We start from the raw sequence: 53,704 nt of genomic DNA on the forward strand, positions 1-53,704 counted from the left end.
TAATGGTAAAGGCTGCGCTATAAGTTGTGTCGTTAATTTTATTTAAACTGCTCAGTGCATAACCGTTTATCGTGCCGCTGATACCGCCGCTGCCCGTGGTGTAGTCGTCGCTGTCTGTACTGACCGTAATCGCGGCGGTAACCGTATCCCCCACTTTATGTACGCTGTTCGGAATACTCACCGCACTGATAGTCGGCGCAGTGCCGTCTTCATCATCGCTGATAGTGACCGTCTGCTGTTGAGTACCATTTTCTACTGCACTGCCGCCGGACACTGAGGTGATATCAATAATAATCGTTTCATCGCCTTCCAGTAGGGCATCATCAACGGCTGTAATACCGGTCACTGCACTGGCAGATGTGGAGCCCGCTGGAATAATAATAGAACTGCTGGCCGTATTGTAATCCGTACCGCCGCTTACCGCTGTGCCTGTATAACCTAAATTAACCGTGACATCGGCATAAGTCGCACTGCTTAACGTCGCAGTAATCGTCGAAGTCCCGGCATTTTCAGCTACTGTACTGTTTCCAGTGGTCAAGGTAACCGTCGGCGACGACTGCGCATCATTAATGGTAATCGTCTGCTGGTTAGTTGCTCCTTCACTTCCCACTGACAGACTGCTGATATCTACAATTACAGTTTCATCTACTGCCGCATCAAACAGGGTATCCGCCGTACCGGTTAAGGTCGCGGTTCCGGTGCTGCTGCCGGCTGTAATGGTAATACTGTCGAATTTACTGTAATCCGTTCCCGCCGTTCCTGTGCCTGTATAAGCCAGGTTAGCGGTAATATTATCCGGCCACTGATTATTTAAACTGCCGCTGATAGTCGCGGTTAATGTCGATACACCGCCGTTTTCTGCAATACTGTTAGCGTCTGCTGTTAAAGATATTTCCGGCAGGTTGGCATAAATTGCATCACTGCTCTGACTGACTGCCGTGGTGAAAGCACTGCTGCTATTGCCTGCACTGTCAGTCAGTGTAAGGTTGACCGGTACACCGCTGCCGGCAGCAGCATCACTGCCACCGTCGCTAATGGTAAAGACTGCGCTATAAGTTGTGTTGTTAATTTTACTTAAACTGCTCAGCGCATAACCGTTTATCGTGCCGCTGATACCGCCGCTGCCTGTGGTGTAGTCGTCGCTGTCTGTACTGACCGTAATCGTGGCGGTAACTGTATCCCCAACTTTATGCTCGCTGTTCGGAATACTTACTGCACTGATAGTCGGCCCGACATTATCAGTAACAGTAATAACAGCGGCTTTTTCAAAAGTGGTCTCGCCGTCATCACTTTGAAGACAAATATTATAACTGCCTGAAGCAAGAGAACCTGCTGTTTCTAATGTCAATGTATTGATTTGAAAGCTGGTATTATCAGCATCGTTACCTACACCACAAGTCCCGTTAGCAGCACTGCCGTTACTAACTAATGTATAAGTGAAACTGCTGTCATCCAGATCCGTTGTGCTTAAAGTAGCAATATCGGCGCCTAATGCGGTTAGACCTTGATTAATACTATCCGCTGACAGCGTTATATTGCTAGGCGCATCATTAACAGCGCTAACAGTGATCGTTGAGGACACAGCAAGTGCATTGTTAATATTATCATTCGATCCCGTATTACTGCCGCTGTCTGTCAGTGAAGTAATAGTAATAACACGGTTTAAGGTATTGGGGTTTTGACTGTTGTTTTGATAAGAGGCGCCATCAACAAGGGTTTGCAGGGCGGCTGTCGATATTGTCATGCCACTCAATGTTACTGTAGCAGTGCTGCCTGAAACACTCACCGAATAAGAAGCACTATTGGTGGCTGTCGTACCTGAAGTACCATGAGTTAGTGTAACAGCCGTGCCGTCAATGAGTAATATTTCATTTGAACCATTGTTGACATTCGTCACTGTCAGGGTCATTGCACTCAGTGTCTGCCCGCTTTCCACAGTGGAAGCAGCTGCGCTGCTAAATATACTGGCGGCACTGCCCCCTTCACTAAAGGTCGGATCACTGCCTGCAGCCGAAAGCGTCGGTTGATCATTCAGAGCAGTAAGCACGATTGTTCGGGTATCACTGGCTGATGCAGAATTTGCATCAGTGCCAGTAAAGGTCACTGTACGGTTGGATGTACCGGGATCATCTGATGTACTGCGGTAACTAATCGCCTGTAAAACCTGCTGTACCAATGCATTTGTTGCATTACTGTTAAAAGTGATGGTCAGTGCTGTGCCGTTAGTTACTGTCCCCTCACTGGCACTCAAAGTACCTATAACCGTTGTATTATCGCGCAGTTCTGTTCCGCTGCTGTTGATATTACCAACAACATTATCTTGAATAGACAGTTCATCACCCGCTTCATTATTGGCGGTGATCTGTACCACCAGCGTGCCGCTATTCCAATCGGCATCGCCATCGGCATCAGAGAGTGTTGCGCTTGAATCAATCTGGGTAACAGCATCATTTTCGCTGTAGGACAAACTGGAATTATCTATGCTGATGGCTGGCGTGGTATTTGAAGGAGCAACATTGGCAACCACCAAATTATCCACTCGCATATAATCTAGATCAGAGCCATCATTCTTTTCAATAGTTAACCTGGTAATGCCGGTAAAACTCGATATATCTAGCCCATTATGTGTCTCGAACTCTGCTAATGCATTCGAGGTCACCGACCCTCCAAGGTCTGACGTTATTTTAAAGGTGGTTGTCGTACTTGATCCATTATACAAATCAATCGAAGTAGTATTAAATGTTTCATTAGCTGAAAAATAAAAATACAACTTTTTCAATCCAGCTGTACCGTAACTATTTACCGTCAAGTAATCGCCAGATGCATTAAACTCCTTGCCGTCATTTCTATCTGCAGAAATTTTTACCGTATAACCATTAAAATTATAACTATCAGTTCCTGTATAACCATCTGTAAAACCACTCATATCTATGGTACCAGAGGCCGCCAGTACAGCCGAAAAATCATTCAATGCGGCTTCACTAAAAGGCCGGGATGCTTCGATCTCCCCCGTTTGAATTTCTAAATCCCAGTCTGCATTATTATTAATTGAACCGGTTAAATCACTGGATGCGGCCACATCAATATCCGCACCTGCAGAAATCAATTCCAGCAGCTCTTCACCTTTTTCTGTTTCTGCCAGATTACAGCCGTAAAGCAGCAGATCAGCACCGTCTTTAAGTGCATTATCCAGCGACGCTAAGGTATTTATTTCATGATTTAAAATATCAGAGGTTACTTGAGAAGTGCCTAGATAAATAACACCGTCTGCGGCATGTGAAACAAGATGTAAAGCATCTAGGTTTTGATAGTTTGACAGTATCGTTTTAAGCTGCAGCAGGCCATCCTGCTGACTGTTAATCTCTTTTATTTCAATATTATTCTTTAAATTTTTATAAAATAAGTGTTTATCCGGCACTGTAGCGTCAATGATAATAAGCTCGTTAACCGCAGTGCTGCTGACTAACTCTAAATCATTTTGTCTGACTAAACTGCGGCTGACCTTATTTTCAGCAGATAAATCTGATATTTCAGCTGAGCCGTAAGCAGAGAGCACAAGCTCACCGGCGACCGGAGTCTGCTGTAAATTTATCGAAGTATATTCAGAGCGTTTATTCTCATTAAGGCCGGCAATAACGGGCGCACTTTTATTTCTGCCGCCGATATATGTATAAGCACCGGCAGCCTGTGCCGCCGCATTATTTAATCCCATAGGCAGCATAGCTGCAGCGATAGTGCTGAGTAAATACTTATTCATAAGGACATCCTGTTCCGTTGATCATTCAGCAGCTTTATTACTAAGTACTGATATTCATGCAAAAATACCAAGCTGCAGTATGTTGTTTTTACTTTATTCTGATTTAGGGGCAATTATATTAGCGGCCGTCCCCTGCGTATCTTGCCAAAAAGCCATTTCACTGTATTTTTGGAATAGATCCGGCGGCAATATGCTCCGCCTTGCTTTAAATTCCACTTTTTTCTTTACGGTATGTAAACCAGCGACACCAAGCTGCTGATCAAATTCATTTGCATCATAATCAATATTGTCAAAATCATGTGCATAAAGATCTTTTCCTAAAAACTGATAGATCAGCTGCATTGAACGCTGCGGATGCTGGGTCAGCAGATCGTAATCAATTAACAGCAGGCGATCTGAGTATTCACCGTAATAGGCTTCTTTTAAAGCAGTCCAGGCACTGCCCACTGTACCCCCGGCATTAATCAGAGAATCACAACGTGAATAAACCGTTTGCCGGCTCTGTGGATTAAACATACGGCTGTAGTCAAAAGGGTTTTTACGATAGATGCACTCAAAGCTGTCCATAATCCATGCCGGATTACGCACACAGCAGATTACTTTGAAATCATCGAACAATTCGCTTAACTGGTGAAGGCGTGCCGTCCAGATACGGTTGGTATCAAAAATAACCGGCAGGCTCTGCTGCTCATGGTAATAAGCATTAAACAATGCATGACAGATTCGTTTGCGCTTATTCTGATCAAAAAAACTGACAAATTCTCCCCCTGCCCCCATCTGTTCAAGTGCACTGTTCATCATAGGTGCAACAGGGCTGGACATAGATGCATGAAAATCCGGGTTTTGCTTTAACAGCGCGGCAAGCAGTGTTGAACCGGAACGCGGTAGGCCTGATATAAAATGAACTTGCTGCATTATTTGTTAACCTCAATGCTAAGCTTGTATCAGCTGCCGTTAACAACCGACAGAAGCAGATAACAACTTGACTAAATACCAAAAACATAAAATTATCAGCATTAAAAGAACAATATCTTAGACTAGAATGGCAGGGTTTGATACTAAGAGGAGAGTTTTTTCTAAAAACTTGAAGTAAGTTCAAATGTTTACAAGCAGGTTACCGGTTAAAATAACCTGCGAGAATAAGTGCCTAGCTGCGCGGCGGGTATAATCCGAGCAGAGCAATGCTGTAATTCATTGCCAGTACGGGCTGTATAAGAGAAAAAGCCTTACTGCCGCCGTTTGCATCAACAGTAACGTTTCCTCCACCACCACTGCTGCTGACAGTGACGCCGCCCAAATTAACCGTAGATCCTGCACTTGGAGCACTTTGATATATTTGCTCCGGCTTGTCTGCCCCGCCGCCGGGAGGCTGCGCTTTAGCTAAATAAGCCCCGGCAGAAGGAGCAGCACTGTCCCCTGCATCCGTAGTTGCGGCAAGTTCAACTGTTGAAGTTGCACCTCCGGAAGCTGTAAAAGTGGCAGTATGGCTATGATTTGCCAGCTCAGGAATCGTTAATGTATGCGTTTCTGTTCCCGCATGCTGCCCCATCCGCCAGTCATAGAAACTGCCGGGGTGGCGCCCCTTGCTCATCGGAGTTCGTCCCCGCAAATCCGGCAGGGCAAACGTGGTACGTCCGTCACCGCCGTAAGTAGTCCCAAGCAGCGAGAATAGTGTAGAATTAGCAGAAATAGGCAATAATGCACCGGCACAAAAAGCCCAATTTCTCGGGTTAAAATTAAAAGCAAATAATCTGATTTCACCAATAAACGGATCTGACATAATATACTCCTTAATATAAATAATTATTTTAAATAGATTGAGTAAACACTTTTTAATTACGCGAAGGGAAAAGCCCTTTCAAAGCTATACAGTAATTTGTTATCAAGGTCGGCTGAATAAGGCTGAACTGAGTATTACTACCCGTTGTTCCAACAGAAACAGATCCTTCTACAGTACTCCCCCCGCTGACATTAATTCCGCCTAAATTAAAGGTTGAACCGGCCGATGGAGCTGTTTTATATATTTGCTCAGGCTTATCTGAACCGCCGCCGGGCGGCTTTGCAGCAGCTAAATAAGCACCTTGCGACGGCGCCGCATTATCACCATTATCCGTAGTCGCTTCAATATTCACCGCTGTTTTTACCCCGGCGGCGGTAAAGTCAGCTGTATGAGCATGCTGTGCTAACTCATTCAGTTTGAGCGTATGTGTTTCCGCTCCGCCTGACTGACCCGTTTTCCAGTCAAACTGACTTCCGGGAAAATTTCCCTCACTTATCGCCATCTTGCCGCGCAGATCCGGCAGGGCAAAATTAGACCGCCCATCCCCACCGTACGCGGTGCCAAGCAGGGAAAACAATGCCTGATTACTACTTATTGAAATAATCCCCCCTGAACACTGCCCCCAGTCTTGCGGCACAAAATTGAAACCATACAGGTCGACTTCTCCTATAAAAGGTTCTGCCATAGTATTCTCCTTTTTTAGTGTGTAATTTCGCTATTCAGATTGCCGGCCCGGAGACAAACCCCATACCGGCATTAATAGCAAAGCGTTCTGTAAAACTTATTCCATTGAAGATCCCGTCAGCATTTGCCAAAATATCCAGCCTGACAGCTCCGTCGCAGGTTGCAGCAATCACCCCTTGCGGCTCCCCGATAAAGCAGATGGTTCCCGGAGCCACGCCGTAGGTCGGGTGCTCAATTACAGTTGCCTGCAGCAGACTTAACTGTGTCTGCCCCAGAGTGATAACACTGCCGCCAAACTGCTGATTACCAGCCCGCGTTAATGCGGCTATCTGCTCACTGCCCATGGTTAACCAGTCAACATGCAGGTCTGATTCCCGGGGATGAGGCGCGGCTTTAACTGCAGCCGCCTGAAACGGCAGCAACTGGAGCTTAATCTGACCATTACTTTCGCTTAATTGCGTAAGCAGCTGTGCAAACATCAATGCCGCCTGCTGCGCGACTTTACCTTCAAGACACTGCAGAGTATCCAGAGGGTGAATAATTTGATTATGGCTGACAGCAATATCAGGCATTCCCTCTTCTACACCGGCTTTCTGCAGAATAAGCTGAGTCTGCAGCTGCGAATCTCTAATCTGCCAATATAGGGGCCTTGGTCCTTTATATTGATTTTGAGGGGTGGCATGAAAATAATATAATCCGAATGCCGGGCTGTGTTCACATACTGCAGACAGTTCATAAGGAAAGTTAAAGGCAGCGGCTGCATCGGCCTGCCACACCTCAAGCTGCTTTTCCAACTGCTCAGGAGCGGCAGGATTAAAACAGATACACGGACAACCGCTCTGCTGCAGCCAGGCTGATAATTGAGAAGAAAACGCATCCTGCAGCTGCGCAAAAACCACCCCCGCTAAAACCTGCTGCTGCAGTAAAAGATTAATTGTCGGAACAGCAAGCGGATCACCGGCAAAGACCACTACCTGTAAAGGTTTATTTGTTTCTAGTATGGATTCAGTCATGACTCACCTCCCCTTCATAACAAGTGGCGAGAAATCCAGGAAGCCCGTTTAAACGGTAAAAAAAATGTATTGTATCGCCGCTGTTCAGCAGTAAATCACCGGGCCTGTTTTCACGTGGAATAAAATTAATACACACCTGTGGATCCGGCAGTGGATGAGTGATGCCAGAGTCATATTCACCAATTCGAATATCTCCATAAACATCTATTTGTGAACATAAAAGCAGACTTTGCTCTGCGCACTTTTCCGGGAGCATAGGGATCGTCGCCTTACCGCACTCAATCAAGCGTGTATGTTCATCTAAAACATGCTCCGGCAGCGTCAGCAGGCTTTCCGCAGTAAGTGAAACAATTTCCCCTAAATCAATACGTGCGGACTTAATAGCGGGATCCATATCCAGCTCAGACAAGTACTCGCTATTTTTCCATTGCTCGACAAACTCCTTCTGTGCACTATTGAGCATTGCACGGACAGAAATTTTCTGGGGAATAAAGCAGCCTTGAGGGGAAAGCAGCCGCGCAAAATGGCGGGCAATACAGAATTGTCCTTCACTGCTTAAGCCATGCTGCATCGCTTCTAATATAACCATATCTACAGCCAAAGCATCCGGCCAATAAGCTAGCGCGTCAATACAGAGAACACCTCGAACATAATCTTTGATACCCATTGTTTCCACCAGCGCCTCGAGACTTTTAACGGCACCTTCCTGAAGATCAATCAATGTTATCTGCAGCTGCTGCGGCGTGTATTTCTGCTGCGTTTTATAGTAAGCGATTAAAGGGAGCAGCAGCGGCGCAAAAGGGCCGCATGCCGGGTAAACAATATGCAGAGGACCTTGATGCGAGGTGAATTTATGGCTTAATGCCTGATCAATACCGCGGACAAATGCATTAACCCGCAGATCATCCAGCTGGGTCGTGATACAGTTATCCGGCGACATAATTAACCCGCTCTGTGCAATAAACTGCCTTTTTCTTAACGCAGGACTTATATCTGCCTGCTCATAGATAAATTTCTGCTGATAATAGAGTTTACTTAACTGCTCGTGCAGCACCACCCGGTTTAGTTTGCTTTCACCAAGCATACTGCCGACGGATTCGTCTACAATAGATAATAAATTTTTCTGCTGCACCTCAGCAGGCAGCGGTGCATTTACATTTTTAGGGGCCTGCTTCGATTTGACTGGCCGAAGCTGCTGTCTTAGCAGATCATTTAAATGCCCGGTATTTAACGGCTCATTAACCTGTACAGCTTCAGCTGTTTGCGTTGTACTAACCCCTGATAATTGTTTATTCACTGATATCACTACCTTTATTATTGCCTGATGGTTGAACACTGCCATACTCACAAAAATAACCAGCTGAGAGCGATAGCCTGTGACACGAACCATTTCAACAAAACCAATAACCACAACCACTTGAAATGACAAATAATTGTATAAATTATGATGTAAATAGAAATGTCAGTTTAGACATTACTCAAGGCAAAACAAGGGGTAACCTATGATGTTGAGATGACTTTAAATAAAACATAAAAAAAAATGTGACAAAAGAGCAAAAATAAGACTGAAACTGAGGCTTAAAAAGAGGAAAAGGTATTTACGAACAAGGTAAAAGTAGTCATTAATTTCCATACTGCATATAGAGGTATTCGTTTTTCATTTCTATTTTGTTAAACCCCAGCGTCAGGTAAAGTTTCAATGCAGGACTACAGCTATGAACATGCAGAGAGAGTGTACTTTGGTTGTGCATTGCCCGCTCCTGCAGCTGTTTAATTAAAAATGTTCCTATACCCAGATTTCGGTATTCTCTAAATAAGCTAATATCAATCAAACGGATATCCTTACCTTTACTCTCTGAATATAAACGCCCAATCACTCTACCTTGATATTCCAACACCTTAAATCCAGCCGGATCATAAACTTGATAATAATGCTTCTGCTGCAGAGCAAACTGCTGTTCTAAAAAAGTCTTTACCATCTCCGCTGGCATACCGCTATTTGCAGCCTCATCATCGCGACAAGCACAATATAATTCACGCAAAATATCATTATCTTGCGCTGTAACAGGTCGTTGAATAAGTGCTATACAACCCATCGCTTTGTTAAGTTTCGATTCATCAGTCATTACGTATCCTTAAAGCTAAACCAGAGGCTCATATTTTGATCTTTATTCCAAGTAAACTAGCTTCACCACATCATCAAACACATGTTGTAAAAAACATAAACATCAAATGGCAACAATAAAGCCACTTTATTAAAACACGTTTTTTTGACAAAACAAAAACAAACGCTTTAAGTATCATCTAAGAGTTAAAAAACTTTGAGTGTTTTACAAACCATTAAATAACGTTTGTAGAGTCCGATGCGATTGTTTTTTAAATTTAGTCTTAGCCATTAATCGATTTCGTACGTACTGCATCTTTCAGCAGTACACATTAATGATCAGCTATTATCTGGCATTTGATAAGAAGGATATCTTGATAAGTTATACGCAGTAAAAAGCAGGCTTTAACTGCCTGCTCTTATGAAAGTTCGGATATCCATAGATTTTAATCCAACTACCCATCTAGCTGAAAACACAATACCAATAGCCCGCATGGTCCAGTCCCCGCGTATAGGATTATTTGCCCTATTGTGCTTGGTTAATTGGTCTATAACTGCCGCCTCTCCCCCTGAATAAAGACCTGGGTGCGGATGGTTTTCTGCAGACACTTAGCTGCCTGAACAGGTGAAATAGCGACTCCGCTTGGTAAATCAACATCCTGCCATTCGTTCATATCAAAGTCAGCCGATACTCCGGTAACTAAGGCTAAGAATTGAGCTAAGGCGTCGGTATGGGTTTTGCCATGTCCCGCATGGGGAGCTTGCGTAATAACGGCTCTATATGGGAGAGGATTTGGTGTTTTAGATCTTTTGATCTCTAATGAGATCATCGTGTTATCTCCAGCTTGATTATTAAACTTTACCTTTTACCCATCAGGCACTGTTAGGTATTTATTTGATGCTTTTAAAACCATTAAAGCGTCCGTCTCAGTATCCATATATGGCATCTTTAAAAAATCATAAATACACAATAAAAGCATAATTTATGTGAATGTATGACAGATCCCGATTCGGATAATCGTACTTAACTCATTCTGGTGATTTTTAATGCCTGGTGCGAAATTACTTAGCGTTATAGCCTAAAAGCGTATATTTTATATCAAAGGCTAAATGAGGTGTTATCAACAGATAAATAGTGAAAAATTTCTAAGGCGTTTTACCCCCAAGCACCTTACAAAACTACAAATTTGTGGCCAGTATTACTCAGCCACACACCTATTTTTTAGCTAACTGGTTAAGATCCAGCGCATGCCAGTGCGGGAAGTGCTGACGTACCAGCTGATTGAAGGCTAACTCAAATTCACTGTATTCATGTTTAACTTGTGTCTCGCTCAAAGCTTCAGTGATCATACCCGCACCGATTGTCACGTTAGTAATACGGTCAATAATGATAAAGCTGCCTGTTGACGTTACCTCACGGTAAAGATCAAAAACGACTTTTTCAGTCAGCAGCACTTCACAGGATGCAATCTCATTAAGTTCTAAAGCATCTGCCGAAGATTTCTCTAAGGTATTAACATCAACTTTATAATCAATTGATTCAATTGAACCGGTAGTTTTTTTAGTAGCGACTTTAATATCATACTGCTGACCTGGTTTAAGTTCATCTTCACTCATCCAGACAATATCGGCTTTAAAACGATTACTCAGCTGCGCCGGGCTTGAAGATGCGGCTAATACATCTCCACGACTTACATCAATTTCATCATTCAGGGCTACAGTGATCGCCTGCTCTGAAAAAGCATGCTCCAGCTCGCCGTCAAAAGTCACCAGTGATTTCACCGTTGAAGTTTTACCGGAAGGCATTGAGATCACAGTATCACCCACTTTTACCGTGCCGGCGGCAATGGTGCCGCTGAAACCACGAAAATCTAAGTTTGGACGATTAACATACTGCACAGGCAGGCGGAACGGCTGCTCTCGATTGGTCGCTTTAATCGGAGCACTTTCTAAAATCGATAATAACGGCCCGTCAGTATACCAGGGCGTAAATTCACTTTCGTTTACCACATTGTCGCCGTTTAAAGCAGAAAGCGGTACAAAATCAATTAAGCGGTCATCTGCACCATTCTCCAGACCCTGTGCAAATTCTAAATAGCTTTCTTTGATTTCCTCATAACGGACCTGCGAGAAATCGACCAGATCCATTTTATTTACGGCAACCACAAAGTGTTTAATACCCAGTAGTGACGCAATAAAACTATGCCGCTTAGTTTGGGTTAACACACCGTAACGCGCATCGATTAAGATAACCGACAGATCGCAGGTTGAAGCCCCCGTTGCCATATTGCGTGTATATTGCTCATGCCCGGGTGTATCTGCAATAATAAACTTACGTTTTTCCGTTGAGAAATAACGGTACGCGACATCAATAGTGATGCTCTGTTCACGCTCGGCCGCCAAACCGTCCACTAAAAGAGCTAAATCAATAGCATTACCTGTGGTCCCCGATTTTTGACTGTCAGAGTGCAGAGCCGCTAACTGATCTTCATAAATCTGGTGAGAATCATGTAACAAACGCCCGATTAAGGTACTTTTACCGTCATCGACGCTGCCGCAGGTTAACAGGCGCAATAGACTTTTATGCTGCAGCTCTGAAAGGTAATTTTCGATACCTTTATCTTTTAATTCTGAAACAATAGTTGAATTCATTTTATCTGCCTTGAAAAATTAACCTGTCCGCTTAAGTAGAATCAGTTATTAAAAATAACCTTCTCGTTTCTTAAGTTCCATCGAAGCCGCCTGGTCTGAATCGATTAACCTCCCTTCCCGCTCACTGGTTGTGGCAATCAGCACTTCTTCAATAATTTCCGGTAATGTTTCTGCTTCAGAATTGATTGCTCCGGTTAACGGATAGCAGCCGAGTGTTCTAAAACGTACTTTTTCCTGCTTGATCTCTTCGCCTTCCTGCAATTCAAAACGATCATCATCAACCATGATTTTGACCCCGTCACGCTCAACAACCGGGCGCTCCTTAGCAAAATAAAGCGGTACAATATCGATATTTTCCTGATAAATGTACTGCCAGATATCAAGTTCAGTCCAGTTGGAAAGCGGAAAAACACGGATACTTTCTCCCTGATTGACCTGGCCGTTATAGGTATTCCAAAGTTCCGGGCGCTGACTTTTCGGTTCCCAGCGATGGTTTTTGTCTCGAAAAGAGTAAACTCGCTCTTTAGCGCGGGATTTTTCTTCATCACGACGCGCCCCGCCGAAAGCAGCATCAAATTTCCATTTGTTTAATGCCTGTTTCAGCCCCTGGGTTTTCATAATTTCAGTATGCATTGAACTGCCGTGAACAAAAGGGTTAATGTTCATTGCCAGCCCGTCCAGGTTCTTGTGAACTAATAATTCAAACCCGTATTTTTCGGCCATATGATCACGAAAGGTAATCATCTCTTTGAATTTCCAGTCAGTATCAACATGCATTAATGGGAAGGGTATTTCACCCGGATAAAAAGCTTTACGCGCAAGGTGCAGCATTACAGCGGAATCCTTGCCCACTGAATACATCATAACCGGGTTATCAAATTCAGCAGCCACTTCACGGATAATATGAATACTTTCAGCCTCTAACTGTTGTAAGTGAGTTAACCTTTCTGAGCTCATGTGTTTCTCCATTAAGCAGAGCTGATTTGTTTAATAATGTTGGCACGATTACACTTTGACCAAGCATGTAAATATATTAAGGCTCTTGAGGAAATGACACTACCAAATTCTTTTAAACAAGTCTCTATCAATGTCAGCGGCAAACCAGTTTTGCCTGCTGATCAAGTACCTGATTTAGTTGATGAACAAGGTTACTTTTTATCAAAAGAGATATTAAGAAAAAAGAAATCACTCTGTACAGAGCAGATATATCAGGAGCTGCAGGCGCAGTATAATAAAGCAGTAAACAGCGGCATTAAAATTAATCATCTTGATACCCACCACCTTGCGGCAACGTTTCCTGCATTTAAAGAAACCTATATTCGCTTTGCAAATGCTCTCGGTTTACCGTCACGCCGTATTGATACTGTTACAGCAGGTCAAACAGGTTTAAAGGTACAAACGCCGCAGGCATTCGATATGCGTTTTTATGATGACGGAGTCGATTTAAAAAAACTGCAGGAGCTGCTGTTTGAATATAAGAAAAAGATCGGCGGCGGCAGTTTCAAGTTATTGTGATAAAAGAGCGCAGGAATTTGCATTATTAACCTCACCCGGCCTTATACAATGGCTGGCTGATAACGAAATTGAATGCATCGGTTTTGAACATTATGCACAGCAATAACGGCTTAGGTTATGGGAGCAATTACGCACAAGGCAGGCATTGATAACCGCTTACCTTTTAAAGCACTCTTTAAACTGAGAAGGGGTAAGCAGAGTATGACGTTTGAAGTATTTAACAAAGTTAGTGACTTCATCGAATCCCAGCTGATAAGCAAGCTGCTGTACCTGATAACTGTCTACAATCAGTTTACGTTTTGCCTGCAGAATAAGATGTGCATCAATCAGCTGTTTAGCGGTTTGATTAGATGCTAGTTTGCAGATCTGATTTAATGACTTGTAGGTAATATGCATCATATCGGCATAAACCGATGCTTCTCTCGTCACTGTGTAATGCTGCTCAATTAACAGAAGAAACTGTGCAAATTTCTGCGCGCGAGACTCACTTAAGTGTTTAAAATGATCTGTACCTCTTTCTCGGGTCAGCTTTAACAGCAGAGTGGAAAAAAGCAGCTGCACAAGTAAGTTATTGCAGTTGAGGTTGTTCTGCTCCTTGTTTATTTCATGCATCAGTGCTTCGCAGCTTTCTTGTAGTGAGGGGGTAAGGATAAGAACAGGTAAATAGGAAGAAACTAAGTGCATAGGAGTAAAAAACGGCAGACGAATATTCGCATGAATGCTGTCGATAAATTCTTCAGTCACCAGCATCACTTTACCCTGCGGACGATTTACGAAATCATAGGCATGGATTTGATTTTTATTAACGAATATAAAACTACCGGCCTGATACTGGTGTTCATTAAAATCAATAAAGTGTGCCCCCTCACCTTGAGTAATATAGATAAGGCAATGAAACTTCACCCTGTGCGGCTTGGAAGGATCATGTTTATACTGCAGCTGTCTTCGGTAAAGGTCAGCAAGCTCTAATACTTCCAGCCCGGGATTTCCGACACTCGGAAAACGAAATTCGACTTTGGGTACTTCTGGGGAATTTTCCATTATTTTCAAATGACCCTGCTGCAGGTTAATCTCAAGCTAAACAAGCATTTTATATTGCGGCTAAAACAGTCTTCCCAGCCGCAAAAAATCTATTTTTCAATCAGCTTCACTGCGTCAATAATACCGCCGGCAAAGGTACTGAACTGTTTTTCGGATCCTATATTTAACAGCCCTGAAGCGTGCATAACATTATTGTTAAAGTTGAAGACCAGCGTAATATAATCAAGCTTAGACTGTTCATACCAGTTAATCATATACATTTTATCAGCAATTTTCCGCGAACGATAAGGCAGATCTTTATTTGTATTACCTTTCATGGGCCCTGCTGTCCATTCATATTTTAATAAACCGTCATACAGCTCCAGACGAACAGCACCACCGTGCTGAAACTGGTATTCGATGATGCTGCCGTCTAACAAATGCTGTACTTTTTCTACTTTTTCTGATGTGTTCTTAGACATAGAACCGCCAAAATCATCTGCTGAAACAGATAACGCAGTGCTGAAAACAACCGGAAAAATAATAAGTGATGTAATAAACCGTTTCATAATTGAGACCTTATAGGTGAAGCACAGCCTTTCAGGCCGTACTGCAGATTAATTAAAACAAAAAATTATAAGTTACCGAATTTGCCGTTGTTATTCTTCCACTGCTCTTTAGGTGCAATGGTTTCTATTACATCCCAGTGTTCAGCTATTTTGCCGTTTTCTACGCGGAACAGATCATAAAATGAGGTTGCTTCACCGGCAAATGTTCCTTCACTGATACTCAGCACAAAGTTTCCTTCACCTAAAACAATATGATTTTTGCTGTAGACCATAGTAATGCCCTGCTCCGCCATAGCGGCTAATGCACTGCCCAGTCCGGACACACCGTCGGCAATAGCCGTGTTGTGCTGCAGATAATTATCACCGTCAAAGTAGTTAGATAATTTATCAAATTCACCTTTAACTAAAATGGTATCTACAAAGTCAGCGACCAGTGCTTTGTTTTCCTCTGTTTTATCTAAATCAGTAATCTCAGCCGGACCGTCTAACTGCGTACGTCCACTTGGGTTAGGCAGCTCTGATTTAACCGCAAGGTTATCCCAATGTTCAACAATCAGACCGTTTTCAAAACGAAACAGATCAAATCCAACTTTCGGACCAAAAAAGTTATAATCTGTATGAGTGAAAACATAATCACCGTCTGCAAATGCCCGTACAACATTCACTTTTGCACTGTTCTTCGGCAATGCCTGTAATACTGCACCGAAACCAGCAAGCCCGTCAGCCACAGCTAAATTATGCTGGGTATACTGCAGCGGGTTGATATAAGTGACCGCCTGCTGGTCGCCTGTTTCTATGCTGTTAAGTACAGCGACTGCTTTATCTTTATTTGAAATGCCCATATTGCCCTCCGGTGCGGTAACAGCTGATGTACAAGCCGTTACTGAAAACAGTGCGGCGGCTAATGTTAATGAAATCTTCTTTTCCATGATACTTTCTCCGTTATTGTTGATGGGCTTAGAATAACGACAGAGAGCAGCTCACGGCAGGTAATTGCCCGCCGATAAATGGTAAATATCGAACCTTAGTAATAAGGATTAAAAAAATCAGTAGACGTTGAATAACTTTTACTATCGCTGTTCGGTAAACCGTGATGCTTTGCGCTCACCAAGGCCGCAGTTTATTAATAACTCGATTGCAGCGGCTGATTTCGCTGCGTTATAGTACTTATATCTTTTAAGGACGGAGTTGTTATGGATCTGAACCTGATCAAGCCTTTTCTAGCTGTTTATAAGTCTCAGTCAATTACTAAAGCTGCCGATGAGCTGGATCTTACTCAACCAGCAGTCAGCGCGGCGCTTCGCCGCCTGGAAAACCAGCTTAATAAAAAACTGTTCGTCAAAGAGGGCCGGGGTATTACAGCAACGGGTTCAGCAATAATGCTGGCGAATAAACTCGAAGGTGCGATGGAACTGATTGAGACTGCGGTTACCGAAAAACAAGAGATCCATGCCTACGCCATGGAGACCGCACTGCAGCTGCTCAACTCGCTCAGCCGAGTTACATTCCATGAGCCGCCTATTGAAGAAGTACTGCTGCTGGAGCATCTACGCACGCAGAAAATTGATCTGATCATTGACAGCGTATTCCCCGAAGAGCACGCATTTATTGTTGAACATTTATATGATGAGGAAGTCGTAGCCGTCTGCCGCATGGACCATCCGCGAATTAACGGCTCACTGTCTCAGGAGCAGTTATATAGCGAGAGCCATGTGCTTTACCAGATGACACGCAAAAATATCAGCGGCCTGAAATTTAAAGCTGACCGGGTAAAAAAACGCAATATCAAAATGGAAGTATCGTCACTTGCTAATGTGCTGCTGACAGCTGCAAAAACAGATTATATCGGAGCCTGCTCTCGCACCTTTGCTGAAAACTGGGCGGATATTTTAAAAATTCAAATTTTTAAATATCCGATCGAGCTGCCGCGAATTCCTATCAATATGGTTTATCATCGGCGTTTTTTAAACGACCCGGTTCATAAACAGGTACGCGAAAAAATTAAATCAATACTTTGTTAAACAATTCAGCAAGGCGCCAGTCCCCCGCTCTGTGCCGGCCCCTGCAGATAACTTGTACACAAAAACAAAGGAAATATACTCCGCCTCTTAAGTAACCTGCCTCTGTGCTGCATAACTCACATAGTCCTGAACCATAAATAAGATTTAGGTAAGAACAGAAGTCTGCTATGTGTATCTGCAGCTGCGCAGCATTTATCATTTCCCACATGCTTAAACAGGCTTCTCCAGGAAGCTCAGCAGCTCTTATTCATTTGCTAAAACTTACAAACTAAAAGGTAGATCATATGAAAAAATTACTTCTTGCCTCTGTTATTGCTTTTTGCGGATCAGCAGCCGCCGCTGAATTCCCGGTAGATTTTGCTTCCTATGGCTTTACAACAAATGAATACCGTCTGGCAGAAACATCAATACACTTTAATCATTACGCAAATACTCTGGGTGACGGTGTTAATAAATTTACTCATTTAACAGAACTGGTCTCAGTTGAATCACAGTCTGTACCGCGAACTAACAATGATACCCTGTATTCTCTAGCAGTTGTCGATACCCGCAAAGGCGCGTCATTCACGCTGCCGGATACCGGCGAGCGTTATATTTCTGCGACTATCTTCGATGAACATCACTACCCTTACGGCGTCATTCATCAGGCAGGCACACATAAGCTGGACGTTGCCACAAACTACGCTTTTATTATCATTCGTACTGCAGTAAACAGCACCAGCCAGGATGATATTAACTACGTAACCGGCACTATCCAGCCGCAGCTTAGTGTTAATGCGATTAGTAATATTGAATATGCACCAGCAGACTATGATGCCGATAAACTAAGTGCACTGCGTGATGCGGTTACTAAAGAGGGAATAAAGCTAACTAATTTCTCTGATCTCTATCATGAGCGCCCTGAATCACAAAGCGATACTCATAAAGAATGGATGGGACTGATTGCTACTACCGTTGCATGGGGAATCATTCCAGCTGCTGAATCAACCTTTATTATGCAGAATCCTATGCTGCCGGCAGATAAATGTTACAACGCAACTTATGAAGTGCCGCCGCATAATGCATTCTGGTCTATCACAGCTTACGATAACAAGAGCATGTTATTCTCCAATACTCACAGTATCATCAACGAAGATAACGTCACCTTCAATGAAGACAATTCATTTACTGTCAACTTCGGCAGTGAAGAACAGTGCGGTACGAATATAAACCGCCTGGATACCGTAGATAACTTTAACTTTCTGTTCCGAGTTTATAAAGCCACAATGGCAGAACTGCCGGCTTATGAAGCAAACCTTCCGGCATTAGTCCCGGTCAGCTGATATCTGCCGTTACCTTTATAAAAAGAAACATCTTCTAAAACGGAGATGTTTCTATAATCTTCGACAAACCACAGTTTACCAATAAGGTAATGGCGACAGCTCTCACTGTGTTACATTTTTGATAAGATTTATTATGGATCTTAATCTGATTAAACCTTTTCCGGCAGTCTATAAATATCAGTTAATTACCACAGCAGCCGAATCTCTGGATCTGACTCAATCAGTGCTAAGTGCAGTCCTTCGCCGTCTGGAAAAGCGGCTTAATAAAAAGCTGTTTGTTAAAGAAGGCCGAGGCATTACTCCCACGAGTGCGGCTGCAATACTTACCGATAAACTTGAAAACGTGATGGGCCTGATAGAAAATGAGCTGCTTGACAATAAAGACACAAAAGCCAGTAAAAACAACCATAACTGGGATAGTCAGCACTCGCTCACACCTTCTGAAACGGCAGTATTAACAGTTTATATAAACTTAAAGGCTTCTCTGTACCGAACTCTTTAAGCCCCTGGCGCATTAAAGGATAATCTACTGCAGGTTTATCTCTATAGGTGGAAAACAGTTTATCCCAGAAAATCAGGTTAAAGCCATAATTACTGTTAGTTTCTTTGGCTGCTTCTGAATGATGAATCCAGTGCACTTCCGGGGTAATAATAAATTTACGCAGGAATTTATCAGCAGTCCTGGGCAGCTTAAGATTACTGTGATTAAAAAGCGCCAGCCCGTTTAACAGCACTTCAAAAATAATCACCGCAGCAGCCGGAATACCAAAAATCACAACAAACAGCATCTTAATCAGCATGGAAATAATGATTTCAACAGGATGAAAGCGAACAGCAGAGCTGACATCAAGTCCGATTTCCGTATGGTGCATACGATGCACAGACCAAAGAAGCGGTATTTTATGCATTAACAGATGCTGACCGTAGATAAGCAGATCCAGCATCAGCAGCGCTAAAATAACTGCAGTCGCATAAGAAATATCAATCATATTAAAGAGTCCAATTGAATGCTCCGAGGCAGACCGGGCGGCACCGACAGCCAGTAACGGCAACAGAATATTCAATAAAAGACTAGCAATAAAAGCCAGGGACAGATTAACCGACCACTGCCGGAGTCGGCTGCATTTACGTTTGGCGAGCGGAAATAAAAATTCTACGCCGGCGAGTATAATAAAAAGGCTTAAAAATATGCCCAGCCGGATGACATGTTCATAGTCAGTAAATATATTCATTTATAAGAAAACTAAAAATATTGATAAGCAGCCTCTCTACAGGGGCACGTGGGGCTCTTAACCTCATCCGCCACAGCAAAAAGCGGAATTATTCAAGCTGTTCAGCGTTTATTCAATCTCACCATTAGCCGATTTAAAGCGCTGTGGAATCGCTCGGAATTCATCATCTAACTGGGTAAATATCCTGTATATATCAGGGTCAAAATGCGACCCTATGCCCTCTTTAATAATTTCACAGGCTTTTTCATGGGAAAATGGAGGCTTATAAGGCCGTTTCGATATAAGGGCATCATAAACATCGGCGTATGCCATAATACGTGCAGAAAGAGGGATATCCTTTCCTTTCAAGCCGCGCGGATACCCAGAACCGTCCCACTTTTCATGATGTCCGCCGGCAATATCTTTTGCAGTTTCCAGGAATTTAGGTTCGTCAAGAAAACGCTGCGCTTGTGCAATCGTTTGTTCTCCGGCAATCGCATGACGCTTCATTTCGCTGAACTCTTCTTCGCTTAATTTACCCGGCTTAAGTAATATATTATCTGATATTGCGACTTTACCAATATCGTGCAGAGGTGCAGCATTGGCATAGATCTCAACAAGCTCCGGTCTTAACTCGTTTTTAAACAAACTGTCTTCGCTCATTGCCCTGGCCATCGCACGAACATACTCTTTAGTACGCTGAATATGCTCCCCCGTTTCCGGATCTCTATGCTCAGCAACAATGCCCATCACCACCAGAATGGCATCTTTAGTTTTCTGGAGCTGCTCAGTACGCTGTGCAATTCTTGCTTCAAGATCATCATTATGCTGTTTTAACAATAAATGAGTCTTAACACGGGATTTTACCAGTTCAGGTACAACGGGCTTGGAGATATAATCCACTGCACCTAAAGCCAGCCCCTTTGCTTCATCATTGGTGCCGCCCATTGCCGTCACAAAGATAATAGGAATAGCGGCGGTTAACTTATTTTTCTTTAATATATTAAGTACATCATAACCGCTTATTTCAGGCATCATAATATCCAGCAGAATAAGGTCCGGATAAGGAGCGGTGCCCGCAATTTTTATCGCCTTTTCTCCGCTGGTCGCCACAACAATGCTGTAGTCATTCTTAAGTACATTCATTAATATATGAATATTATCAGGCACATCATCAACGATCAGGATCCTGGGTTGAGCTGGTTTATTCGCCATTTTCATCACCAATTAAGCTGTCTATCAATTTATTAAGCAAAACCACCGTTCTTTCTGTTTCAAAGCGGTATAAATGTCTGCTGATCTCATCAATCTGTTTTGCCCAATGAGAGCCTTTATACAACAGCTCCACCTCATTCATAATATCAATAGAAACACTAATTTCATTATCTAGATTATCTAAAACAAGTACTAATTTATCTTTTAAATCAACAGCATTGAACACTTGAGTAGGTAAATTATTATTTAAACTAAGCGGCAGCTTATGGATATCATCAATGCTTGCCTGTAAAGACAGCCTGAATTGATGCGCGAGTCTTTGCTCAGGTAAATTTTCATTCTTCAGTTCATCGTTAATTCTGGTTGTAATCTCATAAAGATCAAGCATACCTAAATTCCCGGAAACCCCCTTTATTTCATGCGTTAAAGCCTGTGCTTTGTGCAGCTTATTAAGGTCAAACAACTGCTGTAAATCATCCGCGCTGGACCTATAAGTCTTAGAAAATTTATGCAGTTGTTTTAAATATAGCTCCTGGTTTCCAACTAAACGCACTAATCCGGCGCTGAAATCAATATAATTCGAAAACGGAAAATGAAATAACTGCGGATCCGCGGCTGCAGAAGCGGAGCTCAGTGAGGATAAGCTTAAAGGCGGGCTGTCTTTAAGCCAGCGGGACAAGACCTGCGACAAATTCAATGGAACAATCGGTTTACTCACATAATCATTCATTCCTGATGCCAGTGTTTCCTCGCGATCTCCTTCCATCGCTTGTGCCGTCATGGCAATGATGGTCAGATGCTGATAATAATCATCATCCAGATCGACTGCCAGCTGTCTAATGGCCTGCGCAGCTTCAAGGCCGTTCATAACCGGCATTTGTATATCCATTAAAACAGCGTCATACTTTTTCTGCTGGACGGCATTAAGAGCTTCAGCACCATTTACAGCTGTTTCGATAGAAGTAATCCCCATCTGCTTAAGCAGCTCAGCTGCAACCTCCCTGTTGATTTCATTATCATCAACCAGTAAAACAGAGGCATTATTAACAACAGGTATCTCAATATTCTGTAAATTATCATCAAGTGTACTGAATACTGCCTCATGCCCTAAAACACCCATTATCGTATCCAGTAAAATAGAAGAGGAAAGCGGTTTAATAATAAAGCCGTCCATCTCAACATCTTTAGCTATGCGCATTACCTCTTCACGTCCATAAGCAGTGATCATGATTGTTTTGGGTTTTTTTATTAAAAACTCCATGGCATGAATTTTTTCTACTAATTCATCGCCCTTCATGCCGGGCATATTCCAGTCAACTAAAAGAATATCAATACTGTTATTTTCATCACTTAGTTTTTCAAGTACCTGATCCGCACTTTCAAGCACTTCAAATTTAAAATTAAGGCTCTCCAGCATTTCACTTAAAATATGCCGGAATGCTTCATTATCATCGACGGCTAAAATATTCACATTATGCAGTGTCGGTAATATTTTAGTTAATGCCTCGCTGCGCTGCTTTTCCTGCTCTACCGCAATGCCGAACTGCGCTGAAAAACAAAACGTTGAACCTTTACCTAATTCACTATTTTCAATCCAGCAGGTACCGCCCATCATTTCAGCCAGCTTGAGACTGATCGCCAGGCCAAGCCCCGTTCCTCCATATTTACGGCAGGTACTTTCATCTGCCTGGGTAAATTTACTGAACAGCTTTTCCTGCTGGGCGGCGGTAAGACCAATGCCGGAATCCTTGACATAAAACTTAAGCATAATGCTGTCGGTTGTCTGCGACATCACTTCGATACCAAGCGTTATCTCTCCCTGCTCAGTAAATTTAACTGCATTAGTACAGTAATTAGTTAGAATCTGTCCCACCCGCATGCCGTCACCGACTAATACAGAAGGAATATCGACGGGTAACTGGATCAATAACTCAAGGTTTTTCTCTCTTACCCGCTGTCCGATAAGATCAATTGAATGAATAACAATCTGATTTAAATTAAAGATAACTGCTTCAATCTCCAGTTTTCCCGCTTCAATTTTTGAGAAGTCGAGAATGTCATTTATGATACGCAGCAGAGTATTAGCCGCATTTTCTGATTTGCTGATATAATTCTTCTGGACAGGATCAAGCTCAGTTTTCTGTGCAAGGTATAACATGCCGAGAATGGCATTCATTGGAGTGCGGATTTCATGTGACATATTAGCCAGAAACATGGACTTGGCTTCCGTCGCATATTCCGCAACCTGTTTTGCTGTTTTCAGTTCAACCGTGCGCCTTTCAACTAACTCCTCCAAGTGCGCCTGATACTCTTCCAGCTGCCGTTCTGCATATTTCTGCTCAGTGATATCTTCTAATACATTAAGCAGATGTTTAACATCATTATCACCCGCTTCAACAATTGATGATAATTTAGCCCAGAAAACCGTATTATCCATGCGTATAAATTCAGCTTCAAATGCCTGTACTCTGCCGGATGCGATTTTATCTAAAAAGTCTTCTCTGTCGGCCGGATTTTTATAATAATCAGTGAAAACCGAGCTGACCATCTGCTCTTTGTTTTCACATTTAAAGATACTCAGCAGCGACTCATTGACTGATATAATTTTTCCGTCGAGTGAAGTCACAATGATGCCTACCGGGAGATGATCAACAAGGTTTTTATACTGCTGATGACTACGGGATAATGCATTAGTACGCTGTGCAACCGTGGTTTTAAGCAGACGATTCCAGACAAACAAAAAAATAAGTAGAAGAAAGACGGGAATGATGATTTCCAGCAGCAGTTTATAATCAAAATCATGCTCATAAGTGATATTAAACCAGCGGCTGTTTATTTCTCTGCGTTCATCTTTATTAATCGCATGCAGCGCTTTCTGCACTAAACCTAAAAGAATCGTATCGCCCTCTTTAACCGCCATGCTCACTTTGTACTTATAGGGAATTTCTCCTGATATTTTAAGGCTGGTTATACCTTCACGGCTGAGAACATCTCCAATCACAGCCAGCGCACCGACAAATGCAAAACTTTCACCACGCAGCACTGCGCCCAGCCCTTCAGAAACACTATTAACTAAGTGCAGATTAACGTTAGGGTGATTATTTGCCAAAAAATCGTAAGAGATATAACCATCAACAACCGATACTTTTTTACTGTCAAGCTCGCTGATATCTGCAATAAAACGAACATTATCCCGGGTCACAATAACCATTGGAAACTGCACATAGGGCTCCGTGAAATCCATCTCTTTTTCACGTGACGGTGATTTTACAATCGCAGGTAAAAGATCAATGTTCCCATACGTAAGCCCCTTTACCATCTCAGGCCAGCTGCGGTTTGTAACCGGTATTATTTCTATGCCTAATAAAACTGCAATTCTTTTTATATAATCTGCACTTAACCCTTCCAGCCCCCCATTTTTATTAATCCATTCTATCGGCGCCCAGTTATTATCGTAACCTACACTGATTTTCGAGTGCCGGCTTAACCAGGCTTTTTCTACGGATGACAGGGACAATTTAAGAGAATCTTTTTCTGCCCAGCCGCCTAGAATTCGATCCCATTCACTGCGGCTGATTGTTGCTGTTGCTTTCTGTAAAATACTGCTCAGTAACGGCCAGTCCTTGCGAACTCCGATGGCATTTACAGATTCAGTTTCAGTTATTTTTTTGCCTATCTGTAAATTATTGATCAGCTCCTGCTTGATGATATACATAGCTACAGCCCGATTTCCCACATAGGCATCAGCGGCACCACTGGCAACCGCGCCAAGCGCATCACTCGTTGAAGCAAACTCATGTACTATAATCTGCGGATGTTTTTCTTTGATAACTGCACTGATAAAAAAGCCTTTTTCAAGCGCAACACTTTTCCCGGATAATCCGCTAAGAGAACTGTATTGTTCATTTTCTCTGTGGATAATCACGTGCGGTACAACCACGTAAGGGTCGGTAAACTCAAAAAACGGTTTTCTGTTTTCACGAGGTGTTATTCCCATTATTGCATCGAGTTTTTTATCTTTAACGGCGTTATAAATAGTGTTCCAGTCATCTGGGTGTATCACAAATTTTCCACCCAGACGCTTATTAAGCGCATTAATAAGTGCAGCGCCGATCCCGGTGGGAAGACCGTCGCGATCCAGATAATCCATTGGAGGCCATGCTTCCATCGTACCTATATTGATTTTCTTAATAGAGTCTAAAAATGCCAGCTCTTCTGTTGTTAAGTTATCTATCAGAACCGGAGACTGGGTAAGAATTTCCACCTTGGCAATTTCCGGGTGGCTCCATTTTTGAAAAAAATGCAGACGCTCAGCTTCAGTTAAACTTGCTAATGATTTTTCTAAAATGGAGGCTAGTTCAGGCCAGTCTTTACGAACACCGAAACGCTGTTCAGAGAGTCCCTGGGCATACAGGGCGGCAAATTTTAAATTTGAATAACCCGACTGAGTAATCAAATAATGAGCCATGCCCATGCCGGCAATCGTTCCGTCAACTTTCCTGGTTGAAACTGCCTCTAAAGCTTCCTGCAGATTATTAACCCAGACGGGCTGCAGATCTGGAAACTCTTCCAGCGCATATTTACTGGTAGAATATCCTTCTACCAGCGCAAATCGTTTTCCCGAAATATCCTCTCTCTTTTTTATACCCAATGCTTGATCATGGATGACAATATACTGCGCCAGTGATAAATACGGACTGCTGAACTCAAATTTTTCCAGCCTTTCCGGACGTTTGACTAAGGTTGCAATCACATCAACCTTTTTATTTAATGCTGCATTATAAAGCGCCTTCCAGGCACCGTCGCCATAAGTCGAAAAGCTTATTCCCGCTCTTTTAGCCGCTTCCCGGGTAATATCAACAGCGATTCCAACATATTGCCCCTTATCATTTTTAAAACTATAGGGCGCATAGTTCTGATCAAAAGCAATAATGATATTCTTGTGGGTTTTAAGCCAGTTTAACTCTGCCTGGGTAAACCCTAAGTCTTTATCTTTATGATAAAAGCCCTGCTGTGCATTTTTCAGCCAGCGGCCCTCCATAGCGGTAAACTGACTATGCTTTATTTTTAATAATCCGCTGTTAATACGAGCCTGTAATTGTTCATCCCCCTTATTGACAACCGCCTGAACAGACGAGGATATACGGTATTTTAAAAACGGGACAAAATCCCCCTGCAGCCCCCGACGCGTTAACATATCATCAACAGCAAATTCATCATCAAAGAACAGCTGAATTTTGTTTTCCGATATCCAGTGCAGAATTTCCGTATAATCCGACGCTATTTGAATCTTCACCCCCGGTATTCTTTTTTCTAATAAATCACCGTAATAGGGAGAGATAACACCAATAGTGCTTCCAGTGAGCTGCTCAACATTATTTATCTTCATTTTTTCAGGCAGGTAAAACAGAGCGTCAAGCTGATAAAACGGGTCACTGCCGGCCTGCCAGTCACTGTCTACAGCGGCCCCGCTATGAAAATCAGCATCCCCCCGTTTAACCAGCTCCAGGCTTCCCTTCCAGTCAGCAAATACAAACTGCACATCAACATTTTCAGCATCCGCCCATGCTTTCCAGATATCAATAAACAATCCGGCGGCTTTTCCCTGCGCATTAAGCATGGTTAACGGCGCATAATCACGATCTGCGGCAATACGATAAATTTCCTTCTCTGTTTTGTTACTGCTCTGCAGCTGTGTTTGTAACCGGGATTTTTCTAATAACGAGCTGCTTTGAAAAGCACTGTTTATTTTATCAAGAGCTATTAATGTTCCTGCAGGCACCGCCATACGATAGGGAAAGCTGCTGTCGGTATAAATTGTGCTGCCGTTAGATGATACCGCCGCTTTAACCAGTGTGCAGATAGAAAAAAGAAAAACTGAAAACAAAAATAAGAAGCGAAAAAATTTCATTAGATAAACTCACTCCACAAACGGCAATTATTTAACAAAATAAAGTAAAGCGAAGAGTTGTAACTACATAACTATAGTTTATATTTCTACATGAAAAAGCTCTTAAGCGGATATTTACAGGTAAAGTGCATATACCTTATCCCGACAGCTAAATACCTGAAAGTTAGAGAACTAACAGGTATCGGCAGGCTTATTTCGTAGAATAGACAAGTATCGGAACAGTGACAGCGGCTCCATAGAAAATTCAAATGAACAATAACGGGAATCTATACAGATAAGAAACAGGCTGAACATAATTGAATCTTTATTTTCAATCTTATTTCATTTCCATAAACTGCATAATAATCTCATCGTAGCGGCCTGATTTTTTCAGCTCTTTTAATCCAATATCCAGTTTATCTGCTGTTTCCTGAGCTTTAGCAGACTTTTTGGAAAGTAACATAAACATACCCGCCTTTCTGATAACTTTAGGGTGATTGGTAAACAGCGGAACTTTAGCTGGTGAAAACAGCCGGTTAATAGTTGCGTAGCCAACAAAAAAATTTGCGGGCAAAGCATCAATTCGGCCTATTAATAACTTTTTAAAGCTAAGCTCTTCTTTTACCGCAATATCAAGATCTATGCCCTGCATTTTAAAACGCTCAACATGTTCATAGCCAAGTGTTCCTCCAATTTTATACTTTTTAAGATCACCTACACTTTCCCATTTAAAATCCGTACTTTTTAAATGAAAAAAAACTTCATTTGCGATAATTAACGGCTCTTTATGATAAATAAAATTTTGCGCTCTTTTTTCACTAAACCACCAGGGGAAGGTCCCGATCATAGTCCCCTTCAGTACCTGATTATAAGAGCGTTTCCAGGGGAAATATTTATATTCAACCTCAATGTCCTGGAGCTTAAAAGCTTCTCTGACAATAACCTCTACAAGCTTATCGCAGGAGCTTTCTTGTGATACATAGGGGGCCCATTCCCCGATTGCTAAAACAACTTTTTCACTAGCCGATACATTAATCGACCAAGCCAGCAGTAAAAAACTAATCAGCAGAGAGCATCTATTATTCATATAAACTCCTTTTTAGTGATTATTATAGAAGATAGACACTGCTGGCTATACAGCTCAAACAACAAATATTTACCATTGAGGCCGGCACGCGGGAAAGACGAGTCCTGTTATTTAAGCCTTTCGCAGAGATGAGGAAAAGTTATAGCAGTTTCATAGAAGCTCGAAATAAAGAGCAGCAGGTTATACAGATAAGAAACAGACAGAGTATAATCAGAACTTTATTTTCAATCTTATTTCATTTCCATAAACTCGAAAATTATTTCATCGTAGCGGCCGGATTTTTTTAGCGCCTTTAATCCAAGATCCAGTTTATCCGCTGTTTCCTGAGCGTTGACAAACTCTCTGGAAAGCAGCATAAACATACCAGCCTGTTTGCTGACTTTCGGGTGATTAGTAAACAACGACACTTTAGCGGGTGAAAACAGCCGGTTAATAGTTGCGTATCCAACTATAAAATCTGCGGGTAAAGCATCAATTCTGCCTGCTAATAGCTTTTTAAAGCTAAGCTCTTCTTTTATGGCGATATCAAGATCTATGCCCTGCTTTTTAAAACGTGCAATATGTTCAAAGGAAAGTGTGCCTCCGATCTTATATTTTTTCAGATCATCTATATTTTCCCATTTAAAATCAGTGCTTTTTAAATGAAAAAAAACTTCTTTCGCGACAAACAGAGGCTCTTTATTGATAATAAAGTCTTGTTGTCTTTTTTTATCAACCCACCAGGGAAAAGTTCCGATTAGCAGACCGCTGCGTACCTGCTCAAAAGAGCGTTTCCAGGGAAAATACCTATATTCAACCTCGATGCCCTGGTGCCTGAAAGCTTCTTTAACAATGACCTCTAAAATTTTATCACGGTAATTAATCTGTGATACATAGGGAGCCCATTCCCCTATTGCTAATACAACTTTTTCACCCGCTAATGTATTAAACGACAAAACCAGCAGCAAAAAACTAATCAGTAAAGACCCGCTCTTTTTCATATAAATTCCTTTTACTGATTATTATAGAGCATAAGCAGTGCAGACTATGTAGTTTAAACAAAAAGGAAAAGCTCTCTGTCCAGGCTGGATAGTGAATAAAGATAACCTCATGATTTAACGGTTAAGCAGAGATAAACAGCTGCATTGCTTTAGCTTATTTCCTTTCCAGAAACTCGATAATAATTTCATCGTATCTGCCTGACTCCTTTAATTTCTTTAATCCTCGATCCAGTTTATCGGCTATTTCCTGGGAGCCGGGGTAGTTTCTGGAAATGAGCATAAATAAATTCCCCTTTCTTAAGGGTTTAGGGTGATTAGTAAACAGAGAAATTTTAGCAGGAGAGAATAGTTTATTGATCGTATCATAACCGACAATAAAATCAGCCGGCAGCGCATCAATTCGGCCGCTCAGCAGCTTCTTAAAACTGAGCTCTTCTTTCGGAGCAACGTCTACCTTTATTCCTTTACTTTCAAGCTGTTCAACATGGGAATAAGAAAGATTACCGCCGATTTTATAGTTTTTTAAATCATCAAAACTGTCCCATTTAAAATCCGTACTTTTTAAATGAAAAAAAACTTCATTCGCGCCAATCACAGGTTCCTTATTGATAATAAAATCAACCTGCCTTTTTTCATTAGACCACCAGGGGAATGTTCCCGCATAGATGCCGTCTTCAACCCGCTCAAGTGAACGTTTCCACGGGAAATACTCGTATTCAACGTCAACACCTTCCAGCTTTAACGCTTCAGAAACAATAACTTCGGCTATTTTATCATTATCATTTCTGGCTGAAACATAAGGCGGCCATTCACCGACAGCAAATACGACAACCTCATTTGAAATGACTTTAAAAGAAAGTACAACAAACAAAAGGCATGCAAGATAAATCCAGCTGTTTTTCATCGAATTTCTCCCCTGCATGACTATAACAAAGCATAGACGTGAAGGATGATTCCGGTCAAATATACGGCTGATACTGCAGCCCGGCAATGATATTTATCAGTGCGCTTCACAGCAATTGAATGCTAAACTAGGCCCGAATATCTGGGCAATAAGGAACCATATTTTGGCGCAACTCTATTTTTATTATTCGGCAATGAACGCCGGGAAATCAACTTCACTTTTACAATCATCTTACAACTACCGCGAACGCGGCATGAATACCCTGGTAATGACCGCATCAATTGATGACCGGGCCGGCGTTGGCAAAGTCGCATCAAGAATCGGTATTGAAAGCGATGCACAGGTTTTTACCGCTGATGATAATTTAGCTGAGATAATAGAAGCAGCCCATAACAAGCAGGCGCAGCATTGTATTTTAATCGATGAATCACAGTTCCTAAGTAAAGAGCAGGTAAGACAACTGACCCATGTCGTTGATAATCTAGGTATTCCAGTATTATGTTACGGTATCAAAACGGATTTTCAGGGAGAACTGTTCAGCGGCAGCCACTATCTGCTGGCATGGGCCGATAAGCTGGTTGAACTAAAAACCATCTGTCATTGCGGACGTAAGGCAAATATGATCCTGCGCCTTGACGGAAGCGGTACTCCGATACGTGAGGGTGCTCAGGTCGAAATAGGCGGTAATGAGAGTTATGAGTCAGTCTGCCGAAGACATTTCAGAACCATCTTCTGGGATTAATTTACCCCGGCTCAGCAGACAAGTTCTGCTTATCCCCTCCAATCGAAAAGCAGGATAACTATCCTGCTTTTTTTCACCATTTCCACATGTAACTATTTGTAACAAATTGAAAAATCAGCTTACAGGCCATAAAACGCGGCACAAAAGAACAATATTTTATAAACTATCCTTTTGAAAGTTGAAAATATAATCATCCTGTATATATTCAGTTTAACAAATCACTCAGCAGCATCAGTGTGCCTTTGTTAGCGCCAACTCGTTGTAAATCATCTTTGTTTCCATATCTACTCAGCCCGCCTTTATGGTTGATTGTGCATATCCGAAACAAAAACAACACAAAAACCTACGTTTTAGATCAACAACAAACAGGAACAAGCATATGCAAATAAACAAATGGATAGGTAACTTGCTTATCTTTGTCTGCCTTTCAGCAGCGATACCTGCGCAAAGTAATGAGGTTGTAATTCACAAGGTCCCCCCACGTGACGGCCTGGTTCAGGATATCCTTTCCTTAATACTCAGCAAGTCAGATCCGCAGGCGAGTATACGCCAGCTGTCAGAAGAGCTGCCTGAGCCGCGCCTGATTGAAGAGATACAGTTAGGAAAAGTCGATTTGATGTGGGCCGGTGCTTCTCCGCATTTAGATGAAAAATTACTGACCATACGTATCCCCCTGTATAAAGGACTGCTCGGCCACCGTATATTTATTATCAAAAAAGAGCATCAGGCGCGTTTCGATGATATTAAAACACTGGCCCAGCTTAAACAGTTAACCGCTGGTCAGGGTACACTTTGGGGGGATACCAAAGTACTGCAGGACGCGGCGATTCCAGTAGTTACCACGCTTAAATACCCCAACCTTTTTTATATGCTGGAAGGCGAACGTTTCGATTATTTTCCACGCGCCGTACATGAACCCTGGGATGAAGTGGCAGCAAGACCTGAACTCAACCTTGCTGTAGACAAAAATGTTCTGCTGGTTTACCCCTTCGCCATGTATTTCTATGTCGAGAAAAACAACCAGGCCCTGCATGATAAATTAGCCAGGGGATTTGAGGCTGCGATTGCCGACGGCAGCTTTGACCAGCTGTTTTTAAATCATCAGATGATTAAAGATGCACTGCAGAAAACCAATTTAAAAAACCGTACCGTCATTAGAATAAATAATCCCAATATGCATCCGGATACACCCGTTGACCGCCCTGAATTATGGTTAGATATCACCAGCCTCTAGGAAGAGAATAATATGAATTCAATTACAAAAAAATCTATGCTGCTGCTGAGCAGTGTTTCATTACTGGTGATGGTTATTGTTTTTTCCACCAGCTATATTTTTGCCCGCGGTTACTTCGATAATTTACTGGCAGAGGAGACGGCAGACTCGCAGACAACATTAGAGATAGTACTTAAGGAGCCTGTTTTTGCCTACGATAAAGAGCTGATCGGGGATATTTTAGGGGCCTTTGTGATGCGCCCTTACATCCACAAAATTTCAGCTTATGATCACCGTGATCAGCTGTTATCGGAAAAAACAGCTGCCGACTCACAACCCGACAATGAGCAGGTTATTTCAAAAGAGGTTGCGATTAACTGGAACGGCAATAAGCATATCGGTAAATTAGTGATTATCTACCGCACAGACAGTAATGACACGCTGCTGACCGCGGTAAAAAGTGCCTTTTTTGCTATCGGTTTTATTTTAATCATAGTCTTACAGTTAACTAACTGGCTGGCCCTTTCTAGCCTTGTGGTGAAACCGCTGCGTACTGTGGGTGATGCATTATCTGTTATTGCATCCGGAGGCGGCGATCTAACCAGCCGTTTAAGCATTAAAAGCAATGATGAAATCGGTAAGCTTGCCGATGACTTTAACCACTTTATTACCCAGCTGCACGCTATTGTTAAAGGCGTAGTAGAAGCCGCGAATGAAGTTAATAATACTTCCACTACCATCATTAACTCCGCGTCAAAAAATGTTCAGGCAACACAGCAGCAGCTGCAGGAAACCGAGCAGGCTTCAACGGCTCTGCATGAAATGTCGCTGACCACTAATGAAATTGCACAAAATGCCAGCCATACCGCTAAAAGCACAGAAAGCTGCAGTAAACTGGCACAGACCGGCAGTGACGTTGTAAATGATACCGCGGCACAGATTAATCTGCTGGGTAACGATATGATGGTAACCGCTGAAAAAATCAGTCAGCTTCGAGATAAAAGTGAATCCATCGGTTCAGTATTAGATGTAATAAAAAGCATCGCTGAACAGACTAACTTACTGGCACTGAACGCGGCCATTGAAGCGGCCAGAGCAGGCGAACAGGGACGCGGTTTTGCCGTGGTAGCAGACGAAGTACGCAGCCTGGCGAAACGTACTCAGGAGTCGACTTCTGAAATTGAAAAAATCATTGACGAGCTGCAGAAAGCTTCCACCGAAGCGAATGATTCCATGGATGAAAGCCAGCTGGCCCTGCAGAAGACTGTTGATGAATCAGCAAATGCCGGTATAGCGTTAACTGATATCCAGACAACGATTGATGAAATCACCGGTATGAATGCGCAGATAGCGGCCGCCTCCGAAGAGCAGAATGCGGTCGCGGCCGATGTCAGCCGTAATGTTACGCAGATCTTTAATATCACCAATGAAGTAACCGACAATGCGCAGGGCGCACGTAGCGCAAGTACACGTCTCGGTGAACTGGGAGAAGGATTGATCACTAACTTGTCTAAATTCAAAATATAACCAGTTATACCCGTTATCATTCAAGATGCAAAAATCAGCAAGTCGTGAGATGAACAGTTTCTAGGCGTGAAGGTGAAGATCTAACGGGTATAGATTTAAATAATCTAAAGCCCTGACAGCAAAAACTGCCAGGGCTTTTTATAAAATCAGATATGAATCGCTATAAATTCAGCAATAAAAGTATAATGCAGTATCATTCAGATTAGACTCAGGCATCTTCGCTGTCTACATGTTTAACCAGAACCTTCGCAATCTCAGTCTTAGCCAGTTTGTCCAGCTCCTTGAAAGAAAGCGCTGCGCCGATGTCATACCGCTAAGTAGTAATTAGAAAAAGCTGATACTTGATAGTGATAAGATCTATCTCTCTGACTTAATTTAATGGAGACTAAACATAAAAAGACGCGTGAATTTTCTGTATCTGAGGTGATTGGTTTTAAAGAAGGCAAAGCAAAAAAGAATACAATCAAGATATGACCTTGAATAATATCTTGATTGTGAAGACAAATAAGGTTTTAAATAAAAAAATGACTAAACTTTTAAAGTCCAGACTATAACGCTAAAATAGAATTTACTATCAACATTACGATTAGTGCTCACACAATTATACAGGAGGTAACATGACAAGAGCAGAGGGAGGCGTTCAAGCAGTTGACTTAGCCGTTGAACCGTTCGGCTGGTTATTATTAGCAATATTTATAGTAGGGTACTACTTTATTGCGGCAGAAGAAAAATATCATATAAACAAAGCTAAGCCGGCATTGTTCACTGGTACATTTATGTTTATGCTGCTCGGCGGTTATTACGCCGTCAATGGACTTGATTTTTCAGCATTTGACACAGAAATAGCACACCTGATACTAGAGATTGCCGAGATTTTCTTCTTCCTGTTTGTCGCGATGACATTTATCGAAGCACTTATTGAGAGAAATGTGTTTGATGCTTTAAAAGAAAAACTGCTTAAATCAGGATATAGTTATAAAAAACTCTTCTGGGTAACAGGATTTTTAGCCTTTTTTATCTCACCAATTGCAGATAACCTGACAACGGCCCTTATTCTTTCGACGGTACTTATTACAATAGAAAAAAACAATAAAGCTTTCTTAGTCCCTGCCGCTATCAACCTAGTCGTAGCTGCAAATGCTGGTGGTGCCTGGTCTCCATTTGGCGATATTACAACACTGATGGCATGGTCTGCCGGTAAGGGAACCTTTATTGATTTCTTATTTTTATTTCCTGCTTCTATCATTGGCTGGATTATTACAGCTTCCTTACTTTCTCGTTTTGTTCCAGAAGGCTTTCCTCAGAAAATTGAAGGTTCCGAACCCGTTCATATTCATAAGGGTGGTAAGGTAATCATAGGGCTTGGTATATTTACAATCGCTTCAGCCGTTTTAGGCAAGCAGCTGATGCACTTACCTCCTATGTGGGGAATGTTATTCGGTCTTTCACTTTTACAACTTTATGCATACACACTTAAAAGATATCATGATCACGACATTCAGATTTATAAATCTGTTTCAAAAGTTGAAAATGACACTTTGTTATTTTTCTTTGGTATCTTAGCTGCCGTTGGCGCACTTCACTTTGCAGGTTTCTTAAGTCATGCAGTTAAGCTATACACTATGTTTGACCCAACATATGTAAATGTAGGCGTAGGTTTCTTATCGGCAATTATTGATAATGTGCCGGTTATGTCTGCCGTTTTAAAAGCTTCACCAGATATTCCTTTAACTCAATGGATGCTGGTTACTTTAACTGCCGGTGTAGGCGGCAGTATGATCTCTTTTGGCTCTGCCGCAGGTGTTGGCGTTATGGGTAAACTTAAAGGAGTATATACTTTTGGTGCGCATATGAAATACTCATGGACGATAGTTATCGGCTACTTTGCATCCGTTGCTGTTTGGTACGCTCAATATGAAGTTTTAGGCTTTTACATAAAACCTGCAGTTAAAGTAGTTTCTGGTCACTAATTTAAAGTTAATTTGTTCTCAGGCTCTGCTTGAGAACACTCCTTCTCTCGATATTAAACTTCAAATCAGATATTAATTATTACTTTCATTTTTTAAAGGCATTTAAATAACAAATGTCAGCATCATAGCGTTATGATTTCGCTTCTCAGTACACACTCAACTTCGTTATCAGTCATTAATGTAGAGTGGCTGCACTGCATGACTTCTGCCTTGCTGAGCATAAAAATAGCCTCCAGCAGAAACAAAGAGCAAAGATAAACAGGCCCTAATGAAAAGTTAAAAACTTTTACCCTCAAATAATTTAAAACCTCAACAACACTAAATAAGGGACAGCCGTTTTTCGTATTCATGCCCTGCCCTGCCCTGTGTCTTTTAGTTAATTCAGAAATACACGCGCTGCGCCCTCCTGAGTAAAGTAATCGACAGCAGCAAACAACAATAAACAGAAGATGCCGCCTTGTTTTACAAGGTGAGAGTGAATATACCCTCTTATTTTTATTACCCTTCAATAACAAACATTTATTAAACAAATCTCGTACTTTTCATTGTTGTTACACTGTATGCCAGTTTGCCGACTACGGCAGATGTAAATAACCGCTCATCAACATAAGTTACTGAGCAGCATAACATATTTTAAGGAAAAACAAATGATGGATAACCTGGCAAGAATGATCGATTTTGACGATGCAAAGCAGCAGAATGACTTTAACAAGCAGCTTAAAACACATTATGATAAAAAGTATAAAACCGGCTGGTATTTCATGAACGCACAGCCGCGATCATGTTTTACATCAGCTTTATTAGATGAAATTAATGAATATCAGGAAAGTGTCAAGAGTGAAATGGAAAGCAGTCAACAAAGTAAATATGACTATCTGGTACTCGCTTCCGATGTTGATAATGTATTTAATTTAGGAGGAGATTTAGCTGTTTTCTTTGATCTGATAAAAAAGCAGGACAGAGATGGTCTGCTTACCTACGCCACAAAATGCATTAATGTTTTACACCAGAATATAACTCACCTTGGCAGTGAACTGACAACAATAGCGCTGGTACAGGGCGATGCACTGGGGGGCGGCTTTGAAGCGGCTTTATCAAGCAATGTATTAATTGCGGAGCGCGGCACTAAGTTAGGACTGCCTGAAGTTTTATTTAATCTATTTCCAGGCATGGGCGCCTACTCACTGCTCAGCAGAAAGGTAAATGCGCCAAAAGCGGAAGAGATTATTTTAAGCGGAAAACTGTATTCCGCCGAAGAGTTATATGAACTGGGAATCGTTGATATTCTTGCTGATAAAGGTCAAGGGGAAACCGAAGTTTACCGCTATATTGATGCAGCTAACCGTAAAGCAAACAGTTATCAGGCCATCAGAAAAGTACGGGATATCTGCAGTCCAGTTCCCTACCAGGAATTGTTAGATATAATCACAATATGGGTTGAATCAGCATTGAAGTTAACTGACAAAGATCTGAGAATGATGGAAAGACTCGTTATGCGCCAGACCGCCAAAAATACTCAGTAATTTATTGCATATTTTTACCTATCGAAGCCTTAGATAAGGCATCATTTAAGGCTTCTACTGTATTCTTAAAAGCATATTCAACAGCATTGACCAGCTGGCTTAATTTTTCTGTTCCAATATCATAGGGCTTGCAGGCCTCACTCTGCCGGCATATTTCAGAAAGTTTATCGGCCCCCAATTCTGAGGCTGCTCCTTTTAAAGCATGTAATGATTCACGAAGCTGCAGATAATCATCGGACGCGGCTTCTTGAATAGACCTGATATGCTTTTCACCATCCTGTGTAAAACCGCTAACCAGACGCTCCATAAAATCGAGATCACTATCCAGTAAAAACAGTTCTTTAAGCACAGCTTGATTACACCAGGACTCACCTGCTCCGCTTATAACCTGCGGAGATGATTCATCGTATTCAGTTGATAGCGGCAGCACAGCAGCAGGCTCCTGCCTGCCTGCTTTATGCGCCATCGTTTTAGATATAAGCGCAATTTTTTCTAATAAGGCACGAGAGTCCAGGGGCTTGGTTAAAAACTCATTAACCCCCAGGCTCACAGCTAACTTTCTCGCTTCCGGCGTGGCATCTGCAGTCAGCATAATAACGGGTAAATCACTGCAGCTGTCCATAAAACGCAAAGCTTTCACTACTTCATCACCTGAACGCTCCGGCATATTTTTATCGACAATTAACAGATCTATCTGCTCAAAATCTGCCGCCAGCACGTCCAGCGCTTGTTCGCCGTTGTCAGTGATAACAACTGAATGACCAGCTCTGCGCAAAATACCTGAAAGGACCTGCTGGTTGACCTTGTTATCTTCCGCAATCAATACATTTAAGACTTTGGCTCCGGTTTGACTAGCGTAATATTCGGCAATAGAGACCACATTAGCGCTATTGCTGTAATTACTTTGTGCCGCATGGATTGCATTGAACAGAGCTGGTTTATTACCTAAATCTTCAATAACTGAAATATAGTGCTGGTCGATTTCATTATTGTATAAATACCCCTCTGCAGGATTGAGCAGCACTAAACAAACATCATCCAGCAGCTGCTCAGACTGCAGCAGGACGGCAAATTCAGCAGCAGTCATATCCAGCAGGCTTAATTCATCGACAAGGATTATTTTATAAGCACAGTTTTGTCCACGTTTTGTTTTTAACTTATTTAATGCGTGCATAGGTGATTTGACAAAATCCACCGGCAGGTCCCATGCAGTCAAAGAAGCTTGTATAAGAGCCTGAGTCTGCTCTGTTGATAAAACTAATAAATAATTATCACTGATATCCAACGGGGCATTAGGCAGGACAGTAAAAGGTATTTCAAACCAGAAATTAGAACCATGGTTTAGTTTACTTTCAACACCTATCTTACCGCCCATCAGTCCGACCAGCTCTTTGGCAATAGTCGTCCCAAGGCCGGTACCGCCGGTGAGGTTATCAGCTGAACTCCCCACCTGGGTGAAATCATCAAAGACGCTGCTTAATAACTGCTTGTCTATACCTATACCGGTATCTTTAATATCAAAACGGATTATAGCCGAATGTTCATTACCTGCGGCTTTAGAAACATGTAGATTAACGGCTCCACACTCAGTAAATTTTATCGCGTTGCCTATTAAATTGACCAGAATCTGGCGAATATATTTCTGATCACCCTGCAGTAAAAAGGGCACATCAGAGTCTATCCGCGATGTCATGCTCAGCCCTTTTGTCTCAGCCATTACCTTTTGTATTGAAGTAACAGAGCTGATTAACGGGTGCAGGTCAAAGGACTCTTTCGTAATAACGAGTTTACCGGCTTCAATTTTCGAAATATCGAGTACTTTTTCAATAAGCTCAAGTAACGATTCTGCAGAGCTGCGCATAGTGGCAACAAGATTACGCTGTTCAGGATCGAGTTTAGTTTCCCTAAGTAAATCGCCTAACCCCAAAACTCCATTCAGCGGCGTTCTCAGTTCATGGGACATATTTGCTAAAAAGCGGCTTTTAGCCTGATTTGCATTCTCTGCCATTGTTATAGCAGCATGCAGCTTCTTAATTAAAAAAATTGAATACAACGGGATTACCGTAATTAAGATCAGCAGACTTACAGCAGAAGACTGGTGCAGCTGCCAGTATTCTCCCCAAATAACAGCACAGACAAAACCAATAAGAGCAACTGTCATAGAAATATATAAATAATTAACACCGTACCTAAAACCGTTGCCTAAGATAACCCAGAGGTAGAACACAAATAGAGAAATTGTCTTATCCGAAGCGATAAACATGATAATCGATAATGATACCAGGTCTAAAAATATGCCTGCTATTCTTCTAGCAGGGCTTGGTTTTGGGTTTATTATTATTGCGCCGGCAATCGCAGCTGCTAAAATGAAATAACCTAATATGACCAGGTTTGCTGTTGATAACTGAATATCATAAAACTTCTCTTCCGCGCGCCATGAAAAACAAAAAATAGCAATCAATAACAAGCTTATACATACACGTACCAGCGCCTGTTCGGGTTCATTATCACCGGTTTTGTTTAAATGCGCTTTGACTGAGCCTAATCTTTTTAAAACAGTTTTCATTCACAGAGTCTTTTCGGTCTTACATGATCAGGATAATCAGTCTGTATTTGGCTAATTTCAGCTAAGCGTTCACAAAACGCATCAACACATTGCGGGTCAAACTGTGCACCGGCTTGTTTTTTTATAAAATCAATCGCATTTTCAACTGACCAGGCGGCTTTATAGGGCCTTACAGAGAGGAGTGCATCAAATACATCAGCAACAGACACGATACGGGCTATTAAAGGTATATCCGTCCCTTTCAATCCGTTGGGATAGCCTTTTCCGTCAAAACGTTCATGATGATTAAGTGCGATAACAGCCCCCAGCTGCATGTATTTTGACTGGCTGTTTGAGAGAATTTCATAACCGATTGTGGTATGGGTTTTCATTACTTCCCATTCACTGTCATTTAATTTACCGGGTTTTAATAATACATAATCCGGTATGCCGATTTTTCCAATATCATGCATCTGTGCAGCATGCTCAAGATCAGCACACTCCTGCTCGCTTAACCCTAGCTCTTCTGCAATTTTCCGGGAGTATTTAGCCATCCTGATAACATGATTACCGGTTTCTTCATCACGATATTCCCCGGCTTTAGCAAGACGTAAAATGGTTTCCTGTTCACGCTGAATAATCAGCTCAGTCGCAATGCTGACCTGCTGTGCTAACCAGTTGGCTCTACTTTGAATTATCATATGCTGCTTATGCAGCTTTAATAAGTTTCTACAGCTGGTTCGGCATTCAATTTGATCGATAGGTCTGGTTAAAAAAGCAGTTGCCCCCGCTTCAAGCGCCTCATAACGCACAGCCTTTTCGCTGACAACGGTAATCATCATAATCGGGATATATTCGCCGGTTCTTGTTCTGCGTACTTCTTTTATAAATTCTATACCGTTTAAACCGGGCATTTTATAATCAGTCACAATAAGATCAGCCGGATTGTCTTTCAGCCATTGAAGAGCCTTTTCTGGATCATCAAAATCGACAACCTTAATATCATCCGCGATCTGCTGGATAATTTTTCCCAGGATCATTCTTCCCGTTGATTGATCATCAACAATAACTACCTGTCTGTGGTTATTCAAATCAGCTCTTCCACTTTGATTAAGAGAATTAGTACTTACAATAGAAGGGACGATATTATGATGCATCTGCTTTTCTCAAAAAATATACCTTGCTGACTATCACTCGTGATTAATGTTTTTACAACCATCTTTAGGGGCTGTTTATCTTTACTCTTTGTTCCTGCTAAAGGCTGTTTTCATAAACAAACAGCCAGAAGGTAAAGGCAAATTTAAAGAAAGTGTTGTGCATATGTTAAAACGTGCACGAAGAACTCGGCTATCTAGGTTAACTGATTGAAATTAATTCGCTCATTAAAAGTCAAAGATAAAACTGTCACCTCTGGTGCGCCTTTGGTAAAAAGCGGCAGAGAAATACTTTTTTAATGATAATGGGTATGTACTTGAAAATAAACTCATTTAACCATTCTTCAGTTCAATTTGACTGGTCAAGCAAATTTGCCGGCTGGTAGTTTTTAAGATAAATGGATGCCCTTTAATACACTAAGAGACTTTTTATCTAACCAGCAGATTAAAACATTGCCGGCATTGAACAGGAAACCATCAGCTCGGAACAGCAGTTAAGCTGTTTCATCCGGCTTAACTGACTATTCTTCGCTGTTTATCTCATCGCCGATATCATTAACAATATCTCTCGAAGTATGACCGATTGTTGTCGTGACCTCTTTTGTTGCATGGCCGATTTCTCGTCCTGCGCTTTTAAATTCTGCACAGGCGCTTAACCCCAGGGTGAACATTAATACCGATAATAAAACAGGCTTTTTCATAAAAATTAAATCCGTAAAGAAGTAAAAACCGCATTAAATTATATACTTTTATAAAGTCAGTGTCGCCATTTTAACTGAATCAGGGTTCAATACGGATAAACAATATGACTACTAGGCATTGCCTTAAATAAGCAGCAGAGCAGCCTGCTGGAATTAAAGGATAGGACAGCTAAAGTTTTTTTGTTTTGAAGAATTAGAAGTGCTTAGAGCCCGCAAACCGCTTTAGAAAATATTAGATAAACAACTCTAAAAGTACGGCCAGAGTCAACCGGCGGCTGCAGTCGATAAATTCAAGATATATATTTTTGCATTGAGCGAGTTCTGAGCCTAGTATGTTACTATCAATTTCTGCCCTGTTTTGCCAAAGCATTCAAGTTGTTATAAGGAACTTACTTGAAAAAAGAAATCTCTCCGGATAAAACCTCATTTTTCAGAAGCATAACCTTCCGGTTAGTAATAATCGTTGCATTGTTTGTCTTATTATCTGGAACAGTCAGCACAGTATTCACGACATCCAAGGTGAAGAACCAGTTAATCAATGATATCCAGAAGCAGCAGCTGGTCTTTTCTGAATATATATCAAATAACATAGATATTGAGATTGGCAGAAGTCTTGTTTTTTTTACTAATTTAGCAGACGAATTATCTAAAAAGCATTTCGGATCAGGTGACCGCTTGATCACCAAGCTGCAGGATGGAATACATGTCCCTCCTGGTTATCAATACGGTGTTATATTAATATCTCCCGACGGAAAAAGATTAATAGCCGAATATCCTGTACTGCCCGGACAAAAAGAACTTTCATTTGTTCAGAGTGAATGGTTTCAAAGGGCTAAGCTGGCAGATCAGGCAGTTATCAGCCGCCCATTTAAGAACAGAATTAACCAGAAACCCAGTATTGTATTTGCGGCTCCCGTAAAAAATATAAAAAATAAAGTGATTGCCGTTGTCGCTGGTCTAGTGGAAATTGAGCAGGCAAAAATCTTCAAGAATTTATACTCTTCAGCAATAAAAGGCAACGCTGATATTATTGTCATATCTCCTAATGATAAATTACTTATTGCTTCGAACATACCGGAAATGGTGTTGAAGCCGACACTAGAACCAGGCAGAAACAGATTATATGACAAGGCCATGAACGGCTATCGGGGAGTCGGTATAACTGTCAATGCAGACGGTGTTGAGGAGTTAGCTGCCGTAACCGGAGTTGAAAGTACAGGATGGTTTGTCGCAGTCCGACTGTCGGTCAAAGAAGCTTATCAGCCTGTGAAGCAGCTGCTGAAATCACTGGTAATATATAATGTGTTGTCAGCATTTATCATAATCTTGATTATTGTTGCAGCCCTTGTCACTATGCTGTCCCCTTTAAAAAAAGCAGCGCTTTTAGTTAGAGAGATGGCTCATGGGAATCTTCCCTTAAAAAAACTCCCAGTTACCCATAAAGATGAAGTTGGTGACTTGATTGACGGTTTTAACAGCCTGGTGGGCACAATAGCTGAACGGACTAATGAGTTAGAAGCTGCAAATCGAAAGCTGGCAGCCCTAAGCATTACCGATGGACTGACAGGTTTAGGCAACCGCCGTTATTTCGATGAGAAACTGGAGCAGGAGTGGAGCCGCGCGTCACGTACCCAGCAGCCGCTGGCGCTGGGGATGATTGACGTTGACTGGTTCAAAAAATACAACGATCATTACGGACATCAAATGGGGGATGAATGCCTAAAAAGCGTCTCCAATGTATTGTCCTCAAGCATCGGCCGAACAGGTGATCTCGTAGCCCGCTATGGTGGTGAAGAGTTTGCTTTTATCGCAGCAGCTACTGATACTGAGGGCGCCCGAGTTATTGCCGAGAAATTTAGGGAGACCCTGCAGAGGCAGGCTTTGCCTCATGCGGGTTCGGAGTTTGGATTTGTATCCGCCAGTATTGGAGTAGCAGTGATGACGCCAGCCGAGGGAGAGGAATTAGTAAGCCTCATCAAGGCTGCGGACAAGGCGTTATATCTTGCCAAAGAACAGGGACGAAATCGAGTGGCTCTATTTTCATGACTGCGTTGATGCTGAACCTATTTAAGAGAAAGACACGAATCAAAAAGATAAATACATAAAGAAACAAATAAAGATTACTCGCATTTTGCTTTTAACTTGCAGCAAAGGCGAAAGTTACTCAGCTGATAATTATAAACGTATAATAAGCCTGTTCGCTTTGTTGTGATTCTTTTAACAGCCTACTCTTCACTGTTTATCTCATCGCCGATACCATTAACAATATCTCTCGAGGCATGGCCTATTTCCTGTCCTGCGCTTTTAAATTCTGCACAAGCGCTTAACCCCAGGGTGAACATTAATGCCGAGAATAATAAAACAGGCTTTTTGATAAAAATTAAATCTATAGAGAAGTAAAAACCACATTAAATTATATACTTTTATAAAGTCAGCGCCGCCATCTTAACTGAATCAGGATTCAATACGGATAAACAATATGACTAAAAAACTCTTTCTAGGCATTGCCTTAAATAAGCAGCAGAGACGGCATCTATACAAGCTGCAGAGTAGTTTTACAACAAACGTCAGGCTGGTGCCGACGACCAATTTACATATGACCTTAGCCTTTTTCGGCCCCCTGTACGACACAGAGCAGCGGCTGCTGGAAAAACAGATAACAGCAATGAACAGATCCAGATTTACTGTTACCCTTGATACTTTGGAACACTGGAGGAAGCCGAGAATACTGTGCATTACCGGAGCCGCTGATGATCCGGCACTGCAGCAGCTGGCGCAGCAGAGCAGCCTGCTGGCGGAAAACTTCAGCGGCTGCAGAAATGAGCACCTTTTTCGTGCGCATATCACTCTGGCCCGCAAGGCCGCAAGCCTGCCCGGCAGCCGGGAAGCGTTCACGCCCCTGACAATTAATGCCGATACACTGCATCTGTTTGAATCAAAGAGCATGGACACAGGTGTCGAATATCAAATCATACGCTCCTGGCCCCTGCATTAAACTAAACAACCGGTAAAACAATCTCCTTTATATCCACCGCATGCCGGCAGCTGGGCTGTTCACTGCCGCGATAGTTTTTACAGCCCCAGAACTGACCGTTTTTACCGGTGCGCAGGGTCATCTGCCCCCCGCATTTTTCACAAAGGGGAAAAATAAAACCGCAATGCTTATCCAGACAGACTTTAAAACCCGGATAGCGATCCCGAGTCATCGGACTTTGCCCGCATTCGCAGGCTCTTTCTTTATGCTCACAACGGGGAAAATTACTACAGGCATAGAAAGTACCAAAACTGCCGCTGCGCGCTGTTAATGTGCCGCCTGCACAGATCCGGCATCTGATTTCATTAACGGCAAGCTGCGCGGGCGGCACAGCAAACTCATTCACCTCTACCTGATAATCACCGTCAATTAACTCACTGACAAAAGGGCTGGCTGCATTCATATCGGCAATAATATAAACACGATGTTTAGCACGGGTTAATGCCACATAAAAAAGACGGCGCTCCTCAGCATGCGCAAACTCCTGCTCTTTAGCTAATAAAGCATCCAGTAAAGGCGGGGTTATTTTTTCTGAGGGGAAACCATGAAGCCCTGAACTCATGCCGATAATCACGCTGTAATCCGCTTCTTTACCCTTTGAAGCATGAAAAGACTGAGTCTGAATATCTAAGTTACTGTATTTATTATTAAGCTGCCGCAGCGCTTTTTTATCCGGCAGCTGGTACCAGAAACGCGCCGTTAAATACACAGAAGCTGTTTTTCCTCGGACTGAAACCTTCTCGGTCAGTTTATCTAATACCTGCTCAAGCGCACCGCTGGCCAGCTCATTTACCTGCTTACCCTGTTTAGAGCGGCTCTGCGCCACACCTTTACGGAGAATAGAAACCGCCGGCTTATCTACCTGGGTGAATGACTTAATCTGTTTATTTATCTGTGCCGGATTTCTGCATACAAAATCAGCAGCTACCTGTCCGATGGAATTATTAAAACGAAAAGTCTGATCCAGTTCGTTTTGTGTGGTTTTACCAAAAAAGCCGGCAAACTCTGTGGTTAAGGTGACATCCGCCCCGCTGAAACGATATATAGCCTGCCAGTCATCACCAACAGCAAATACGGAGGTTCCAGGAAGACTGTCACGCAGCGCTTTTACTAAAGCGGCACGCGGCCGGGAAATATCCTGAAACTCATCAACCATAATATAAGGCCAGGGGGAGATGAATTTCCCCTGCTTAATATAGCTGAGCGCGGTGCAGATCATATCTTCAAAATCAATCTCTCCGGCATTTTTTAAGTGTGACTGATAAGCACCTAAAAGCGGTTTTAATAAAAGCAAAGCTTTACTGACCTGCACGCCGTCAGCAGATGCACCAAGAAGCTTATGTTCTGCTAAAGCATCCAAACAGCTGCCTTTGTACAAAGCAATTAACTGTGCAAACAAACCGGCAAGCTCTGCTGTTCTGCCGCTTTCCCGCAGACTCTGCACGATAAGCGCATCAGGTAACGGGTTTACCTGCACATTTAACCCCAGCAGCGATTCCTGCAGGATCTCAAGCAGCTCGCCGCTCTGCTGCTGGGCTTCAAACAACTCAATGGATACCGTTTGGTATTTCTGGTGGGCGGCGCGCTGCAGCTGCATTGATGCCTTATATTGAGTATCATTAATATAAGGCGCGGCGGCTCCATTTTTATCCGTCGCGTAATAATCGATATAAACATCTAATTCGCTTAAATAAAAGCTCGGCTTGTAACGGCTGAATGCCGCATCTTTTACATTATCCGGGTAAGCGCGCTGATACTGATATTCAATGCCGCGGCTGAATAACCAGTCAGCAATCAGCAGCTCGGCAAAGCTTTTTACTTTTTCTCCTTTGATAGTACAGATATTATTGCTGTTCAAATAATCCAGGTAACCTCCAAGCGACTCAAAATCAAAAGGACTTTTTTCCGGATAATAATAACGGCTGAAATAGTGCAGCGCTGCAGAGCAGTAATTCGGCTGCTCTAATAACAGATTAAAACATTGTTCAACCCACTCTGATTTAGCTTTTTCATCCTGCGCAAAAAGCGACAGCCGGGGGGGCGCCCCTTCCACTTCTGCTATAATTTTTAAACCTAAACTATGAAAGGTGCTGGTTTTAATACTGGTTATGCCGAGCTTATCTTTAATGCGCTGATCCATTTCATCAGCCGCCTGGCGGCCGTAAGCTAATAATAAAATATCCTCTGCCTGTGCCTGGCCGCTGTTAAGCAGATAACCGGCTCTGCCGACCATTACGCTGGTTTTACCTGTTCCTGCACCGGCTAATAAAAGATTATTATCATCATCGGTTATACAGGCGCGGCGCTGCTTTGCTGTTAGAGGGTTGCTTTCTACCTGATCAAAAAACAGCTGATATTTGTGCAGCTGCTTAGACAGATAGGCTTCCCGAAGCTGCTCAATATCCGCCCCCTGCCAGCTCAGTATGAACTTCATTTTGTCCAGTAAATAATTTAACTCCTGTTCCTGCGGATGGTTATCCGACCAGGGAAACCAGCGTTTTGACTCTTTGCGCAGTGCGCGCTGTACCGCTTTTATTAAACTGTGACGCAGATAAGAAGCAGTCGTTAACTGTTCAATTTTAGTTATCACTGCTGCCAGTCGGGGCTGATTGTTTGTTATCCAGTACTGTGTGCACCTTTTTCTAAACTGAGACTGAGTCCTATAAGCCAGTTGAATAACCTGATAGTTCTGCTCCGCGACTTTTATCCTGATACTGCAGCCGAACCAGCCGAGTTTAAATTCCGGCGGACGGGTTATCTCCTGCCAGGAAAAGAATAAAGATTCCTGCTCCTGAGAAAATTGTATCCCCTGCTTAGAGATAACTAACCCGGCTGGCTGACCTACACAGCGGCCGACCCAGGAATGCGCAATAGTCTGTTGCTTCAATGGTGACTCTCTTTAAAACTGATGTTGCTGGAACTAGAAAAAGGATCAGTGTAATGCTTAGCGCCCGACGGAGCAATCAGCAGTGAAGATAGTTGAGGCTGTTTCAGGAAAATCGGCACTAAGTCTTTGCTGCTTAGTGCCGTGATTTCAGTTAAATGGTAAAGCGTTTTATTTCATCGGCTAAAATGGTGGTCTGCTCGGATAACTGATCCCCCATCTGCTCGTTCTGCTGTGCAGATTCACTGGCATTTTCTGCCACATCACGAATAGAAACTACATGGCGGTTTACTTCCGTGGCAACGGCGCTCTGTTCCTGAATGGCTGTTGCAATCGCCGTGGTCATATCCATAATACCGACAACATCGCTGTTTATCTCTTCCAGCAGACGCCCGGCTTCACCGGCCTGAATGCTGCTTTCTTTGCCTTCACTGCGGCACTCGGTGATTAACGTTACTATGCTGGCGGTTCTTGACTGCAGAGAGCCGATAATGCCTTCAATCTCTTTGGTTGATTCCTGAGTACGGCTGGCCAGCGTTCTTACTTCATCAGCTACAACCGCAAAACCTCTTCCCTGTTCACCGGCACGTGCCGCTTCAATGGCCGCATTTAATGCCAGTAAATTGGTCTGTTCGGCAATGCCGCGAATTACATCAAGTACCGAACCGATGGTTTCACTGTCTTTCGCCAGCTCATTAACCACAGCTTCCGATTCAGTAAGCTTCTCGGAAAGCATCTCGATCTGCACAATCGTCGCATCTACGCCCTGCTTGCCTTTACCGGCATTACGGTTGGTCTGTTCCGCTTTATCAGCAGTATCTGTAGTATTGCTGGCGATCTCTTCAATCGTTGCCACCATTTCAGTAACAGCAGTTGCCACCATATCGGTTTCCTGCATCTGTGCATCTACCCCGGCATTAGCCTGATGAATATTGCTGGACAGGGTTTCAGTGGCATTATTCACGGTAGCAACGGACTGGTTAACAGAAACAATCAGATGCTGGAAGTTAGTTATCATGGCATTAAATGCATTAGCCATATCACCTAATTCGTCGTTACTTTTTGAACTGGCATGAATCGTTAAGTTGTTCGTTTCAGCAACTTCTATAATTGAGTTTTTAATACGGGTGATCGCAGAAAGAATACTGCGGGCCAGCAGCCAGGTAATTAAACTTGCACTGATAATCGCAATAAAGAAGATGCTGTAAGTCAGAGTGTTAATTGCACTGACATAAGAAGCAGAAGCCACGGTTGCTTTCTCTGCCAGGGCAGTTAACAGACGGTTAAGCTTAGCGGCGCTTTCCCCCATACTTTTCTGCAGACCTTGATCAGAGCGGTAGCCTAATACCTCTTTTTCCTTAGCAAGCGCCAAAAAGGCAGTTTTATAAGCACTCAGTCCGCTGGAAATTGATTTTTTCTGTAAACTGGTTAAATAACTGCGGCTGACTGTTGATTCTAATTCACTGATAGTTTCCTGGTAGCGTTTAACATATTTATTATCCAGATGCAGCAGAAAGTCTTTTTCTTCACCGCGGATCTTCAGCATCATCAGTAAAAATGCTGTTGAGTCGCCGATAGCGGTTTGAGCTTCATTAACCGCTTTACCCAGTTTGCCGTAAATACCGCTTTTCTGATCCAGACCAATACGCTTCTGGGCATCAACAACAGAAGTAAAATACTGCTGATACTCAGCGGCACTGCTTTCTAACTGCTCAACTTCGGCACTGGAAATATCCACGGAAAGCAGGTTTTCAGATAAGGTTTTAAAGCTTTCCTGCAGCGCAGAAATATTAACGTTAAAGTCATCCACATATCTGCTGTCAGTGCGGGCAATAAAGTCTTTTTCATTCTGCCGTAACTGCAGGACGATATTTTCGATATCACTGATATTTTTTGATACCTTCATATCCTTCTGTAATGAGGAAGTCGCAAAATTAATCAATAACAACATGACCAGCATACTTACGACAAATACAACTGAATTGACGGTTAACTTCTGTTTAATAAGCATTTTTTTAGCCCTACCGGTTTTAAGTTTTATAAATTACGGAGTAAGGTTTCAATCTAGCTTTCGCAGTGCTCAGCCTTACCTGTTTTTCTCACTAACAAACCCTGCTGCCGCGAGAAAATCTCCATACTCTTTCTTTATATTCTCAATTTATTGATATTTCAGAGAAAAGTAACTTATGCCGCCAAAGCCTGTGCAGTCCCTGGCTAATAGAAATTATTCCCTTAATTTCATCAAACTTTTGTGTATCAGACGCACAGGCCGAACAGCACACAAAAAGTCAGTTTATTCTTCCATGAATTCATATGATGTCAATTTCACAATATAATTGCTAAGAGACCGACCTGAGTGTTACAAAAAGTTACATTTTGAATCTATTCAGGTATATCAATTTTCGTCATTTAGTTGTATGTGCACTTTATTCAGCGGCATAATCAACAGTTTAGGCCAGCAATTATTTAACCGGCAGGCAAAAAGCGCTAACTCTATAAACTTCAGTACTCAGTCACAAAAAAACAGCCTTCTGTCTCCAGAAAGCTGTTTTTATATGTAAACGGGCTAAAAACATACCTGTTCAAATATCAAACAACACATTCTGTAATAATCTGTTCAATCTCATTGATACAGCTGCCGCAGCCGGTTCCGGCTTTTGTACTGCGCCCGACCGCATCTGCAGAGTATAACTGCTGCTTGTGAACCGCATTGCGGATAGTTTTTTCACCCACCTGCTTACAGGCACAGATCATTTTTCCACAGGCTAGTCTGCCCTCAACCTGACCGGAAATAATCGAACGTTCAACAGCCGCATCAATATTTTCATCAAGTAATCCCTGTAACCACTGCAGTTCCTGTTCCTGCAGATCAGCAGCTGCAATATAAGCGCAGTGCATTTTCTGCCCGCTGATATCTGCAAAACGATAAACCGCTTTTGAGCTATGACTAGCGGCTGCATAACTCAGTTTTCTGGCGCCTTTTAGTGAAATCAAAGCAGACAGTTTTATCAGCAGATCCTCAGGAGTTACTTTATCTGCAATGCGGTACAGATAACCTTGTGCCACCTTCTGTTTTACCCAGTAATCAAACTCCTCAAACACTAAGGGAGTGCGGCTTAATATCCAGGCTTCACTGTGATACTGCCACTTTTTAATATTAACCGGCGTATATTTAAACTCCGGCTGTCCGGAGTTAGGATCTGAATTGGCTTTAATTAAACGGCATATATTCGCCTGGCTGGCAGTGCTTTTATTCCAGTGGATGGGCATAAACAGCTGTCCCCGGCTCACCTCACTGGAAACGGACAAGCGCGCTAATACTGAGCCGCTGACACTGCTGACTTTGACTAAATCTCCCTTAGTCAATTTCGCGATCTGCGCATCAAGCGGATTGACGCTAACAAACGGCTCTGGAGTATGTGCACTTAAGCGGCTGGAAATCCCGGTGCGGGTCATGGTATGCCACTGATCACGTATACGGCCGCTGTTAAGACTAAAGGGATATGCAGAGCTGCATTCGCTAAGCGGCTTCTGGTGCTTAACCGCAATCAGCCGCGCTTTTTTATTCGCGGTAAAAAACTGTTTATCGGCAAACAGACGCTGTTCAACCGTTTTATCCTGATATTTCAGCACCGGCCACTGCTGCGGCTTCATATTAAAATAATCCAGCGCACTTAAACCTGTTAAACCGCCTAAATTCAGCGCTCTGTTTTTTCCCCCCGGGTTATCAAGTGTTGTCATTTTCACATATTCATCAAAAATCTGCCCCTCATGCATATAATCAAATGCCTGCTTAAAACCAAGGCGCTTTGCCACCTCGCTGATAATCCACCAGTCGGGTTTACCTTCACCGGGAGTGGGCAGAATACGGCGCTGCCGTGAAATGCGCCGCTCAGAGTTGGTCACTGTACCGGACTTTTCCGCCCAGCCCTGTGCAGGTAATAAAACATCGGCCAGCCGAGTCGTATCGGTATCTTTAATACAGTCTGAGACCACCACTAGCGGACATTTTTTTAAGGCGGCGGTTATTTTTTCACTATCCGGCAGGCTCACCACAGGATTAGTAGCCATTATCCATATCGCTTTTATTTTCCCTTGATAAACGGCATCAAATAATTCAACCGCTTTCAGGCCGGGCTTAGAGGCCAGCTTGTCAGTCTGCCAGAAATCACTGACTAACGCATGATGCTGTCTATTTGCAAAATCCATATGGGCGGCCAGTGTATTAGCCAGTCCGCCTACTTCACGCCCGCCCATAGCATTCGGCTGACCGGTTACCGAAAAGGGCCCCATGCCCTCTTTACCTAAACGCCCGGCTGCCAGATGACAGTTAATAATACTGTTTACTTTATCGGTTCCCTGCGACGACTGGTTAACTCCCTGAGAGTAAATAGTCAGTACTTTTTCTGTACCGGCAAACTTCTTATAAAAAACATCTACCTGACCGGCATCAATACCCAGACGTAGCATAAAATCCTCACGATCAATACACTCCTGCTGCGCACTTTTGAGCGTCTCCTCAAAACCCTGCGTATGATTTTTTATATAATCGACATCTGTCAGCTGATGCTTGTACAGATAAGCAAGTAAGCCGTTAAACAACGCCACATCCGCACCGGGGTTAACCGCTAAGTGCAAATCGGCAATACTGCAGGTATCTGTTCTGCGCGGATCTATCACCACAATATACAGCTCCGGACGCAGCTGTTTGGCGGCTTTTAAACGCTGAAATAATACCGGGTGGCACCAGGCCAGATTAGATCCGCAGATCACCACCATATCGCTTTTTTCAATGTCGCTGTAACAAACCGGCATACTGTCTGAGCCGAAAGCACGTTTATGCCCGGCCACCGTTGAAGACATGCATAGACGCGAATTAGTGTCGATATTGCCGCTGCCGATAAAACCTTTCATCAGTTTATTAGCCGTATAATAATCTTCAGTCAGCAGCTGTCCGGATACATAAAAAGCAACGGCATCAGGCCCATGCTCAGCAATCACGGCTGCAAACTGTTGAGCACTATAATCTAAGGCACTGTCCCAGTTACTTTGTGCACCATTAATCATAGGATGGAGCAGACGCTCCTGATGAGTAACCGTTTCGCCAAGTGCTAAACCTTTTGAGCATAAACGTCCGTAGTTTGCAGGATGCTCCTGATCCCCGCGGATATCTAATAAGCCCTGCGCATTCGGCTTAGCTTCTACTCCGCACCCCACCCCGCAATATGCACAGGTAGTTTTTGTCCATAAATTCTTTTTTGTCTGCATATGACCTCTTTAGCACTGCGAGTTTTTTTATTCATGAAGCAGATAGAGCAAAGAGCGCACCAAGTTCGATTGTTTTTAATAACCAGCAAGTTTTATGACATTTTTATTAACAAATACAGTCACTTAAATTAACAATTTTTGTAGAAAAGAATTTTTATATAACAGCAGGAAGCAGACTACAGAGTACAGATGCGCTTTTTACGCTTCATTTTGGTGTCTTATGCACCAGCGCAGTTCATCTGCAGCTCAAATCCACTATTTCTAAGTATCTGTTGATTTACATTACCCCGCAAAAAACAAAGCATAAGCAATTGAATTAATTAGATTTATAAAAGTAACAATGAATAAAACTAAGATTCTGGCATCACCTTTGCAGTCTCGAGTTCACAACCAGTTAACAAACCAGCTGCTGACTAGCAACAAAAACAGGCATAAAAGAGGTGAGATTATGGGCTTTAAAAAAACAACAAGTACAGTGAGCTCTTTCATTACAGCTGACACTGATACAACAAATATCGCACCTATCCATGCCCCCCAAAAGAGAGCGCCGGGAACAGTTTATCTGGTGGGAGCAGGACCCGGAGATGCCGATCTTCTTACCGTAAAGGCACTGTCTCTTATTCAGCAGTGTGACGTAATTATCTTCGATAACCTGGTCAGTAAAGAGATACGTTTACTTTTCCCTGAGCAGGCTTTATCTGTTTATGTCGGTAAAAGTAAAGGCTCCCATCATTTTACCCAGAGTAAAATCAATCAGCTGTTAGCGGATAAAGCCAGGCAAGGACTGAATGTATGCCGCTTAAAAGGCGGAGATGCATTTGTATTCGGACGCGGCGGCGAAGAGATGATTGAACTTAAAAAACAGGGCATACAGGTTGAAATTGTTCCGGGCATAACAGCAGCGGCCGGGTGCGGCAGTTACGCAGGTATTCCCCTCACCCACCGAGGACTCTCTCAAGGCTGTACATTTGTCACTGCACATGCAGAAAAAGAGCTAGATATAAACTGGTCTGCTTTAGCAGAACTGGACCACACACTGGTGTTTTATATGGGCCTGAGCAAAGTGCCCCTGATTGAAAAGCAGTTAACCGCCGCCGGCCTTAGTAAAGATACACCGGCTGCTATCATTGAAAACGGATGCTGTCCAGAGCAGCGCCTGATCACCGGTCAGCTCAATCAGTTAGCTTCGCTGGTAACAAAAGAGCAGGTGAAATCTCCTGCACTAATCATGATCGGCAAAGTCGTTTCACTATCGCAGCAGCTGCAGTGGTTTAACAGCCAGAGCGGCATAAATAGCACAGCTAATGAATTAAGCCGAATATCTGCTTAGCAATAAAAAATATTTTAAACAAAGGAAACAGGGATTATGACTAAACAGCGCATAACAGCAGAGCATTAAGCAGATTAGCCCGTAACAAA

Annotated in this window: 37 protein-coding genes; 12 read left to right on the forward strand and 25 right to left on the reverse strand. The window is 42.6% G+C overall.

Going from position 1 to position 53,704, the window contains the following annotated elements:
* The 10 genes from G337_RS0121680 to cysD all read right to left on the reverse strand — a co-directional run.
* Positions 1-3,757 (reverse strand): DUF4347 domain-containing protein (locus tag G337_RS0121680; RefSeq protein WP_028865710.1); only part of this gene is annotated, 3,757 nt, incomplete at its 3' end.
* 93 nt (positions 3,758-3,850) lie between these two features.
* Entirely contained in the window at positions 3,851-4,672 is an 822-nt protein-coding gene (locus G337_RS0121685; RefSeq protein WP_084605564.1) for a sulfotransferase family protein, read from the reverse strand.
* Positions 4,673-4,904: 232 nt separating this feature from the next.
* Complete coding sequence (locus G337_RS0121690) at positions 4,905-5,537, reverse strand: phage tail protein (protein ID WP_037028414.1); 633 nt, start codon at positions 5,535-5,537, stop codon at positions 4,905-4,907.
* 52 nt (positions 5,538-5,589) lie between these two features.
* Positions 5,590-6,222 carry a phage tail protein gene (locus G337_RS0121695; protein WP_028865713.1) on the reverse strand — a complete coding sequence of 211 codons (633 nt, stop codon included), beginning with the start codon at positions 6,220-6,222 and terminating at the stop codon, positions 5,590-5,592.
* Between the two features lie 34 nt (positions 6,223-6,256).
* Positions 6,257-7,234, reverse strand: a complete 978-nt coding sequence (locus G337_RS0121700) for a hypothetical protein (protein ID WP_028865714.1) — start codon at positions 7,232-7,234, stop codon at positions 6,257-6,259.
* The gene (locus G337_RS0121705; protein WP_028865715.1) at positions 7,227-8,531 is read right to left on the reverse strand and encodes an SAM-dependent methyltransferase; all 1,305 of its coding nucleotides are present in this window, start codon (positions 8,529-8,531) and stop codon (positions 7,227-7,229) included. Before G337_RS0121705 ends, G337_RS0121700 begins: the two co-directional genes overlap by 8 nt.
* Before the next feature lie 325 nt (positions 8,532-8,856).
* Complete coding sequence (locus G337_RS27070) at positions 8,857-9,360, reverse strand: GNAT family N-acetyltransferase (RefSeq protein ID WP_051303501.1); 504 nt, start codon at positions 9,358-9,360, stop codon at positions 8,857-8,859.
* Between the two features lie 526 nt (positions 9,361-9,886).
* Complete coding sequence (locus G337_RS0121715; RefSeq protein WP_028865716.1) at positions 9,887-10,168, reverse strand: hypothetical protein; 282 nt, start codon at positions 10,166-10,168, stop codon at positions 9,887-9,889.
* A 385-nt stretch (positions 10,169-10,553) separates the two neighbouring features.
* Positions 10,554-11,990: a sulfate adenylyltransferase subunit CysN gene (cysN, locus tag G337_RS0121720; RefSeq protein ID WP_028865717.1), complete on the reverse strand. Its 1,437-nt coding sequence runs from the start codon at positions 11,988-11,990 to the stop codon at positions 10,554-10,556.
* Between the two features lie 48 nt (positions 11,991-12,038).
* A complete protein-coding gene (gene cysD / locus G337_RS0121725) occupies positions 12,039-12,947 on the reverse strand; it encodes a sulfate adenylyltransferase subunit CysD (RefSeq protein ID WP_028865718.1) in 909 nt (302 codons plus the stop codon).
* Between the two features lie 93 nt (positions 12,948-13,040).
* On the opposite strand from cysD, the gene G337_RS27075 reads away from it, so the two are divergent.
* Complete coding sequence (locus G337_RS27075) at positions 13,041-13,505, forward strand: ChbG/HpnK family deacetylase (protein WP_051303503.1); 465 nt, start codon at positions 13,041-13,043, stop codon at positions 13,503-13,505.
* A gap of 156 nt (positions 13,506-13,661) precedes the next feature.
* Here G337_RS27075 and G337_RS0121735 read toward each other — a convergent pair whose 3' ends face one another.
* The 3 genes from G337_RS0121735 to G337_RS0121745 form a co-directional block, all read right to left on the reverse strand.
* Positions 13,662-14,546 carry an AraC family transcriptional regulator gene (locus G337_RS0121735; RefSeq protein WP_028865719.1) on the reverse strand — a complete coding sequence of 295 codons (885 nt, stop codon included), beginning with the start codon at positions 14,544-14,546 and terminating at the stop codon, positions 13,662-13,664.
* Positions 14,547-14,635: 89 nt separating this feature from the next.
* Positions 14,636-15,094 (reverse strand): MoaF-related domain-containing protein, encoded by a 459-nt coding sequence (locus G337_RS0121740; RefSeq protein WP_028865720.1) that lies wholly within the window; start codon positions 15,092-15,094, stop codon positions 14,636-14,638.
* A gap of 65 nt (positions 15,095-15,159) precedes the next feature.
* Positions 15,160-16,023, reverse strand: a complete 864-nt coding sequence (locus G337_RS0121745; protein WP_028865721.1) for a nuclear transport factor 2 family protein — start codon at positions 16,021-16,023, stop codon at positions 15,160-15,162.
* Positions 16,024-16,287: 264 nt separating this feature from the next.
* On the opposite strand from G337_RS0121745, the gene G337_RS0121750 reads away from it, so the two are divergent.
* From G337_RS0121750 to G337_RS0121760, 3 genes are all read left to right on the forward strand, one after another.
* Positions 16,288-17,115, forward strand: coding sequence for a LysR family transcriptional regulator (locus tag G337_RS0121750; RefSeq protein WP_028865722.1), 828 nt, complete (start codon positions 16,288-16,290; stop codon positions 17,113-17,115).
* A gap of 284 nt (positions 17,116-17,399) precedes the next feature.
* Positions 17,400-18,437, forward strand: coding sequence for a DUF1254 domain-containing protein (locus tag G337_RS0121755; protein WP_028865723.1), 1,038 nt, complete (start codon positions 17,400-17,402; stop codon positions 18,435-18,437).
* A gap of 133 nt (positions 18,438-18,570) precedes the next feature.
* Positions 18,571-18,939 carry a LysR family transcriptional regulator gene (locus G337_RS0121760; RefSeq protein WP_028865724.1) on the forward strand — a complete coding sequence of 123 codons (369 nt, stop codon included), beginning with the start codon at positions 18,571-18,573 and terminating at the stop codon, positions 18,937-18,939.
* Here G337_RS0121760 and G337_RS0121765 read toward each other — a convergent pair.
* The 6 genes from G337_RS0121765 to G337_RS0121790 form a co-directional block, all read right to left on the reverse strand.
* Positions 18,869-19,669, reverse strand: coding sequence for a sterol desaturase family protein (locus tag G337_RS0121765; RefSeq protein WP_028865725.1), 801 nt, complete (start codon positions 19,667-19,669; stop codon positions 18,869-18,871). The two genes, G337_RS0121760 and G337_RS0121765, sit on opposite strands and share 71 nt — an antisense overlap.
* A gap of 108 nt (positions 19,670-19,777) precedes the next feature.
* Positions 19,778-20,863, reverse strand: coding sequence for an HD-GYP domain-containing protein (locus G337_RS0121770; RefSeq protein ID WP_028865726.1), 1,086 nt, complete (start codon positions 20,861-20,863; stop codon positions 19,778-19,780).
* Positions 20,853-26,774, reverse strand: a complete 5,922-nt coding sequence (locus G337_RS27995; protein WP_051303507.1) for a transporter substrate-binding domain-containing protein — start codon at positions 26,772-26,774, stop codon at positions 20,853-20,855. Before G337_RS27995 ends, G337_RS0121770 begins: the two co-directional genes overlap by 11 nt.
* A 316-nt stretch (positions 26,775-27,090) precedes the next feature.
* Complete coding sequence (locus G337_RS0121780) at positions 27,091-27,840, reverse strand: substrate-binding periplasmic protein (protein WP_028865727.1); 750 nt, start codon at positions 27,838-27,840, stop codon at positions 27,091-27,093.
* Positions 27,841-28,070: 230 nt separating this feature from the next.
* Complete coding sequence (locus tag G337_RS0121785; RefSeq protein ID WP_028865728.1) at positions 28,071-28,820, reverse strand: substrate-binding periplasmic protein; 750 nt, start codon at positions 28,818-28,820, stop codon at positions 28,071-28,073.
* Between the two features lie 154 nt (positions 28,821-28,974).
* On the reverse strand, positions 28,975-29,724 hold the full coding sequence (locus tag G337_RS0121790) for a substrate-binding periplasmic protein (protein WP_028865729.1): 750 nt from the start codon (positions 29,722-29,724) through the stop codon (positions 28,975-28,977).
* Positions 29,725-29,887: 163 nt separating this feature from the next.
* Between G337_RS0121790 and G337_RS0121795 the strand changes: the two genes are divergently transcribed.
* The 5 genes from G337_RS0121795 (at position 29,888) to G337_RS0121820 (ending at position 36,699) form a co-directional block, all read left to right on the forward strand.
* Complete coding sequence (locus G337_RS0121795) at positions 29,888-30,466, forward strand: thymidine kinase (RefSeq protein ID WP_028865730.1); 579 nt, start codon at positions 29,888-29,890, stop codon at positions 30,464-30,466.
* Positions 30,467-30,845: 379 nt separating this feature from the next.
* Positions 30,846-31,700, forward strand: coding sequence for a type 2 periplasmic-binding domain-containing protein (locus G337_RS0121800; RefSeq protein ID WP_028865731.1), 855 nt, complete (start codon positions 30,846-30,848; stop codon positions 31,698-31,700).
* Positions 31,701-31,712: 12 nt separating this feature from the next.
* A complete protein-coding gene (locus tag G337_RS27085) occupies positions 31,713-33,206 on the forward strand; it encodes a methyl-accepting chemotaxis protein (protein WP_051303509.1) in 1,494 nt (497 codons plus the stop codon).
* A gap of 617 nt (positions 33,207-33,823) precedes the next feature.
* A complete protein-coding gene (gene nhaD, locus G337_RS0121810) occupies positions 33,824-35,176 on the forward strand; it encodes a sodium:proton antiporter NhaD (RefSeq protein ID WP_028865732.1) in 1,353 nt (450 codons plus the stop codon).
* 647 nt (positions 35,177-35,823) lie between these two features.
* Complete coding sequence (locus tag G337_RS0121820; RefSeq protein ID WP_028865734.1) at positions 35,824-36,699, forward strand: crotonase/enoyl-CoA hydratase family protein; 876 nt, start codon at positions 35,824-35,826, stop codon at positions 36,697-36,699.
* 1 nt (position 36,700) lies between these two features.
* Here the strand turns inward: G337_RS0121820 and G337_RS0121825 are convergent, their stop codons facing one another.
* The 3 genes from G337_RS0121825 to G337_RS0121835 all read right to left on the reverse strand — a co-directional run bounded on the left by G337_RS0121825 (position 36,701) and on the right by G337_RS0121835 (position 41,099).
* Positions 36,701-39,265: an ATP-binding protein gene (locus G337_RS0121825; protein ID WP_028865735.1), complete on the reverse strand. Its 2,565-nt coding sequence runs from the start codon at positions 39,263-39,265 to the stop codon at positions 36,701-36,703.
* Entirely contained in the window at positions 39,262-40,401 is a 1,140-nt protein-coding gene (locus G337_RS0121830; protein ID WP_037028419.1) for an HD domain-containing phosphohydrolase, read from the reverse strand. The genes G337_RS0121825 and G337_RS0121830 overlap by 4 nt, the downstream gene beginning before the upstream one ends.
* A gap of 518 nt (positions 40,402-40,919) precedes the next feature.
* On the reverse strand, positions 40,920-41,099 hold the full coding sequence (locus G337_RS0121835; protein WP_028865737.1) for a hypothetical protein: 180 nt from the start codon (positions 41,097-41,099) through the stop codon (positions 40,920-40,922).
* Positions 41,100-41,492: 393 nt separating this feature from the next.
* Here G337_RS0121835 and G337_RS0121840 point away from each other — a divergent pair, with 393 nt between their 5' ends.
* Together G337_RS0121840 and thpR are read left to right on the forward strand one after the other, a co-directional pair.
* Entirely contained in the window at positions 41,493-43,145 is a 1,653-nt protein-coding gene (locus G337_RS0121840; RefSeq protein ID WP_028865738.1) for a sensor domain-containing diguanylate cyclase, read from the forward strand.
* 433 nt (positions 43,146-43,578) lie between these two features.
* A complete protein-coding gene (thpR, locus tag G337_RS0121850; RefSeq protein ID WP_028865739.1) occupies positions 43,579-44,094 on the forward strand; it encodes an RNA 2',3'-cyclic phosphodiesterase in 516 nt (171 codons plus the stop codon).
* 1 nt (position 44,095) lies between these two features.
* Here thpR and G337_RS0121855 read toward each other — a convergent pair whose 3' ends face one another.
* The 3 genes from G337_RS0121855 to G337_RS0121870 all read right to left on the reverse strand — a co-directional run bounded on the left by G337_RS0121855 (position 44,096) and on the right by G337_RS0121870 (position 52,285).
* Complete coding sequence (locus G337_RS0121855; protein WP_028865740.1) at positions 44,096-47,020, reverse strand: UvrD-helicase domain-containing protein; 2,925 nt, start codon at positions 47,018-47,020, stop codon at positions 44,096-44,098.
* Between the two features lie 151 nt (positions 47,021-47,171).
* Positions 47,172-49,028 (reverse strand): methyl-accepting chemotaxis protein, encoded by a 1,857-nt coding sequence (locus G337_RS0121860; protein WP_028865741.1) that lies wholly within the window; start codon positions 49,026-49,028, stop codon positions 47,172-47,174.
* Positions 49,029-49,606: 578 nt separating this feature from the next.
* Positions 49,607-52,285: a nitrate reductase gene (locus tag G337_RS0121870; RefSeq protein ID WP_028865742.1), complete on the reverse strand. Its 2,679-nt coding sequence runs from the start codon at positions 52,283-52,285 to the stop codon at positions 49,607-49,609.
* 448 nt (positions 52,286-52,733) lie between these two features.
* On the opposite strand from G337_RS0121870, the gene cobA reads away from it, so the two are divergent.
* Complete coding sequence (gene cobA, locus G337_RS0121875; protein ID WP_084605593.1) at positions 52,734-53,615, forward strand: uroporphyrinogen-III C-methyltransferase; 882 nt, start codon at positions 52,734-52,736, stop codon at positions 53,613-53,615.
* Positions 53,616-53,704 lie beyond the last annotated feature (89 nt).

It is taken from the genome of Psychromonas aquimarina ATCC BAA-1526 (assembly GCF_000428725.1).
Taxonomy (GTDB): Bacteria; Pseudomonadota; Gammaproteobacteria; order Enterobacterales; family Psychromonadaceae; genus Psychromonas; species Psychromonas aquimarina.

Coding starts and splice junctions, on each gene's coding strand:
- G337_RS27070 (WP_051303501.1), bottom strand. CDS start 9,360: ATGACTGATGAATCGAAACTTAACAAAGCGATGGGTTGTATAGCACTT.
- G337_RS0121755 (WP_028865723.1), top strand. CDS start 17,400: ATGAAAAAATTACTTCTTGCCTCTGTTATTGCTTTTTGCGGATCAGCA.
- G337_RS0121835 (WP_028865737.1), bottom strand. CDS start 41,099: ATGAAAAAGCCTGTTTTATTATCGGTATTAATGTTCACCCTGGGGTTA.
- G337_RS0121770 (WP_028865726.1), bottom strand. CDS start 20,863: ATGGCGAATAAACCAGCTCAACCCAGGATCCTGATCGTTGATGATGTG.
- nhaD (WP_028865732.1), top strand. CDS start 33,824: ATGACAAGAGCAGAGGGAGGCGTTCAAGCAGTTGACTTAGCCGTTGAA.
- G337_RS27075 (WP_051303503.1), top strand. CDS start 13,041: ATGACACTACCAAATTCTTTTAAACAAGTCTCTATCAATGTCAGCGGC.
- G337_RS0121785 (WP_028865728.1), bottom strand. CDS start 28,820: ATGAAAAAGAGCGGGTCTTTACTGATTAGTTTTTTGCTGCTGGTTTTG.
- G337_RS0121740 (WP_028865720.1), bottom strand. CDS start 15,094: ATGAAACGGTTTATTACATCACTTATTATTTTTCCGGTTGTTTTCAGC.
- G337_RS0121735 (WP_028865719.1), bottom strand. CDS start 14,546: ATGGAAAATTCCCCAGAAGTACCCAAAGTCGAATTTCGTTTTCCGAGT.
- G337_RS0121760 (WP_028865724.1), top strand. CDS start 18,571: ATGGATCTTAATCTGATTAAACCTTTTCCGGCAGTCTATAAATATCAG.
- G337_RS0121820 (WP_028865734.1), top strand. CDS start 35,824: ATGATGGATAACCTGGCAAGAATGATCGATTTTGACGATGCAAAGCAG.
- thpR (WP_028865739.1), top strand. CDS start 43,579: ATGACTAAAAAACTCTTTCTAGGCATTGCCTTAAATAAGCAGCAGAGA.
- G337_RS0121690 (WP_037028414.1), bottom strand. CDS start 5,537: ATGTCAGATCCGTTTATTGGTGAAATCAGATTATTTGCTTTTAATTTT.
- G337_RS0121745 (WP_028865721.1), bottom strand. CDS start 16,023: ATGGAAAAGAAGATTTCATTAACATTAGCCGCCGCACTGTTTTCAGTA.
- G337_RS0121695 (WP_028865713.1), bottom strand. CDS start 6,222: ATGGCAGAACCTTTTATAGGAGAAGTCGACCTGTATGGTTTCAATTTT.
- G337_RS27995 (WP_051303507.1), bottom strand. CDS start 26,774: ATGAAATTTTTTCGCTTCTTATTTTTGTTTTCAGTTTTTCTTTTTTCT.
- G337_RS0121685 (WP_084605564.1), bottom strand. CDS start 4,672: ATGCAGCAAGTTCATTTTATATCAGGCCTACCGCGTTCCGGTTCAACA.
- cobA (WP_084605593.1), top strand. CDS start 52,734: ATGGGCTTTAAAAAAACAACAAGTACAGTGAGCTCTTTCATTACAGCT.
- G337_RS0121780 (WP_028865727.1), bottom strand. CDS start 27,840: ATGAATAATAGATGCTCTCTGCTGATTAGTTTTTTACTGCTGGCTTGG.
- G337_RS0121750 (WP_028865722.1), top strand. CDS start 16,288: ATGGATCTGAACCTGATCAAGCCTTTTCTAGCTGTTTATAAGTCTCAG.
- G337_RS0121715 (WP_028865716.1), bottom strand. CDS start 10,168: ATGATCTCATTAGAGATCAAAAGATCTAAAACACCAAATCCTCTCCCA.
- G337_RS0121700 (WP_028865714.1), bottom strand. CDS start 7,234: ATGACTGAATCCATACTAGAAACAAATAAACCTTTACAGGTAGTGGTC.
- G337_RS0121790 (WP_028865729.1), bottom strand. CDS start 29,724: ATGAAAAACAGCTGGATTTATCTTGCATGCCTTTTGTTTGTTGTACTT.
- G337_RS0121825 (WP_028865735.1), bottom strand. CDS start 39,265: ATGAAAACTGTTTTAAAAAGATTAGGCTCAGTCAAAGCGCATTTAAAC.
- G337_RS0121860 (WP_028865741.1), bottom strand. CDS start 49,028: ATGCTTATTAAACAGAAGTTAACCGTCAATTCAGTTGTATTTGTCGTA.
- G337_RS27085 (WP_051303509.1), top strand. CDS start 31,713: ATGAATTCAATTACAAAAAAATCTATGCTGCTGCTGAGCAGTGTTTCA.
- G337_RS0121765 (WP_028865725.1), bottom strand. CDS start 19,669: ATGAATATATTTACTGACTATGAACATGTCATCCGGCTGGGCATATTT.
- cysD (WP_028865718.1), bottom strand. CDS start 12,947: ATGAGCTCAGAAAGGTTAACTCACTTACAACAGTTAGAGGCTGAAAGT.
- G337_RS0121800 (WP_028865731.1), top strand. CDS start 30,846: ATGCAAATAAACAAATGGATAGGTAACTTGCTTATCTTTGTCTGCCTT.
- G337_RS0121870 (WP_028865742.1), bottom strand. CDS start 52,285: ATGCAGACAAAAAAGAATTTATGGACAAAAACTACCTGTGCATATTGC.
- cysN (WP_028865717.1), bottom strand. CDS start 11,990: ATGAATTCAACTATTGTTTCAGAATTAAAAGATAAAGGTATCGAAAAT.
- G337_RS0121830 (WP_037028419.1), bottom strand. CDS start 40,401: ATGCATCATAATATCGTCCCTTCTATTGTAAGTACTAATTCTCTTAAT.